Source organism: Algoriphagus sp. (assembly GCF_039969895.1).
Lineage (GTDB): Bacteria > Bacteroidota > Bacteroidia > Cytophagales > Cyclobacteriaceae > Algoriphagus.
The window spans coordinates 173,015-230,685 of record NZ_JBDVMZ010000008.1; the positions used below are offsets into that span (position 1 = coordinate 173,015).

At 41.5% G+C, this 57,671-nt stretch carries 58 protein-coding genes (2 of these 58 running past the window's edge); 39 read left to right on the plus strand and 19 right to left on the minus strand.

From position 1 onward, the window contains the following. From gldL to ABJH64_RS04905, 6 genes are all read right to left on the minus strand, one after another. Positions 1-461, minus strand: the 5' portion of a protein-coding gene (gene gldL / locus ABJH64_RS04880; protein ID WP_348334385.1) for a gliding motility protein GldL. The gene continues 298 nt to the left of window position 1, outside the view; the window shows 461 of its 759 coding nt (coding positions 1-461); its start codon is at positions 459-461; its stop codon lies off the left edge, out of view. A 101-nt stretch (positions 462-562) separates the two neighbouring features. After that, entirely contained in the window at positions 563-1,657 is a 1,095-nt protein-coding gene (gldK, locus tag ABJH64_RS04885; RefSeq protein ID WP_348277209.1) for a gliding motility lipoprotein GldK, read from the minus strand. Between the two features lie 167 nt (positions 1,658-1,824). After that, positions 1,825-2,805 (minus strand): type IX secretion system membrane protein PorP/SprF, encoded by a 981-nt coding sequence (locus ABJH64_RS04890; protein ID WP_348277208.1) that lies wholly within the window; start codon positions 2,803-2,805, stop codon positions 1,825-1,827. A 76-nt stretch (positions 2,806-2,881) separates the two neighbouring features. Beyond that, the gene (locus ABJH64_RS04895) at positions 2,882-3,655 is read right to left on the minus strand and encodes a uroporphyrinogen-III synthase (RefSeq protein WP_348277207.1); all 774 of its coding nucleotides are present in this window, start codon (positions 3,653-3,655) and stop codon (positions 2,882-2,884) included. 32 nt (positions 3,656-3,687) lie between these two features. Then, the gene (locus tag ABJH64_RS04900) at positions 3,688-4,812 is read right to left on the minus strand and encodes a DUF4271 domain-containing protein (protein WP_348277206.1); all 1,125 of its coding nucleotides are present in this window, start codon (positions 4,810-4,812) and stop codon (positions 3,688-3,690) included. A gap of 2 nt (positions 4,813-4,814) precedes the next feature. Further along, positions 4,815-6,518, minus strand: a complete 1,704-nt coding sequence (locus ABJH64_RS04905; RefSeq protein ID WP_348277205.1) for a BamA/TamA family outer membrane protein — start codon at positions 6,516-6,518, stop codon at positions 4,815-4,817. Between the two features lie 46 nt (positions 6,519-6,564). On the opposite strand from ABJH64_RS04905, the gene hemW reads away from it, so the two are divergent. The 7 genes from hemW to ABJH64_RS04940 all read left to right on the plus strand — a co-directional run bounded on the left by hemW (position 6,565) and on the right by ABJH64_RS04940 (position 14,456). After that, complete coding sequence (gene hemW / locus ABJH64_RS04910) at positions 6,565-7,686, plus strand: radical SAM family heme chaperone HemW (protein WP_348277204.1); 1,122 nt, start codon at positions 6,565-6,567, stop codon at positions 7,684-7,686. Between the two features lie 13 nt (positions 7,687-7,699). Further along, positions 7,700-8,011 carry a DUF721 domain-containing protein gene (locus ABJH64_RS04915; RefSeq protein ID WP_348277203.1) on the plus strand — a complete coding sequence of 104 codons (312 nt, stop codon included), beginning with the start codon at positions 7,700-7,702 and terminating at the stop codon, positions 8,009-8,011. A gap of 111 nt (positions 8,012-8,122) precedes the next feature. After that, a complete protein-coding gene (locus ABJH64_RS04920; RefSeq protein WP_348277202.1) occupies positions 8,123-10,201 on the plus strand; it encodes a SpoIIE family protein phosphatase in 2,079 nt (692 codons plus the stop codon). 3 nt (positions 10,202-10,204) lie between these two features. Continuing rightward, positions 10,205-10,537 (plus strand): STAS domain-containing protein, encoded by a 333-nt coding sequence (locus ABJH64_RS04925; RefSeq protein ID WP_348277201.1) that lies wholly within the window; start codon positions 10,205-10,207, stop codon positions 10,535-10,537. Position 10,538: 1 nt separating this feature from the next. Continuing rightward, positions 10,539-10,952 (plus strand): ATP-binding protein, encoded by a 414-nt coding sequence (locus ABJH64_RS04930; protein WP_348277200.1) that lies wholly within the window; start codon positions 10,539-10,541, stop codon positions 10,950-10,952. Between the two features lie 87 nt (positions 10,953-11,039). Beyond that, positions 11,040-13,040 (plus strand): peptidylprolyl isomerase, encoded by a 2,001-nt coding sequence (locus tag ABJH64_RS04935; protein ID WP_348277199.1) that lies wholly within the window; start codon positions 11,040-11,042, stop codon positions 13,038-13,040. Positions 13,041-13,091: 51 nt separating this feature from the next. After that, a complete protein-coding gene (locus ABJH64_RS04940) occupies positions 13,092-14,456 on the plus strand; it encodes a peptidylprolyl isomerase (protein ID WP_348277198.1) in 1,365 nt (454 codons plus the stop codon). Between the two features lie 89 nt (positions 14,457-14,545). Here the strand turns inward: ABJH64_RS04940 and ABJH64_RS04945 are convergent, their stop codons facing one another. Together ABJH64_RS04945 and ABJH64_RS04950 are read right to left on the minus strand one after the other, a co-directional pair. After that, positions 14,546-14,863, minus strand: coding sequence for a hypothetical protein (locus ABJH64_RS04945; RefSeq protein ID WP_348277197.1), 318 nt, complete (start codon positions 14,861-14,863; stop codon positions 14,546-14,548). A 245-nt stretch (positions 14,864-15,108) separates the two neighbouring features. Continuing rightward, positions 15,109-16,899 carry an ABC transporter ATP-binding protein gene (locus ABJH64_RS04950; RefSeq protein WP_348277196.1) on the minus strand — a complete coding sequence of 597 codons (1,791 nt, stop codon included), beginning with the start codon at positions 16,897-16,899 and terminating at the stop codon, positions 15,109-15,111. Between the two features lie 146 nt (positions 16,900-17,045). On the opposite strand from ABJH64_RS04950, the gene ABJH64_RS04955 reads away from it, so the two are divergent. From ABJH64_RS04955 to ABJH64_RS05000, 10 genes are all read left to right on the plus strand, one after another. Next, complete coding sequence (locus tag ABJH64_RS04955) at positions 17,046-18,146, plus strand: Glu/Leu/Phe/Val dehydrogenase dimerization domain-containing protein (RefSeq protein WP_348277195.1); 1,101 nt, start codon at positions 17,046-17,048, stop codon at positions 18,144-18,146. 115 nt (positions 18,147-18,261) lie between these two features. After that, the gene (nusB, locus tag ABJH64_RS04960; protein ID WP_348277194.1) at positions 18,262-19,446 is read left to right on the plus strand and encodes a transcription antitermination factor NusB; all 1,185 of its coding nucleotides are present in this window, start codon (positions 18,262-18,264) and stop codon (positions 19,444-19,446) included. Between the two features lie 7 nt (positions 19,447-19,453). Next, a complete protein-coding gene (locus ABJH64_RS04965) occupies positions 19,454-19,756 on the plus strand; it encodes a YtxH domain-containing protein (protein WP_348277193.1) in 303 nt (100 codons plus the stop codon). Positions 19,757-19,854: 98 nt separating this feature from the next. Continuing rightward, on the plus strand, positions 19,855-20,397 hold the full coding sequence (locus ABJH64_RS04970; RefSeq protein ID WP_348277192.1) for a DUF1573 domain-containing protein: 543 nt from the start codon (positions 19,855-19,857) through the stop codon (positions 20,395-20,397). Positions 20,398-20,399: 2 nt separating this feature from the next. Next, entirely contained in the window at positions 20,400-20,717 is a 318-nt protein-coding gene (gene yajC, locus ABJH64_RS04975) for a preprotein translocase subunit YajC (RefSeq protein ID WP_348277191.1), read from the plus strand. 8 nt (positions 20,718-20,725) lie between these two features. Then, positions 20,726-21,691, plus strand: coding sequence for a YbbR-like domain-containing protein (locus tag ABJH64_RS04980; protein WP_348277190.1), 966 nt, complete (start codon positions 20,726-20,728; stop codon positions 21,689-21,691). Further along, entirely contained in the window at positions 21,684-22,289 is a 606-nt protein-coding gene (gene coaE / locus ABJH64_RS04985) for a dephospho-CoA kinase (RefSeq protein ID WP_348277189.1), read from the plus strand. Before ABJH64_RS04980 ends, coaE begins: the two co-directional genes overlap by 8 nt. 159 nt (positions 22,290-22,448) lie before the next feature. Beyond that, positions 22,449-22,652: a bestrophin family ion channel gene (locus ABJH64_RS04990; protein ID WP_348277188.1), complete on the plus strand. Its 204-nt coding sequence runs from the start codon at positions 22,449-22,451 to the stop codon at positions 22,650-22,652. 69 nt (positions 22,653-22,721) lie between these two features. After that, positions 22,722-23,516, plus strand: a complete 795-nt coding sequence (locus ABJH64_RS04995; protein WP_348277187.1) for a HipA family kinase — start codon at positions 22,722-22,724, stop codon at positions 23,514-23,516. After that, positions 23,494-23,877, plus strand: coding sequence for a DUF3037 domain-containing protein (locus ABJH64_RS05000; protein ID WP_348277186.1), 384 nt, complete (start codon positions 23,494-23,496; stop codon positions 23,875-23,877). The genes ABJH64_RS04995 and ABJH64_RS05000 overlap by 23 nt, the downstream gene beginning before the upstream one ends. A gap of 161 nt (positions 23,878-24,038) precedes the next feature. Here the strand turns inward: ABJH64_RS05000 and serS are convergent, their stop codons facing one another. Both serS and ABJH64_RS05010 read right to left on the minus strand, forming a co-directional pair. Beyond that, positions 24,039-25,313 (minus strand): serine--tRNA ligase, encoded by a 1,275-nt coding sequence (serS, locus tag ABJH64_RS05005; RefSeq protein ID WP_348277185.1) that lies wholly within the window; start codon positions 25,311-25,313, stop codon positions 24,039-24,041. A gap of 39 nt (positions 25,314-25,352) precedes the next feature. Continuing rightward, on the minus strand, positions 25,353-26,120 hold the full coding sequence (locus tag ABJH64_RS05010; RefSeq protein ID WP_348277184.1) for a hypothetical protein: 768 nt from the start codon (positions 26,118-26,120) through the stop codon (positions 25,353-25,355). Positions 26,121-26,194: 74 nt separating this feature from the next. Between ABJH64_RS05010 and ABJH64_RS05015 the strand changes: the two genes are divergently transcribed. From ABJH64_RS05015 to ABJH64_RS05080, 14 genes are all read left to right on the plus strand, one after another. Next, positions 26,195-27,172, plus strand: coding sequence for a 2-oxoglutarate and iron-dependent oxygenase domain-containing protein (locus tag ABJH64_RS05015; protein ID WP_348299007.1), 978 nt, complete (start codon positions 26,195-26,197; stop codon positions 27,170-27,172). A 2-nt stretch (positions 27,173-27,174) separates the two neighbouring features. Next, positions 27,175-28,374: a chromate efflux transporter gene (chrA, locus tag ABJH64_RS05020; protein WP_348274636.1), complete on the plus strand. Its 1,200-nt coding sequence runs from the start codon at positions 27,175-27,177 to the stop codon at positions 28,372-28,374. Positions 28,375-28,466: 92 nt separating this feature from the next. Beyond that, positions 28,467-29,132 (plus strand): cbs domain containing protein, encoded by a 666-nt coding sequence (locus ABJH64_RS05025; protein WP_348274635.1) that lies wholly within the window; start codon positions 28,467-28,469, stop codon positions 29,130-29,132. A gap of 3 nt (positions 29,133-29,135) precedes the next feature. Then, a complete protein-coding gene (locus ABJH64_RS05030; protein WP_348274634.1) occupies positions 29,136-30,011 on the plus strand; it encodes an NAD kinase in 876 nt (291 codons plus the stop codon). Between the two features lie 104 nt (positions 30,012-30,115). Then, positions 30,116-30,865 carry a DUF6089 family protein gene (locus ABJH64_RS05035; RefSeq protein WP_348274633.1) on the plus strand — a complete coding sequence of 250 codons (750 nt, stop codon included), beginning with the start codon at positions 30,116-30,118 and terminating at the stop codon, positions 30,863-30,865. Between the two features lie 35 nt (positions 30,866-30,900). After that, positions 30,901-31,686, plus strand: a complete 786-nt coding sequence (locus tag ABJH64_RS05040) for an isoprenyl transferase (protein ID WP_348274638.1) — start codon at positions 30,901-30,903, stop codon at positions 31,684-31,686. 7 nt (positions 31,687-31,693) lie between these two features. Further along, a complete protein-coding gene (locus ABJH64_RS05045; RefSeq protein WP_348334583.1) occupies positions 31,694-34,390 on the plus strand; it encodes a POTRA domain-containing protein in 2,697 nt (898 codons plus the stop codon). Positions 34,391-34,481: 91 nt separating this feature from the next. Further along, positions 34,482-35,012, plus strand: a complete 531-nt coding sequence (locus ABJH64_RS05050) for an OmpH family outer membrane protein (protein ID WP_348334581.1) — start codon at positions 34,482-34,484, stop codon at positions 35,010-35,012. 103 nt (positions 35,013-35,115) lie between these two features. Further along, positions 35,116-35,658: an OmpH family outer membrane protein gene (locus ABJH64_RS05055; protein WP_348334578.1), complete on the plus strand. Its 543-nt coding sequence runs from the start codon at positions 35,116-35,118 to the stop codon at positions 35,656-35,658. Positions 35,659-35,847: 189 nt separating this feature from the next. Next, entirely contained in the window at positions 35,848-36,153 is a 306-nt protein-coding gene (gene trxA, locus ABJH64_RS05060) for a thioredoxin (RefSeq protein ID WP_348275774.1), read from the plus strand. A gap of 90 nt (positions 36,154-36,243) precedes the next feature. Further along, entirely contained in the window at positions 36,244-36,918 is a 675-nt protein-coding gene (locus tag ABJH64_RS05065; RefSeq protein ID WP_348275773.1) for a porin family protein, read from the plus strand. 90 nt (positions 36,919-37,008) lie between these two features. Next, on the plus strand, positions 37,009-37,503 hold the full coding sequence (locus ABJH64_RS05070; protein WP_348275772.1) for an RNA polymerase sigma factor: 495 nt from the start codon (positions 37,009-37,011) through the stop codon (positions 37,501-37,503). Further along, on the plus strand, positions 37,493-37,804 hold the full coding sequence (locus ABJH64_RS05075; protein WP_348275771.1) for a hypothetical protein: 312 nt from the start codon (positions 37,493-37,495) through the stop codon (positions 37,802-37,804). The genes ABJH64_RS05070 and ABJH64_RS05075 overlap by 11 nt, the downstream gene beginning before the upstream one ends. An 11-nt stretch (positions 37,805-37,815) precedes the next feature. After that, the gene (locus tag ABJH64_RS05080) at positions 37,816-38,610 is read left to right on the plus strand and encodes a periplasmic heavy metal sensor (RefSeq protein WP_348275770.1); all 795 of its coding nucleotides are present in this window, start codon (positions 37,816-37,818) and stop codon (positions 38,608-38,610) included. 91 nt (positions 38,611-38,701) lie between these two features. Here ABJH64_RS05080 and ABJH64_RS05085 read toward each other — a convergent pair whose 3' ends face one another. The 4 genes from ABJH64_RS05085 to ABJH64_RS05100 form a co-directional block, all read right to left on the minus strand. Further along, entirely contained in the window at positions 38,702-40,384 is a 1,683-nt protein-coding gene (locus tag ABJH64_RS05085) for a DUF885 family protein (RefSeq protein WP_348298992.1), read from the minus strand. Between the two features lie 161 nt (positions 40,385-40,545). Continuing rightward, positions 40,546-40,755, minus strand: coding sequence for a hypothetical protein (locus ABJH64_RS05090; RefSeq protein ID WP_348274149.1), 210 nt, complete (start codon positions 40,753-40,755; stop codon positions 40,546-40,548). A gap of 12 nt (positions 40,756-40,767) precedes the next feature. Then, the gene (locus ABJH64_RS05095; protein ID WP_348274148.1) at positions 40,768-41,301 is read right to left on the minus strand and encodes a hypothetical protein; all 534 of its coding nucleotides are present in this window, start codon (positions 41,299-41,301) and stop codon (positions 40,768-40,770) included. 208 nt (positions 41,302-41,509) lie between these two features. Next, complete coding sequence (locus ABJH64_RS05100) at positions 41,510-42,376, minus strand: helix-turn-helix domain-containing protein (RefSeq protein WP_348274147.1); 867 nt, start codon at positions 42,374-42,376, stop codon at positions 41,510-41,512. A 129-nt stretch (positions 42,377-42,505) separates the two neighbouring features. Here ABJH64_RS05100 and ABJH64_RS05105 point away from each other — a divergent pair, with 129 nt between their 5' ends. The 5 genes from ABJH64_RS05105 to ABJH64_RS05125 all read left to right on the plus strand — a co-directional run bounded on the left by ABJH64_RS05105 (position 42,506) and on the right by ABJH64_RS05125 (position 48,133). Beyond that, complete coding sequence (locus ABJH64_RS05105) at positions 42,506-43,396, plus strand: dihydrodipicolinate synthase family protein (RefSeq protein WP_348274146.1); 891 nt, start codon at positions 42,506-42,508, stop codon at positions 43,394-43,396. A gap of 83 nt (positions 43,397-43,479) precedes the next feature. Then, on the plus strand, positions 43,480-44,937 hold the full coding sequence (locus ABJH64_RS05110) for an aldehyde dehydrogenase (NADP(+)) (RefSeq protein ID WP_348274145.1): 1,458 nt from the start codon (positions 43,480-43,482) through the stop codon (positions 44,935-44,937). Between the two features lie 137 nt (positions 44,938-45,074). Then, a complete protein-coding gene (locus ABJH64_RS05115; RefSeq protein WP_348274144.1) occupies positions 45,075-46,079 on the plus strand; it encodes a 4-hydroxyproline epimerase in 1,005 nt (334 codons plus the stop codon). Between the two features lie 121 nt (positions 46,080-46,200). Then, positions 46,201-47,448 (plus strand): FAD-dependent oxidoreductase, encoded by a 1,248-nt coding sequence (locus ABJH64_RS05120; RefSeq protein WP_348274143.1) that lies wholly within the window; start codon positions 46,201-46,203, stop codon positions 47,446-47,448. A gap of 76 nt (positions 47,449-47,524) precedes the next feature. Beyond that, the gene (locus ABJH64_RS05125; RefSeq protein WP_348274142.1) at positions 47,525-48,133 is read left to right on the plus strand and encodes a Uma2 family endonuclease; all 609 of its coding nucleotides are present in this window, start codon (positions 47,525-47,527) and stop codon (positions 48,131-48,133) included. 65 nt (positions 48,134-48,198) lie between these two features. On the opposite strand, the gene argJ is transcribed toward ABJH64_RS05125, so the two are convergent. The 5 genes from argJ to ABJH64_RS05150 all read right to left on the minus strand — a co-directional run bounded on the left by argJ (position 48,199) and on the right by ABJH64_RS05150 (position 54,148). After that, on the minus strand, positions 48,199-49,410 hold the full coding sequence (gene argJ, locus ABJH64_RS05130; RefSeq protein WP_348274141.1) for a bifunctional glutamate N-acetyltransferase/amino-acid acetyltransferase ArgJ: 1,212 nt from the start codon (positions 49,408-49,410) through the stop codon (positions 48,199-48,201). A 79-nt stretch (positions 49,411-49,489) separates the two neighbouring features. Next, a complete protein-coding gene (gene argC / locus ABJH64_RS05135; RefSeq protein ID WP_348274140.1) occupies positions 49,490-50,533 on the minus strand; it encodes an N-acetyl-gamma-glutamyl-phosphate reductase in 1,044 nt (347 codons plus the stop codon). 1 nt (position 50,534) lies between these two features. Beyond that, positions 50,535-51,728, minus strand: coding sequence for an aspartate aminotransferase family protein (locus ABJH64_RS05140; protein WP_348274139.1), 1,194 nt, complete (start codon positions 51,726-51,728; stop codon positions 50,535-50,537). Positions 51,729-51,731: 3 nt separating this feature from the next. Then, complete coding sequence (argB, locus tag ABJH64_RS05145) at positions 51,732-52,547, minus strand: acetylglutamate kinase (protein WP_348274138.1); 816 nt, start codon at positions 52,545-52,547, stop codon at positions 51,732-51,734. A 407-nt stretch (positions 52,548-52,954) separates the two neighbouring features. Then, positions 52,955-54,148, minus strand: coding sequence for a polysaccharide pyruvyl transferase family protein (locus tag ABJH64_RS05150; RefSeq protein WP_348274137.1), 1,194 nt, complete (start codon positions 54,146-54,148; stop codon positions 52,955-52,957). A gap of 227 nt (positions 54,149-54,375) precedes the next feature. Here ABJH64_RS05150 and ABJH64_RS05155 point away from each other — a divergent pair, with 227 nt between their 5' ends. The 3 genes in view from ABJH64_RS05155 to ABJH64_RS05165 are tightly spaced (at most 5 nt apart) and all read left to right on the plus strand, a layout consistent with a single transcriptional unit that may run on beyond the window. After that, positions 54,376-55,917 carry a hypothetical protein gene (locus ABJH64_RS05155; RefSeq protein ID WP_348274136.1) on the plus strand — a complete coding sequence of 514 codons (1,542 nt, stop codon included), beginning with the start codon at positions 54,376-54,378 and terminating at the stop codon, positions 55,915-55,917. Then, the gene (locus ABJH64_RS05160; protein WP_348274135.1) at positions 55,910-56,854 is read left to right on the plus strand and encodes a glycosyltransferase family 2 protein; all 945 of its coding nucleotides are present in this window, start codon (positions 55,910-55,912) and stop codon (positions 56,852-56,854) included. The genes ABJH64_RS05155 and ABJH64_RS05160 overlap by 8 nt, the downstream gene beginning before the upstream one ends. Positions 56,855-56,859: 5 nt before the next feature. Next, positions 56,860-57,671, plus strand: the 5' portion of a protein-coding gene (locus tag ABJH64_RS05165; RefSeq protein WP_348274134.1) for a glycosyltransferase family 4 protein. The gene runs 259 nt beyond the window's last position; 812 of the gene's 1,071 nt are visible here — the first part of the coding sequence; the start codon lies at positions 56,860-56,862; the stop codon falls past the right edge of the window.

The window sequence follows — 57,671 nt, forward strand, 5'->3', positions numbered from 1 at the left end:
GCTGCTGTTTTGCTGTAGGAAGCATTCATGTCCACCAAAGTCTTAGCTGCTGACTTTACATTAGTTGCATATTCATTAGTAGCTACTGCAGCATCAGATAGGTTGCCCATTTTCTGAGCAGAGGTAGCAAGATTTTGCATTCCTTTACCCAGGCTCTCTATCAATTCAGGACCTACTTTGGCGTTAGCTAGCATTTCATCAAGTTTCTGAGAAATTTGGTCACCACCAGCAGCTACTACTCTTTGTGTTCTTGGAGCAGCAGGAGCATCACCTGCAAGCTCAGGGTAAACTTTGGACCAATCAACTTCCTTATGTTGAGGCTCAAAAGCAGAAAGAAAAAATATAAATGCCTCAGTACTCAATCCTACTCCAATCATAAGATTCGCAAAAGGCAAATCCAAGATCTTGAACATTGCGCCGAGAATAACTACAGCAGCACCAATACCATAGATTTTTGGCATTATGCTGGAATAAAATTTTGCTGAGAATGAGTTGCTGTTACTAGCCATGTGAAATGATGTAATTTAGATGTTAGGTAGTTTTGATTGTTTTTTGAAATAAATTATCGTCTTCTCCTTGTTGAACTTTTGACGTCCATAGAACCTGAACGACCAATAAATGTCATTTTAGTTCTAAAGCCTATGTGAGCTTGAGCGACGTCTTCGTATTCGTAAGTTCTTGTACTAGTCTCCAAGAAATGGGCTATATCCTTCCAGCTTCCTCCTCTGACTACCTTTCTTGGTTCATTTGGATCCTCATAGACTGGATTCAAATCCCAAGTAATAGAGCTAGAAGTAGTAGCATAAGCATCTAACACCCACTCAGCGACGTTACCCGACATGTTATATAGACCATAACCATTAGGAGCAAATACATCAACTGGAGCAGTATAGGCAAAACCGTCATCGATATAGTTACCTCTTCCCGGTTTGAAGTTTGCCATCAAACAGCCTCTCTTATTTTTCAAATATGGACCACCCCATGGATACTTGGCAACTTCCTTACCTCCTTTGGCAGCATATTCCCATTCTGCTTCTGATGGAAGTTCAAAAGCCGGACCATCGAAATCACTCTCGTCATTGGCCCTCATGTGATAAGTTCTCCATTCGCCGTATTTTCTCGCTTGATCCCAGGTCACTCCGACCACTGGATAATTGTCAAACGCAGGATGGTCAAAATAGAACTCCATTAAAGGATCTCCATAGTGATATGCAAAACTTGTTGACCAAACGGTGGTGTCAGGTCTAAGCTCATCGTAATTTAATTGAGGGGGATCCTTCAAAGTAGTTGGTGTACCGGTTTCAAGTGTTCCGCTTTTTACAGATTCTAAAAATTGGCGGTATTTGTTATTGGACACTTCATATTTGTCCATGAAAAACTCAGAGATAGTAATCTGCTTGTTCAAAGCAGACTGAGTAAACGCGATATCTTCATCCGCTTGTCCCATCCAAAAAGTACCGGCTTTCACTGGAACCATGTCATAAGGAAGGTTTTGTTGCCAGCTTTCCCGTTTGGGAACACCCGTCACCTCTCCTCTTCTGTTCATCTTTTCGCTAGCTGAACCCTTCTTGCTAAAAAGACCGCAACTCGGCAAAAGTATCACTAATGCCAAACCAAGGGTTGTGGACAGTAAGCGAACATTAATTTTTCTATACATAAATGACGTTTTTTCGTGCATCAAATTTTTACGTAGTGTAAAGTATTTTCAAGATTCGAAATTTAGCTGAATTTGGCACAATAATGCAAATAACCTGCCAAAATATGGGGTATAGTTAACCGCAACATCTCAAACTAACACTACACATATTTACTCTTTTATAACTATTAAAATCTAAATCTAGGTGTTCTTTGAATTACACGCTGTACTTCTCTACTCACATCTGATAAGGTATAACGCAGCATAAGTTCGTGACTTGTAGGAGATTTAGACTCTTGACCGCTGATCACTAAATCAAAAGCATAACCCAAATTGAGAGAATTATCCTTTAACAGACTATAGCCTACTATGAAAGACATTGACTCATCCCCTCTAAATCCAATTCCTCCACTTATCTTATTCTGTAGCGTAGCCATAACGCTCACTTCATAGGAAAAATTATTGAAGGACACTGTTTTTAACAAGAGACTAGGCTCAATGGCCAATTGTCCTACTGGTCTAATTCTATATCCTAGTAATAAATAGGAGTGGTTTTTCAATTGATTTTCAAACGATCCATCTCCAAAATCAAAATTTGGCTCATTTATATGACGACTACTCAATCCTATATAGTAATTCCTGCTGTCATATAACAAACCCGCTCCTACGTTAAAGTTGAGCTGACTCTCTTTCCCTGAATTTGGCAAATTTGGCTCCGGGTTTACCACAATGAGCTCTCCATAATCTATTGAACTAGAGTACATACCCACATAAGCACCAAGACTCAAAGTAGCCCGATTCAAGGTTTTGTGATATGCCCCCTGAAGATTGATCTCCAAATTACCAGTCGCTCCAATTTGATCATTGACAAGCGTAAGACCATAACCTATATTCTTACCATTAAGACGACCCTGTGCGGTTAATAGTTGTGTGACTGGTGCACCTCCTTGACCGGAGTTGGTCGTATAATTCAACCATTGCGAACGATGCAAGGCAGAAAATCTAAACCCACCATCTTTACCAGCGAACGCTGGATTATAATACATGCCATTATACATGTATTGGGTAAATTGAGGATCCTGCTGGGCCATCAGCGAAGAAATCTCAAAAAAGAACAGTAAGAGAATCGAATATCTCAAAAAGCTTTTAGAATGGCCTTTTTGAATCATTTTATAGTGGTTTCGTCCAAAGTGATAACTATTGTAAGAATTTAAACTGAAAAACCACAGATTTTGATTCTATGTTTTACAAATTATTCGCCTTTTTAATATAAAGCTCCAATGCACCTGTCATACTTGGAGCATTTGGCATAGGTGCTTCAATATCCAAAATCAAATCTAAATCTCGTACCGCCTGCGCAGTAGTTGGTCCAAAGGCAGCAATTCTAGTATTACCTTGTTCAAAATCCGGGAAATTCGTTTTCAATGACTTGATTCCTGATGGACTGAAAAAGGCAAGAATATCATATTTCACGTCAGCTAAATCTGATAAATCTGCCTCCAAGGTATGGTAAATAATTGCCTCTGTAAAGGCGATCCCATTCTTTTCCATATACTCGGGTATATCATCCTTGCGGATGTCAGAACATGGGAATAGATATTTCTCTGATTTGTGCTTCTTGAAATAATCAAATAAATCCTGTGCTGTCTTCTGACCTACGAATAATTTTCGCTTACGGATTACTATGTATTTCTGAAGGTAATGAGCAGTCTGATCAGAAATACAGAAATACTTCATGTCAGCTGGCATTTCGATTTTGAAATCCTTACAAATAGCAAAGAAATGATCTATGGCATTCCGACTGGTGAATATCACTGCCGTATGCTTCAAAATATCAATCTTTTGCTTACGGAATTCTTTTGGCACTACTGGCTCAACCTTGATAAACTGTCTGAAATCTATCTTCAAATTATACTTCTCCGCCAACTGTACGTAGGGAGAATTTGCACCCGCAGGGGCTGGTTGAGATACTAGAATACTTTTTACTGGTCTAAACCTGTCTTTGGTAACTACGCTCATGCTTCTATTATTCCTTTTGGTGTTTATTGGAATTAATGCCCTAAATCAAGCACCAATTTGGCCAAGATTAAAAAGGGCACTAATTCTGCGATGCAAAGGTAAGTAAATAAATGATATTTCTTAAAGCCTAGTTTATTCACCATAATCAAGAACAATCCGAGAATCCCTAACACATACAACCAGAAAAAACCTGTAAATGACAGCTCCAAAGCCATTTCAATCCTTGAAAAATCATTAAGCAAAAAGAATGTACATACCAATACCAATCCTATCGTGACAATTACCACCAGCCGAAGCAAATAAAAGAAATGAGCAAACTCCAATTTTCCCAAATCAAATAAATGTGCTAAGATTTTAATCGATGTGAACTTAAAAATGGTGAGCAACAATAAAATCAACGTACCTCCACTCCACAGGAATATTAATGTAGAAAAACTCAAATTCAGCCTTGCTTCTAACCACTCCTGACGAAATACGGCTAGGCTTGTCACCATAATTAGTGACAAAAGCATATTCACTATAAACACATAAAACAGAATATCTAAAGAGAAAAACTTCTGCAAACTCCCACTTTCAGAAAAATCTTCTGCGTTCAGTAAGGACACAGGTTTGATCATCATCGCAAAAATAAATGGATAGGCAAGTTTGTACAAAGCAATCATCAAAAAAGAAGCAAGCAGTCCGATCACAAAAAAATCACGGATACTCTGCCTATCCCAGTTCCTTGTTACTGCAAGTAATCCATCCTCTACCGTAGCAGTATCAATAAATGATTCATCCTTTACCAGTTTTTTGACGCTCGCTTTATCTGAAGATATGCCATTCTTAAATACGGTAAGCTTAACCTGATTTCCCAAAAACTCTTGCTGTAGTGCCCCCACTTGAGTGGTAAATGCCGTGTCCTGTTCGGTGAAAAACCAGAGCTTTTCCCCCATAAAAACTACCGAATGATCAGGAAACTCAAAGGAAAAATACGCTAATGGAAACGCATTCAGATCCAAGTCAAGGATTAATCGATCATTTGAGCTAAACCAAGTCTCCCGCTCACCTTCTTGCCAGTTTGAGTGATAATCTTCCAATACTTGCCCAAAGACCTGATTTCCCACTGCAAAAATCAGTGAGAAGATAACTATTGACTTGAAGATCAATTTTTTCATACTCAAAATCTGGCTAAGTAGCCAAAATGTATCCTGGAATAGGAGAATTGTAAAGGTTGTAAATTAGACTTCCCGACTCCGTATATAAATTGAAATACTCCTGAGCCTGTATCTAGATTGATTCCTGAGCCAAATGAGACCGGGTGATCGATTGAAGCTGCAAGGTATGGGTTTTCCAGAATCCCTACGTCTGCAAAAACCATGAGAAAAGAATTATCTCCAAAAAAAAGACGCTGCTCCATGTTTAGGTAGCCAAATGACTTTGCATAAAAGTAATTTTCATTAAAGCCTCTGATGCTCTTCAATCCACCCAATCTGAATAAATCGTTGACCAACAAGTTTTCATTTTGAGCGAAACCCCCAGTTGCCCTGAGCCACATTCCCCAGCTAGGTTTGATGAAAATATGCTTTTCTACCTGTGCCTTTCCAAGGTATTGTGGTGTATTCAAATCTACTCCTAAATAAACCTCTGGCGGAAAGCCTGTGTTTTCAATAATCTTTTTGTTGCCGACCGCAAATTCACCTATGGCGAGAAATCCTCGCCTCGGAAAATAGGGCGAATCTAGCTTGTTCCAATTCCACCCTATCCCATATTGATTCCAGCGATAGTCGGCTACATCAGGCAGTTCAATCGCTTCTATATAGTCCTCTGTGTTTAATACATCACTAGCTTGTCTTCTGGTGAAAAAACTTAAGGCGGTATTTCTATTAATATGATACCCAAATTCCAGACTAAAAAAGCGATTTAAAAAAGTGGAATCTTGTTTATACAGATTAAAACCCACACTGACGTCCAAGGGGGAATTAAATAGAAAAGCTTCCTTTGCAGAAATTTCCAACTCCTGAGTAGCTACATTCAAACGCTGCCAATGCACTGCAACATCTCTTCCTTTTCCCCCAAGGTGATATAACTGCAGATCCAGCTGTCCCGTGATCAGCATCTTACCAGGTTCATTTGCATTGGGTAGCAAACCTATAATCCCGTCAAGCACATTCGTGTTTCTATCGCGCAGCGAAAAGTTAGGCTGTGCTTTCTTCAGTTGAAAATCAACTTGCGGTGACTGAATCTGTGTAAAATAAGGAGACCTCCTGAGGGTTTGGTTTGCTTCATCTAGTTGCTTTTGAGAAAATGGCGTGCCAGGCCGAATCCCCGTCAAGTTTTGAAGGTAACGCTCTTGAGTTTTGGTATCACCGGCTACTTTCACAGAATCCCACAAAATCAACGGCCCAGCGTCATAGTTAAAAACCGCGGATAAGGCAGTTCCATCTCGCTGCAAACTATCTAGTTTTATTTGGGCAAAAGGAAATCCATTATTTTCTGCCCCTTGGATCACTTGATCCATCCACTGGTAAGCCACGCGATATTCCTGTGAGAATGTAGGTAGGGATTTGGCTAATTCAACGGGTACGTTCCCCAATGAGATTTTTTCCCAGAAATATTTTTCTCCAAGTTCAAAATCTACTTTAAGGGAATCGCTTCCTACTTCTTCTGCATGAAATATTACGCCGAGGTATCCTTCATACTGAAAAGTGTTTTGAATGGAATCCAGAAACTGATCTCCCGCAGTTTTGGAATCAAAAGCCTGCCAATCCACTTTCGATGGCGGATCATCACTTGACCATTTGACCCAATAGCCACTTTGAGCTTGGCAAACCACTCCTCCTATAAGGAAAAAAAGGATAGAGGCCAATAAGGAGCTTTTCAATGGGCTGGCGGGGATTGATTATATTTGCAAAATAATAGAATTCATATTGGCTGGCATATACATACACATTCCTTTTTGCAGGCAAGCTTGCCATTATTGCGATTTTCACTTCAGTACCACGTTAGACAGAATGGATCAAATGGCTGACATGATCTGTAGGGAATTACTAATGCGAGCGGATTATTTGTCAAGTCAGCCCATTGAAACGATTTATTTTGGGGGCGGTACTCCTTCTCTTTTTCCCCCAAGACTCCTTGAGAAAATCCTAGATCAGATAGCCAAGTCCTACCAGTCAGACTGGACAGAAGTGACCCTAGAGGCAAATCCTGATGATCTAAGTGTGGACTATCTCAACTCATGGAAATCGCTTGGTATTGATAGGCTCAGTCTCGGGATTCAGAGTTTCGATGAGCAAGTATTGAAATTCTACAATAGAGCACATACTGCAGCGGAATCGAAATCGGCGATTGATAAAGCAAGAAAGGTTGGGTTTGAAAAATTCAGCCTGGACTTGATCTATGGCTTTCCACAGGCAGATCATGGCCTTTGGAAGAGAGATCTTACTGAAGCTATCTATCAAAACCCAGGGCATATCTCTAGCTACGCACTTACTGTTGAACCCAAAACTGCCCTTGGAAACTGGACTCGAAAAGGTCAATTCCAGCCTGCTGAGGAGGATTTTGTGGCCGAGCAATTTGAAATTCTTCAAGAGCTCACTGCTAAAGCCGGATATATCCAATACGAAGTATCCAATTTTGGCTTGCCCGATCAGTTTGCCCTACACAACACCAACTATTGGAAAGGCGTGCCTTATTTGGGAGTTGGACCGAGTGCACATTCATTTGATGGGAAAAATAGAGGCGCAAATCCCTCCAATAATTCTCTATACCTCAAGACCTTGGAGAACTCCATCATTCCGTTCGCGGTGGATAACCTCACGGAAGATGAGCGGCTCAATGAATACCTACTCACAGGATTGAGGACGCTTTGGGGGATAGATTTTGAAGTAATTCACCGAGAGTTTAATCAGGATCTTTTGACCGACAAAAAATTAATTCTAGCCCAAATGGATGCGGAAGGCTGGTTAGTATGGGAGGATAAAAACCTATCTTTGAGCAAAAGCGGAAAACTACTTGCTGACAGTATCGCAGCGGCACTTTTCGTTTGAGAAGAATGACACTATGAGCAACGACGGATATTACAGTAGAAAAAAGGAGGTAGCGCCACTGGAGTCAGCATTTAACGACCTGCTCAGAGCCTACCGGCTAGAAGGCAAATTCAAAGAGAAGTCGTTGGTTCATGATTGGCCAGGTATCGTCGGAAAAACCATCGCAGATCGGACCACTTCTGTATTTATTAGAGACAAAAAGCTGTTTGTGAAGCTTAGCTCGGGTCCGATAAAGAAGGAATTGCTGATGAATAAAAGTAAGGTATTAACGCTGATCGACGAAAAATATGGTGTTGGAGTAATCCAGGATTTGGTCTGCACCTGATCAATAGCCAGGACTTACTATTTTAGACTTTTTTAACACACAGGCCATTCACTAACTTATACTCCAGCGTTTTTTTTCAATCCGAATGAGTATTATTGTGGCTAGACATTCATGATCAAACTACCACCAATCCATATCGGAAAGCTAAGCTTACTGCTCGCCATCCTGGTTTGGCTTGCCTTGTTATTTGTCAATTTGGTGAGACTGGTCGGCCTACTCAATCAGATGGACTCAGGCTTTGCCATTGAGTTCAGTTGGATACTTCAAATTTTATTTTTTATTACCGTCTATGGCTTTTACAACTATTCCATAACCAAAAACTCGCAAGGTGACTTTCTCAACCTGATCTGGCGCGGAGCTTCTACCGGATTATTTGCTGTGGCGACATTTCTTATCATGGATTTGTTTATCAGTTCGCTTGGAGAAAGCAAACTGGCGAGAGACCCATTTCTACATGTCTTTTTCTACCATATTCGTTTTGGGCTAATCACCATTTTTCTAATATCCACATCGTTGTTGTGGCAGCACCTTATACTTTATCAAAAGACTAAGCGGGTAGTAAAACAATGGCAAGCGTTCGAAATCGCCATGTTAGTCGGCATGTTTCTAGTGTTTTTTTCAGGCAATGATTCTGAATACCCCTTCTTTTTTGGGATGGCTTTGCTTGGCATTTTGGCAGTGATTCTATCTACAAATTTGAAGTGGATTCCTTACCTTACTTTCAAAGAAAAGTGGAAATCCTTGCTCTTTCTTGCCATCATTATTTCTACTGTGAGCTTCTTGCTTTGGTACACATTTTCAATTGAAAAAGACCAAAACTACCCAGTTAACCTTACTTGGAATCTCTTCCTCATTTCTCTGTTTTGGTTTGTATTAGTGTATGCAGTTCTCAGCTTTTTGGTGACGCTATTTAACCTACCCACCTCTTCTGTATTTGAGCAAAAACTTACGGAGGCCATTAATTTTCAGAGACTTAGCCAATCTATTCAGCCTGAGGAAAATGAGGAGCAGGTCTTGGACATCTTGATGGACTCCTGCATGAGTGCCTCCTATGCTGATGCCGCTTGGTTATCTATGAAAAGTAAGGACACGCCCGAAAGGACTATAAACGAACGATTCATTGACGCTACTACCAGGGAAGAAATTAATGACCTTATCCAACAAGACAAGGCATTGCAAGGATGGGACTCCGACAAATTAACGGACAACCTCAAGCCTATTTCTATCAGAATCCATCATCCTTCATTTGAATCGGTGCTTTTTGTCCCTCTCGTAATCAACAAGTCGGTCATCGGGAAAATTGTCCTTTGTAAGGAAGTTCGTGATGGATTCAATAAAGAGATGCTAAACATCATTAGCACTTTTGGAAGGCAAGCCTGCATCGCTGTAGAAAATCACCGCTTACTAAATCAAGCTATACTGAACGAGCGCTATCAGGAGGAATTGAAAATAGCGCAGCGTGTACAGAAATCCCTACTTCCTGCCAAACTGGATCATAATCAATTTTTCGACATAAGTGCTTACTCTAATGCAGCTGATGAGGTAGGTGGAGATTATTATGATACTTACAAACTGGACGAGGATCGCTATGTCCTTATCATAGGAGATGTATCAGGAAAGGGTACGTCTGCTGCATTTCACATGTCCCAAATGAAGGGGATTTTCCATAGTCTCATTCAGCTGAACCTTAGTCCTTCGGAGTTTATGATCAAAGCAAATGCGGCTCTGAGCAAATGCCTAGAAAGAAACCACTTTATCACTGCTTCCGTTTTCATTATCGACACTTCGCAACAAACCATCTGTCATTCACGTGCAGGTCATGTCCCTACGCTCTTTCATCAAGAAGCAGAAAATAAATCAGCCTATCTGGAGATTGATGGACTAGGATTGGGGATTTTAAGAAACAAGCAGTACGAAAACCACGTTGTGGAAAAAACATTCGCTTATCAGCCAGGAGATGTGTTGGTCATGTTCACCGATGGAATCGTAGAAGCCAAAAATGATAAGTCCATCCAGTTTGGCTATGAGAGAATCCGAAGCCTATTAGAAGTAAATCAAAAGCTCAGCCCTCAAGAAATCCAGACTAAAATCATTGATTCACTTCACAGCTTTGTGGGTGGTGACAGGGTAATAGATGATGATTACTCGCTGATGGTTGTGAAATTCACCCAGTCAATTAAAGAAAGCTAGACTATGCTAACAATAGATATTAAACAAGAAAATGGACATGACATATTGCTTCTCCAAGGCGAAGTGGATGCAAGTAACTCCGTCATCTTGGATGAAGCAATCACTCGAGCAGTGGACAATGGAAGTTCATCCATATTAATAGATGGGAGAGGTCTAGAATATATTTCTTCTGCTGGATTGGGTGTGTTCATGTCATATCTGGAAGATTTTCAGGAAAAAGAAATAGAGTTGAAAATTTATGCACTCTCCGAACGCGTATATGAAGTATTCAGGATTCTTGGATTGGATCAACTGATGAAAATATATCCAGACAAAAAAACTGCTTTGAATTCTTGAAATGAAACATCAGTTGAAATTATCCTGTCAAACCGCCGCCCTAGCCGAGCTTCGCGTCTTTTTGAAAAAGACCATGGAAGAGCTACGTCTGTCTGACATCGACCAACTGCAGATCACTCTGGCGGTAGAAGAGGTATGCGCCAATCTGATTATTCACTCCCATAATTGTAATGCGCAAGATTACATCCAGTTAAAAGTTAAAAACAACCCCGGCAAAATAATTTTTGAAATCTCCGACCAAGGCAAAGCCTTTAACATGCTGGATTACGAAGTACCTGACCTTGACCAGGTAAAAGGAGAAAAGCGAAAAGGTGGATTGGGCATAATTTTGGTAAAGAAGATAATGGATGAAATCGAGTTTGAATCTAGCGGAGGTACCAACACCTGTCGCCTGATCAAATGGTTCCAGTCCTAATTCTTGTTAAATGCTTAGTATTCGGGACATTTGACTTTAAATCCTAATAAATTTGTAAAATTGCATTCCAATTCTGCCATTTCATACATGACAAACCGAACCATTTCGGCACTTCTATTAACCTTCCTCCTATTATTTGAGTTTTCCATCACCACGATGGCTTTTGTTCAAACATCAGGACAGGATGAACCTCTATTAACTTTAGGAAATAAACCTGTGGATAAGGATGAGTTAATCTATCTACTTTCTAAAGGAAATAAATCTGAGCCTGGAACTCCGGGAATGTCCAGAGAAGAATTCAATGAAAACCTCAATCTTTTCATCAATTACAAATTAAAAGTTCGAGAAGCGGAAGAGCAAGGTCTTGCTCAATCCGAGGAATTCTTGAGAGAATTTGATTCCTTCCGAGAGAACATCAAAGCTCCATTTTTGATCCGAAATTCTTTGGAAGAAGGTGAATTGAGAAAAGCTTATGCTAGAATGCAGGAGATAATACGCGCCAGCCATATACTCCTCCAATTTCCTCCCAATTCCAGTACTGAGGATAGCTTGGCAGTATTGAGAATGGCGCTGAAGATTGAAGAAGAGATCAAAGCGGGAGGCAGTATCAATGAGTTAGCAGTCACCTATTCTGATGATCCTTCAGCAAAAATCAATCAAGGTGATCTAGGTTATTTCACTGCGCTTCAAATGGTTCAGCCCTTCGAAGATGCAGCCTTTTCATTACAGCCAGGACAAGTATCTGATCCTGTACTTACCAATTTCGGCTACCATATCATCAGTGTGAAAGACCGTCAACCCAATCCGGGACAGGTGAGAGTTTCGCATATTCTAGTACGAATAGATGAGAATGCTACAGGCAGCGAGGACCTTGCCAAGCGAAAAGTCGCCGACATCTACACCGAGATACAGAAGGAAAGCACCGTGTGGGAAGATATTGTTCGGAACTATTCTGAAGACCCTGCAAGCAGTCAAAAGGGAGGAATGTTGCCTTGGTTCTCTGTAGGTTCGATGATTCCTGAGTTTGAAATGGCCGCTTTCTCGTTGACGGAGATTGGTGAAGTATCACCTCCGATCCAAACTCGCTATGGATATCACATCTTGAGACTAGAAGATAAGCGACCTATAGAATCCTTTGAATCTATGGAAGAAAGCATCCGGTCTAGTATCTTGAGAGATTCTCGCTCCGGCATGATACAGTCTCAGGTGATGGCGATCCAGAAGTCCAGGTATGGATTCAAAGAAAACGAAGCTAACCTCGCCAAATTAAGAACTGAACTAAATACCACGACTGAAGCGGGCTTTGCACAAGTGATGGCTGAGAAAGATCTGGAAAATGACCAACTCTTTACGCTACAGGGCAAAAGCCACATAGCCAAAGATTTAGCTAGTTTCATGGAAGAAGAGGAGATTTCTCTACAAAGTAACTCTGGAACTTTCGACGCCTGGTACGAACGATTCACAGCTTCAGAGCTGAACAAAGCTGAAGAAGCTGATCTTGCAGCAAATAATAAAGATTACCAAATGCTACTCAAAGAATACCGTGATGGCATTTTGCTTTTTTCATTAATGAATGAAGAAGTTTGGCAAAAAGGACTTATGGATACGGTAGCTCAAAAGGCATTCTATGAGAAAAACATTCAGAACTACCAATGGAAAGGTAGAGTGGACACGTATATCGTGAAAGTCCTTGACCTGACTCAGCTAGATGCCGCTAGAATGCTCCTGAAAGGTAAGCCCCTTTCTGACGAACTTATAGCCTCATTTGAGACGAGCTATAAAAGCAGCAATACCTTGGCTTTCCAAACTGAATCAGGCGTCCTCGAATACAGCACTCATCCGGTGTTGTCCAATGCAGATATCAACACAAACTATCAAGAAATTGAAGCTAATGGACATCTGCATATCGTACTCATTCGAGATACAATACCAGCTGGCCCGAAAAAGTTTGAAGAATCTCGTGGCTTAGTCATACGAGATTACCAAGCGTATCTTGATGAAAATCTGATAGAATCCTTACGGAAAAAATATCCCGTAAAAGTAAATCCAAAAGCTAAAGAGGAGACGTTCGTAGCGCTGAATCAATAATAATTCACATAAAACCCATCTCCAAAGTAACTAGAGAAGGAAATAATACTCATGAAATTGCTAAACCGACTTACATTTACTCTTATCCTCACCATGCTGGCTACAGCCTCATTTGCTCAGGAAGCCCCGCCTACAGGCCAAGTTCTTGATAAAATAGTGGCTAAGGTGGACAATTATATTCTATTAGAATCCGACGTCCAGAGAGCATACATGGAAGCTCTGTCTCAAAATCAACAGGGACAGGTAGCTCCTACTCGCTGCGAAGTTTTCGAATCCTTGATGATTAACAAATTGATGGTGGCGAAAGCGGAGGTTGATTCGATAATGGTCACAGATGCGGAAGTAATGCTGCAAACAGATCAGCGATTCAGTATGGTCATGCAGCAATTCGGAGGTGATGAAGCTACGCTAGTAGAAGCCTATGGTAAAACTTCCGAGCAGTTGAAAGCAGAAATTGAGGACGTGATCCGTGAGCAGCTTATTGTGACGCGTATGAGAGGCCAGATCACCGAAGGATTGACTGTTTCTCCCAATGACGTGAGACAATTTTATAATAGCATCCCAAAGGATTCTCTTCCTTTGTTTACATCAGAGGCTACTGTAGGGCAAATCGTGATAAAGCCTGAAGTGAATCCTCAAACCAAACAAGCCCTTTATGATCAACTTCTACAGTTCAAAAAAGACATTGGAGAAGGCAAAGCTGATTTTGCAGATTTGGCTAGAAAATATTCAGAAGATCCAGGATCCGCTGCTATGGGAGGTGATTTGGGTTTTGCTTCCAAAGGGCAAATGGTACCGCAATATGAAAATGCTGCTTTGGCATTAAAGCAAGGAGAAATTTCAGACCCTGTGGAAAGTGATTATGGTTTCCACATGATTCAATTACTTGAAATCAAAGGAAACACCTACAACACCCGTCATATCCTGATGGCTCCTAGAGCCACTCAAGCTGATTTGAAAAAATCTGAGCGTTTGTTGGATAGTTTAAGAACAGAGATAAAAGCCGGTAGAATGGATTTTGCCAAAGCTGCCAAAGACTTTTCAGATGATAGAAGTACCTCTGATGCAGGAGGATTTTTTACTGACCCATCTACCAATTCCAATCGTCTCTCACTCCGCACATTAGAGGATCCGCTACTGTTCTTCATGATAGATACTATGCAGGTAGGAGATATCACCATGCCTATGGAATTTGACGATCCAAGAGATGGTAAAAAAGTACGAATCCTGTATTATAAGGCAAAATACCCTGCTCACCGAGCAAATATGGAGGATGACTACGAAAAGCTAAAAGCTGCAACGCTTCGCAAAAAAGAAGAAGAAATTCTAAGCAAGTGGTTTATAACTGCCAAAGAAGACATCTACATTGACCTTGATCCTGCCTATGATCGATGTAATGCCCTCTCAGAGAAATAATAGCTAATGCGTTTAAAAGTAAAATGCCTCCAAAAAGTAAGCTACTTTTTGGAGGCATTTTTATGTTGGAAAGATTTGTGGGGTTGATTTTACTTTTTTCCAAAAAGAGCTTTGATCGCAAGTCCTATCTGCTTAAAGCCTTCTTTGAATAAGCCTTTGGACTCTTGTAAGTTTGGTTTTATCTCTTCGCTTCGCTCCTTGAATTCCCGCTCTAAAATCTCTTTACCTTTCTTAAACTCAGCCTCTAGCGTAGTTTTATTTTCTTTAAGGTCCTTGATCTTTTTTTCGATTTCATCCTTTGCATCCAATCCCGCATCAGCACCTTTTTTTACCAGCTCCTCGATTTTTTCCCCTATTTCCTTGAGTACTTTCTCGATATCCTGAGTAGTAGATTTCTTTTCTTCCATGGCTACTTCGACATTTAGATGAACTGATATGCTTCAAGGTAATTACTTTTATGATTATCCGCAATAATGCCAGTCATCTTATATTCCTTGCTTATCTGGTTGGAAGACCGATGACCGAAGCGGCCTCAATTCTTAAGTTTACCATTTGCTACATGCTTATTCCTCCATACTGGTAGAAAAGCAGATAATCATATTACTTTTTCTAGAAAGCTTCTTTTCTTAGCTCAAAATGTAAGTCAAATCAGTTAATTATCAACAGATTCCCCTGCCTGCGTTTGTTTTTCAAACAACTCCGCATACACTCCATTTTGCTTCATGAGGGATTCATGATTGCCACGTTCTATGATTTTCCCATCATCCAACACAATAATTTGATCGGCTAGCTTGGCAGAGGATACACGGTGAGAGATAATGACAGAAGTGCGGTTTTGCATGATGTTTTTCAATGCTGTCAAAATCACATTCTCTGTCTTCGTATCTACTGCCGAAAGGCAATCATCTAGAATAAGAATTTTCGGCTCCTTAGCAATAGCACGTGCGATAGAAACACGCTGTTTTTGTCCGCCAGAAAGTGTAATCCCACGCTCACCCAGCATGGTTTCGAAGCCTTTGGGGAAGTCAACAATATTTTCATACACATCTGCATCTTTTGCCGCCTGCTCTATAATCTTTGGATCTGATTCCTCTATCCCAAAGGCAATGTTGTTTCCTATGCTATCTGAAAATAAAAACACATCCTGCGGTACATAGCCTAACTGCCTGCGAAGATCAGATATAGAGAAAGTATCAATTGGCTTCCCATCTAACTTGATCACTCCGCTAGTAGGGTCATACATACGCATCAAGAGATTGGCGATAGTAGATTTGCCAGAACCTGTAGTCCCAATTATCCCAAGTGTTTGCCCCTCTTGGATCTGGAAACTGACATTTTTCAACGCATGAATACCGGAATCTGGATAAACAAAGGACACATTTTCTACTTCTATAGTCCCTTGAATTTCTGCTTTGGTTTCTTGAGTGCTCAAAATGTCATTCTTTTCATCCAGAAACTCATTGATCCTAGTCTGAGATGCTGCCGCACGCTGCACGATGCTAGTCACCCAGCCCAGAGATGTGACTGGCCAAGTGAGAATGTTCACATAAAGTATAAACTCGGCGATCACTCCGTAGCCAATCTGACCACTCATCACCTGTAAGCCACCTACATAAACAGTGATGATCGTAGATATTCCAACTACTCCCATGATAATCGGAAAAAATAAGGCATTTACTTTAGTCAATCGAATGGATTTCAGCTTGTAATCCTCACTTGCTAGGGCAAAATCATTGACACTATCACTTTCTCTGACGAATGCCTTCAGCACACGAATTCCTGAAAAAGCCTCTTGTACAAAAGTGCTCAAACCACTCAAACTCCGCTGTATCTTTTCGGAGCGCTCATTGATCATATTATTTACATAGTAGATACTCAATGAAAGCACAGGAAGTGGCAAGAGCGAATAAAGTGTCAACAGGGGATTGACAGTGATCATGTATGAAATTACCATCGGAAATAGAATCAGGAGATTCAACCCATACATAATAGCTGGGCCGAGATACATCCGTACACGGCTCACGTCTTCAGTTATTCGAGCCATCAGATCACCTGTGCTATTTTTCCTATAGAAGCTGAGAGGAAGTTTTTGGTAGTGATCATAGATCTCATTCTTCATGTCATATTCTACTTTCCTAGACATGATGATGAGTGTCTGACGAATAAAAAATAGGAAAATGCCTCTCAACAAAGCCATTACCAAAATCAACACGCCAAAAACAACAACGAATTTTAAAAAAATATCCTGCGCCTCTTCCCCCATTCCTCCTAGCTCCAAAGGCCGATAAATCGACAAACTCTCGACCACATAATCTATCGCAAGTCGCACCAGTTGCGCCGGGATAATTACGAAAATATTAGAAATCACCGTAAAAACTATTCCCAAAAGGATCAAGCCCTTGTATTTGTACAAATACTTGTTGAGTCGCCAAAGTGGTTTCACCAAATAAAAATTTTAAAATGAAGAAATTAGATAAATAAATCTGGGTAAATTAAACCTTTGAACGCCAATAAAAGTATTTAATTTTGTATTGGCTAGAAGTACCAAGGAGTACCCAAATATAACACATTCTAAAAAGCTAAGTTCACATGTTAGAGATTAAAGCAACTGAATCAGTACGTGAAGGTTCAATCTTTGGCCAGATCACTACGATGGATCACGAGCAACTCGTGATTTGCCATGATGAAGCAACCGGCCTAAAGGCATTGATTGGTATTCACAACACCACCCTGGGTCCAGCACTGGGCGGAACCCGTATGTGGCCTTATGCTTCCGAAGAAGAAGCTATCACAGATGTCCTTCGTCTGTCCAGAGGAATGACCTTCAAAAACGCCCTGGCAGGCTTGAATCTCGGTGGAGGGAAAGCGGTTATTTTAGGCGATCCAAAATTAAAAAACGAAGCATTTCTAAGACGTTTCGGGAGATTTGTTCAGAGCCTGGGCGGTAGATATGTAACTGCCGAAGATGTCAATATGAATACCTCAGACATGGAATTCATAGGGCTAGAAACTCGCCATGTCACTGGCCTTCCTGAGATTAAGGGTGGCGGCGGAGACCCTTCGCCAGTCACTGCTTATGGTGTGTACATGGGTATGAAAGCTGCTGCTAAGAAAGCATTTGGCTTGGAATCCTTAGAGGGAAAAAGAATCGGAGTTCAAGGAGTAGGACAAGTAGGCAAATATCTGATCGAGCATCTGGTAAAAGAAGGAGCGATCGTGTTGGTTACGGATATTTTTGAGGACAAACTCAAGGCTGTGGCAAAAGCTACCGGTGCTCAGGTGGTTGATCCTAATGTGATCTATGATCTAGAGATGGATATTTATTCCCCTTGTGCACTAGGAGCTACGATCAATGATCAAACCATAGATCGTCTTAAATGTGCAGTCATCGCAGGTGGTGCAAATAATCAATTGAAAGACGAAGCAAAGCATGGACAAATCCTTGTTGAAAAAGGGATCGTTTATGCTCCTGATTTCTTGATCAATGCCGGTGGTGTAATCAACGTTGGCGCTGAGTATTTTGGCGGATACAACAGAGATACGGTCTATAAGCAAACTGAAAAAATCTACGATACCTGCTTGGGTATTTTGAATAAGTCAGAAGCTGAAAATATCCCAGCTCAGCAAGCTGCTATCGAGACAGCTAAAGCTAGAATTGAAGCTATTGGAAAAGTAAAGCTTTCTTTCTAATCCACCCATAAGCTATATCAAAACCACCGGGAATGCCTTTCGGTGGTTTTTTTGTCTAAACCAACTAGGTGATAGCCACCTCAAATTGCCTATATTTGCAACTCATTTCGAAGACATGCTGAACAGAAGAATACTTAGAGTAAAGGCTTTTCAAAACCTATATGCCTATGAGCAGTGCAAGGGTTCCAATCTTACTATTTCAAAAGATTTTATCAGAACGTCTTTTGCACCTGACTTGAATAGCATGGAAGTGCAGGATAAAACCGCCCTCAACAAAGAAGCTGAAGTTGCTATCCAACTGCTGGAACAAAACCTAGTCTCACGAGATATACTCAAGACCACCGATGCCAGTCCAAAAGTAAAACAAGTAGTATTGGAAGCGCTGAAGAAATTCCATGAAGCTAATGCCAAAGACCATGAATTCCTTTTGAAAAACATGGTAGTCTCTGCCGAGCGAATCCCTCAGTTGTACCTATTGGCTATAGAGCTACTACAAGCTTTTGCAAAACATGTAGAAAAAGAAGTAGAAAAGAAAAAGAAAATGGCAGGCAATACTCCTGTTGCCTTTGGCAATGAATTGAATCTGCCAAATAACCAGGTTCTAGCTACGCTTCGTGAGTCAGACTCCTACAGAGCAGGAATCGCTAGAAACAACGTGAATCTTCATGACGTGGAGCTAGAAATCAAAGAGTGGTTTAGAGATTACATCAAGCCTTCGGAGCAATACCAAGCTTATCTTCAGATAGAAAACCCTACCATGGAGCAGGATTTAGAACTAGTGGATGATTTGCTGAAAAAAGTCATTTTCAAAAATGAAGTTCTTTTAAATTTCTTCTCGGAAAGAGACCTTAATTGGACAGAAGATAAATCAGTGGTGAGAAGCTTGGCCTCCAAAGTGTTGAAAAACGCTGCCAATCTCAATGATGAAAATGAAAGCCAAATGCCTGAAATCGCAATGAACTGGGATGAGGACAAGGAGTTCTTTCAAAATATCTTTAACTTCACGATAGAGAACGATACAGAAAGCAAGGCACTTATCGCTCAAAAAACCAAAAATTGGGATATTGACAGACTCGCTTTCACAGATAAAGTGATCATATCGATGGCAATCGCCGAAATGAAGAACTTTCCAAGTATCCCTGTCAAAGTAAGTATAAACGAGTATATAGATATCTCCAAAACCTACAGCACACCTAAAAGCAAGCAATTTGTGAACGGATTGCTTGACGTGATGGCAAAGGAGTTAACCGAAAACGGAGAAATCCGTAAGAGCGGTAGAGGACTATTGGACAATAAATAAACAAACTATGAGCAAGAGCAGTAACACACTCATCGCATTCCTAATCGGTGCAGGCGCGGGCGCGGCACTTGGGGTACTTTTTGCACCAGACACCGGCACCAATACGCGAGATCGCCTTTCTTTCAAACTTTCTAAATACAAAAAGGAACTAGAAGAATTGATTGACGACCTAGTGGACGGTAAAGAGATTCATTTGAACGAAGCGAAAACAGAAGGCAAACGCGTCATCTCCGAAGCAAAAAACAAGGCTGAGAATCTTCTCAGCGATGTAAATAAATTGATCGACCAAATCAATCAAGGAAACAATTAACTAACACGGAATCTAGCCAAGACAATCATTCCAGTAGTAATGAATAGTCTCATGAGCCAGATTCTAAGTGATCCCTTTAAAACTATAAACAAGAACAGATGAAAACTAACTTAATGAATATGGCGGTAGTTGCCGTCTTACTAGCATTGGGAACTTCATGTGACCAGAAAAGCGATCAAGATGCAAAAATTCAGGCACTTGAAGATAAAATTGCACAGTTAGAGACCAACACGGCAGTGGCTACTCCCGTGAATGTACAAGCTGCACAAGTAGCTGATCCAAGTACTTTGGGTTCTTTTCAATTCCCCGCCACAGAATTTGACTTTGGTACCATCAAAGAAGGCGAAGTTATTGAGCACCTCTTCAAATTCACAAACAATGGTCAAGCACCATTAGTAATCTCCAACATCACCGCTTCTTGTGGATGTACCAGCCCTGACTGGACTAAAACTCCTGTGAAGCCAGGTGAAGAAGGTTTTGTGAAAGTAGTATTCAACTCAGCAGCAAAATCTGGCGCTCAAGCACCAACTGTAAGTATCCAAGCTAATACAAATCCAAACGTTACTAGACTTCAAATGAAGGGTACTGTAATTGGAAAAGCTGCAGGTGCTGCGGCTCCTGTAGGCCCTGTTAAACGATAATTATGATTTCTACAGTATTAGCACAAGCTGCCGCTGGAGGTAGCGGAATATTAGGACAAGTTTTCCTTTTTGGTTCCATCATATTGATCATGTATTTCTTTATGATCAGACCACAGCAGAAAAAACAAAAGGAAAGCAAAAAATTCATTGAAGAAATAAAAAAAGGAGACGAAGTAGTAACTATCGGCGGACTTCATGGAAGAGTAAGTTCAGTAGAAGGCGATACCGTTCTATTGGAACTTGACCGAGGCCTTAAGGTAAAAGTAGAAAAATCTGCTATCTCCTTAGACTTCTCTAGAAAACCTGAAACTAAAAAATAATCTGAATTTTGCCGGAAAATAAAAAATCCCCGAAAAGGATTTCTGCCAAAAAACTCTCTAATCTAAAAGTGGTAGTTCTCTGCATAGCAGCAGCTACCACTTTTTGGATTTTAAACGCCCTAAATAAGGACGACTATACTACTGTTGTCAATTTCCCAGTTGAAATTTCATACGATCAGTCCGAGTTCGTAGCAGTGACGAGCCTTCCAAAATCTCTAGAAGTGGAGATCTCAGGCAACGGTTGGGATTTGCTACGCAAGTATTTCAATTTCAACAATACCCCATATCCCATAGAACTCAGCAATCCCGCTAGAACCAATTACATACTCACCGCTGACTTGAAGAGGTCACTCGGAGAATTTCTTTCACCGACTCAGCTCGTATCAGTACTCCGAGACACACTGAAGTTTGACATCAATAAAATCAAAACTATCAAAGTAAAGCCAACACTCGATTCTACGAGTTATTCTATGGCTAAAAACTTCCGGATTATTGATCCGATCACTTTCACCCCAAGTTCAATCACCCTGAGCGGACCAAGCTCCCTTGTCGATAGTCTTGCTGGTAGTTTTCCAATCTCTCTGGACGAAAACCGCATAAATAAATCTGTAAACAAAGAAATAACGCTAAAGAACACGAAGAACCTGAGTGACTTAGTACAGATAGAACAAGAAAACGTCAGGGTGACATTTGATGTAGTTGAATTTCTTGAAGGAAACAAGCGACTGAAAATCAAGAAAATCAATTTCCCTAATTCTGTCTCTCTAGAAAATGAAGAGGTGGTAATCATGATCTCTTACCTTGTCGATGAACGGAGATCTCCAGAATTGAAAGACATGGAGTTTGAGGCGGTCCTGGATTACTATAAAAGAAATAAAGAAGATAGCACGATAACTGTTCAGGTAAAGCCTACACCAGCTTTCCTAGAGCAAATAATGCCACAACCAGCGATTCTAAAACTTAAATATGAGTAGGCAATCTCCTATTTTGGTGGGGATCACTGGCGGGATAGGTTCAGGAAAATCCACCGTTGCTAAGATTTTTTCCTTGCTTGGCATACCTATATATTATGCGGATGATAGGGCCAAATGGCTGATGTCAAATGACAAATTACTTAAGGATCAACTCATTCAAGCTTTTGGAAATGAATCCTATGATTCAGATGGCAAGTTGGATAGAAGTTTTCTTGCAAAGACCGTTTTCTCAGATGCAGAAAAAGTCAAAACAATAAATTCACTAGTACATCCGGCAGTAGGTAGAGACTTTTCAGTTTGGGCCTCCCAGCAAAATGCTCCTTATGTCCTGAAAGAGGCAGCTTTGATCTTCGAATCCGGAAATAGTAAAGCGCTTGATTTCGTCATCAATGTCAGTTCACCATTGAAAATCCGCATTGCCAGGACCTTGATGCGAGATTCATTTCGCTCGGAAGAACAAGTGAATCAAATCATAAATCAGCAACTTCCCGATGAGCAAAAAAATGAGCTTGCAGATTTTGTGATTAAAAACTCTGATAATAAGCTCCTAATTCCACAAGTTTTAAAAATTCACGAAAAACTGATTTCGGAGATTTAAGCGTTATTGATTCAAATTAGCCACGGCATACTCTTTATTTTTCCCGTCCAATCTTGCACCTTATTTTACTAATAAATCAAAGGTTATAACCCCAAAGAATGGCTTAAAGTAGTTTTTCTGATTCAAAAATCGGAGATACTAGTTTAGCTTGGACTATTTATGCTCCTGATATTTGGATACTCTTCAGCCATCGCTTGGCTGGAAATAGACTATCTGAAAATAGGCGCAAACAGTTGGGTGCAGAATATACCCATCATGCACAGTTTACTAAGTTTTGTGATATCACTTCTACTAGTTTTCCGCACCAATAGAGCTTATGATAGATGGTGGCAAGGAAGAAAACTCTGGGGCCGGCTAGTATAACAGCAGAATTGATCTAGGCAGATTTCTTACCTTTGAAATCAGGCCTCTCCAAACTGATAACTGATACTTATGAGCGAAAAAATCCAAATGCGTACGGTCAACGTGACTCGATACATCTTACCGCTGCGCGAAGGAGGCTCCTTACCTGCACTGGCTGATGCAGATGACGGCTTCAAATATGTTTTGAAATTCCGTGGTGCGGGACAGCGTGAAAAGGCACTCATCGCAGAATTGCTCGGAGGAGAGATAGCCAGAACACTGGGTTTAAAGGTCCCAGAACTTGTTTTTGCTCAGTTAGATCCAGCTTTTGGAAGATCTGAGGGAGATGAAGAAATCCAAGATCTCCTCAAAGGAAGCCAAGGATTGAACCTAGCCCTTCATTTTCTTTCTGGAGCGATAAACTATGACCCGGTAGCCATGAGCACGGATCCTCTCCTCGCCTCCAAAATAGTCTGGCTCGACCTATACATCACCAATGTGGATCGAACATTTAGAAATACAAATATGCTCATTTGGAATCGTGAACTTTGGCTGATTGACCACGGTGCTTCCTTCCTTTTTCAGCATGCTTGGGTCAACTGGAAGAAAAATGCAGAAGGACCATTTCCCATCATCAAGAATCATGTATTGCTTCTCGAAGCTTCAGAATTAGCTGTCGTCAATGAAGAATTCAAAGCAATTTTGACCCCAGAAATAATCAAAGCAATAGTAAACACTATCCCCGAAGAGTGGCTGCTGGCCAGCGGAGACTCCGAAGACACCAATGAAATAAGACAGGTTTACAATGACTTCCTTACTTCTCGCCTCTCCTATTCAGATCAGTTCATTAAAGAAGCTAACGATGCAAGAACAGCACTTATATGAATATGCGATCATTCGCGTAGTGCCGCGAGTGGAGCGAGAGGAATTCATCAATGTTGGTGTGGTGATATGCCATTGGAAGAGAGATTTTCTAGGCTGCAAAATAAATTTAGACACCGCCAAACTCCTTGCATTAGATCCAGCAGCTGATGTAGAAATGATTCAATTGAATCTAGCTTCTTTTGAAAAAATATGTGCTGGAGCAAGCAATGGAGGCAATATCGCCACGATGGATCTGGCCTCACGATTTCGATGGCTCACCGCGGTGAGAAGTTCTATCATCCAAACATCTAGGCCACATGCAGGCCATGCGGATGATTTGGAACAGACACTGGAAAGGCTTTTTGATGAGAATGTAGGATAGAAAAGACGATAGTGAGTCAGGATCTTTGGTAATCAGGAAAACAAGCTTGAGTTGAGACCAAAGAATCTGGACATGACACGAAAAAAGCGTGAAGAGATTAACCTCACGCTTTTCTAGTTACAGTAGTCCAGTTCTTAAAAATCGGACAACCCATTTATTGCTTACGAGATCCTGTCAAATCCCAAGTATGGATGAAGCACTTTAGGCATCAGAATTCCCTCTGGGGATTGGTTGTTTTCCAAAATGGAAGCAACAATTCTAGGCAAAGCCAAAGCAGAGCCATTTAAAGAGTGTGCCAAATGTGTTTTTTTATCTGCTCCTTTGAAACGAAGTTTCAGACGATTGGTCTGATACGTTTCGAAGTTGGATACGGAACTTACCTCCAGCCATCTTTCCTGCGCAGCAGAAAATACCTCCATATCGTACGTCAGGGAAGAAGTGAATCCCATATCTCCTCCACATAGTCTCAAGACGCGATAAGGAAGTTCCAGCTTTTGCAGAAGTCCCTGCACATAGCTACTCATGTTTTCCAACGTCTCATAGGATTTGTCTGGATGGGTGATCTGCACGATTTCCACTTTGTCAAACTGATGAAGTCTATTCAAACCTCTCACATGGGCGCCCCAGCTTCCGGCTTCTCTACGGAAACAAGGAGAATGGCCTACATTTTTAATCGGAAGATCACTCTCTGAAAGAATCACATCACGGTAAATATTCGTAATGGGAACCTCGCCAGTAGGAATCAAATATAAATTATCAGCTTCAGCAAAATACATCTGCCCTTCCTTATCTGGAAGTTGACCTGTGCCGTAGCCTGAGTCTTCATTCACCAATATAGGCGGCTGAATCTCGTAGTAACCTTGCTCTAAAGCCTCGTCCAAGAAGAAATTAATCAACGCACGCTGTAGTCTGGCACCTTTTCCTTTATAGACAGGAAAACCTGCCCCCGTGATTTTATTACCTAGCTCAAAATCTATAATGTCATATTTCTTGATCAGCTCCCAGTGTGGAAGTTTGTCGGCATGCAGAGTAGGAATCACACCATTTTCCAGCACCACTTCGTTGTCTTCAGCTGTTTTTCCGGCAGGAACGGAAGTGTGGGGAACATTAGGAATAGAATATAGCAAGGCAATCAAATCCGCCGCAGCTTTGGAATTTTGATCTTCCAGATCCTTAATCTGAATTTTAAGTTCGGCAGTTTTTTCTTTGATTTTGACTGCTTCTTCAGCTTTTCCCTCTCGCATGAGCAATCCAATCTCTTTCGATAGTGCATTCGACTCACTTTGAATCTGATCACGCTCCGACTGGGTTGACTTTCTCAACTCGTCCAGCTCAACTGCCTGATTCAGTACAGCTTCGGCGTTTGGGAAATTTCTTTTTTGAAGTCCGGCCAATACACCGGCATAGTTTTCTCGAATTTGATTAACTAAAAGCATCTTAAAATCTTTGAAATTGAAGCCTCAAAGATAAGCATGTTAGCGAACAATGATGTCTTTACTCACGCTTGAAAATGGTCCATCCAACTCTTTCCCATCCGAGCGAAGCAATTGTACCTTCACTTGATATGCACCGACAGGAAGATTCTCTATTCGAACTGGAGCCATGTGATCTATTTCATACCGTAGGTCATTTAGCGAGATGGAAACCTTCAATCCATCCAATTTCATATCGCCCCCAACTACCAAAAAATCAACAATCACTTCGCTACCTGCCTTATATTCTTGATCAGATCGGGGAAAATTCAATGCTAAATAAGGCTCTGCTGAGTAAGGAAAAGGTCTAGACTCACCTACTTGAAAATCCCTATCGACATAATTGCCGAAATTTTTCAACGCCAATCCTTCCTCATCGACCAAATAAGCAACCACTCTATAGCTTCCCTGTGCAAGGTCTCTTTGAAAAATCGGAGAATAAAAACCTACCGGATCATCCCCGTTCAAAATATTAAATAACTTGAACTCTTTACTTTCATTCAGGTCAAATGGAAAATTCTTCACATTGAACTCAAATGGCACTTTTCCTGGCTTGAATATCTGATTTCCCAGTGGCGTATATAGCTCCAAAATGGCATCAGGGTAAGATGCCTGCTCTTCATTTTGAAAAAATTTCACCTGAGGACCCTCGGGTTCTTGCGTAGTCAGACTTGGTGGGGTCACCATTGTTTCCTCATTCACGCGTTGTTTTTCGGTAGAGCAAGCCGAGAAAAGGCAAATCAAAGAGAGTAATGTCAGTATTTTATTCATGCAGCGTGTAAATTGAGATTAAAGATATTTAATTTTAAAGATAAATTAGACCTTGAACTATAATACATCCAGATATGGAAATTCTATTTGATGAGATCCCGAGTTTAGATTTAGCCGATTTTACGGCAGGAAATCCTACTCAAAAGGCAGCGTTTGTTCAGAAGCTAGGTGAAGCCTATCAAAACATCGGCTTCGTGGCTATTAAAAACCATGGGTTGTCCCAAAACCTTCAAGATAGACTTTACGGATCTATTAAAGACTTCTTCAACCTTCCTGATGCCGTCAAAGCAAACTATGAGAAACCAGAAATAGGGTTCCAGCGAGGCTATACGGGTAAGGGAAAAGAACATGCCAAAGGCAGAAATACTGGTGATTTAAAGGAGTTTTACCATGTTGGGCAAGAGCTCAGCCGAATTCCTGATACAGATCCGATTAAGTCAGAATACCCGCCTAACATCTGGCCATCAGAGCTTCCAGAATTCCAAAATGATGCTAATGAAGCGTTTAGAACCCTAGAAAGTGCTGGAAAATCCATGCTTCGAGCCATTGCGCTTTCTTTGGATTTGGAGGAAAATTTCTTCGAAGACAAGGTCGTTCATGGTAATTCCATCCTAAGACAAATCCATTATTTCCCTATTGAAAATCCAGATGAAGTGCCTGCTGATGCAGTCAGGGCGGCTGAACATGGAGACATTAACCTCATCACACTCCTCATGGGTGCGAGTGCAGATGGCCTTCAGGTGAAGAGAAAAGATGGGAAATGGATACCTATTACGGCCCTTCCAGATCAGCTCGTAGTCAACGTGGGAGATATGCTCGAGCGATTGACCAACAAAAAATTGAAATCCACTATACATCGTGTAGTCAATCCTCCCCGGGAAAATATGAATACAAGTCGCTATTCTATCCCTTTCTTTATGCATCCTCGTTCCGAGATGGATCTTACCTGTCTTGAAAGCTGCCTGGACGCCACCCATCCCAAGCAATTCGAAGATGCTACTGCAGGAGAATTCCTAGAAGAGCGACTACGTGAACTTGGTCTGAGAAAATAGTAATGTCGGTAAAGCAAGTCCGATACTACCTATTTTTGAAAGATACCATCACCCTTTCACTCACCGCTTTCGGTGGCCCGCAGGCATTTCTTGCGATGCTACTGGAGCGAATAGTGAAAAGAAGAGCCTATATACAAGAGGATGAGCTCTGGGAACTCAATGCACTTTGCAATATGCTGCCAGGCCCATCCTCTACTCAACTGATCTGTGCAATTGCCTTCAGAGTTGGCGGGCCAAACCTGGCTTACTTAGCACTACTTGTATGGATCTTGCCTGCCACGCTTCTGATGATTTTTGCAGCGATGCTCATCTATTTTCTTCAGGAAAATACTCCTGGAGCTCTGGATTTTGCTCGTTTTATCCAACCTATGGCGATTGGCTTTATCATTTTTGCCGCGCAGAAGATCATAGGCAAAACCATCAAAACTACCGAGGCGATGGTTCTGGTATTGATTTCAGCTTTTATATCATTTTTCTATAGCTCACCATATATCTTCCCTGTTCTCTTGATTATTGGAGGACTTAGCACCTCGATCAAATACAAGCAGCAACCTAAGCTGGAGAAAGATGCTCCCTTAAAAGTCGAATGGTCAAATTTCTACCTTTGGGCTGGAGTGTTGATAGGTGCAGCCGCGCTAGGAGCTATCACCAAGTACCAACCTATTATTCTATTTGAGAACTTCTACCGAAACGGAAGTTTGATTTTTGGGGGTGGGCAAGTGCTTGTTCCTTATTTATATACTGAGTTTGTGGATTTCAAGCATTTTCTAAGTTCGGAAGAGTTTCTCACAGGATATGCTATTTCGCAGGGAATCCCCGGACCCACCTTCAGTATTTCATCCTATGTGGGAGCACTTTCCATGAGAGAATTTGGGACCGCAGGTTTTTTCATGGGTGGCTTTATCGCTGCGGCAGGAATATTCTTGCCAGGTATATTTCTAATCTTCTTTGTGATCAGATTTTGGGATCAACTTAAGAAATACCGTCCTGTCCGAGCTGCGTTAGAAGGCATTAATGCGGTTTCCTGCGGGATGCTAATCGCTGCTGCCTACTTACTCTTTGAACCGATGGAAGCAAATGGCCTGAATATCGTGTTTATTCTGGCTACCTATATTCTACTTCAATTTACTAAAATATCGTCCCCATTAATCATAGCCGGGGGCGTCATTTTAGGGATACTTTACAACAATCTACTCTTGTAAAAAGGAAGAAAAGCCGTTTAATTTCGCTCGAAAGGAACAAGAACAGACTTAGTCACGTTTTAAAATCTAAATTCATTCCCTATCTTTCTTTTATGCACGCCTACGAATACATCAACAATCTGATCCCTCCTTTAAAACTTTCTGACAAAACAGGAAAGGCACTGGCATGGATGGAAGAAATCAGAACTGACGTACTTCCTTTGATTGATAAGGGTCATTTTTTAGGTTTGATTAAAGAGGAAAACATCTTTGAAATTAACAATCCTGATACACTTATAGCCGATATTGAACCTTCCAATCCGCATTGCTGGGTATTTTCAGACAAGCATATTTACGATGTGCTACGTGTAAGTTCAGAGCAAAATTCTAACATCGTAGCTGTCTTGGATCGAGACGCAAACTACCTTGGGATAGTTACAATGGAGGATTCCATAGCGGCATTTGCAGACAGCCTTTCGATCCAGTCTCAGGGAAGTGTGGTGATTTTGTCTATGAGCATGACTGATTATAGCCTTTCTGAGATTTCTCGAATTATCGAATCAGAAAACTCCAAGATCCTGAGTTCTTTTATCACCACTGATCCACTGGATGACAGCAAGATCAAACTTACCCTGAAGCTTGATCAAACCGAGTTGCGACATATCAAAGCAACGCTTGAACGGTTTGGCTATAAAATAATCGATCACTATCAGGAAGAATCGGGAGTAAGCGGCGAGGAAGACAGAATCGGTAACTTACTTAGATTTTTAGATATTTAGGACATGAAAGTCGCCCTTCATGGCTTAGCGCTGAAAGCAGAACTGTTTTCAGACGTAAAGTCACTTTTCACTGAACTCACCAAGCATCACTTCGAACTATTTGCTACAGAGCAATTTGATCGGCAATTGCGCATGCATGGAAATAAAGGCCTGAGTTATTGGGTACTGGAAAGCAGGGAGGACATGGCGGCAATGGATTTTGTGATTTCCATAGGAGGAGACGGTACTTTGCTGGATGCAGTTTGTCAAGTGGGTGACCTTGAGATTCCAATTTTGGGGCTTAATACAGGGCGGCTTGGCTTCTTGGCTACCGTAGCAACAGAAAAAATAGCTGATGCCATCACCGACTTAGCTAATTCAAACTTCCAGATTGAGTCTAGGTCGTTGATCTCACTGCAGAGTCATCGTAAGTTATTCAATGGGCTAAACTTCGGATTGAACGAATTCACGATCCACAAGCGTGACACTTCTTCCATGATCACGGTACATACTTATATAGATGGGAAATACCTGAATAGCTACTGGGCAGATGGACTTATTGTATCTACCCCCACAGGTTCCACGGGCTATTCGCTAAGTTGTGGTGGTCCTCTCATATCTCCCGAAGCCAAGAATCTGGTAATTACGCCAGTAAGCCCGCATAATTTGAACGTGAGGCCGATCATAGTTTCGGATGAAAGTGAGATCAGTTTTGAAATAGAGGGCAGGGCAGAGAAATTCTTAATATCTTTGGATTCACGATCTACGTCAATTTCCTCGGAAGTGAAGCTCAGTGTGAAGAAGGAGAACTTTTCAGCAAAATTGGTAAAGTTGCCACATTATCATTTCTTTGATACACTAAGGCAGAAGCTGAATTGGGGATTTGATATGAGAAACTGAATCAAAGTCTATTAGACTTCGCCAATTTGAGCTTAACAATTATTAACCCGCTAAATACTGAGATGCGTTTTTTAAACGTTAGGTACTTCATATCTTGCATCGTCTTGAAAAAGGTCAATTTTCAGATTTTCAATTACTTACTTGTATTCGCGCTGCTTTTTCCTGGAATTTCCTCCGAACTGAAAGCACAAAAATACGACATAGGTGGAGGCTTAGGCGTCGCTGCCTATTCAGGTGATATCATCCGAAAAATTGATCCGGGCCAGATTGGACCCCAAGTCACGTTATTTGGCAGGAGAAATTTTGATAATGTATGGGCACTACGTGTCGGCATTTCAGGTGGTGGGCTTAGTGGTACAGACAGCATCAAGCCTATTGACCAGCTAGCTAAAGTACGCGATGCTAGGTTCAGGGCTGGAATAGTAGAAGCTTCTGCTATCATGGAGTTTAACTTCTTAGATTACCTTACTACCAATTCTGAATTCCGATTTTCCCCATATGCTTTCTTTGGGATTGGCTATACGCTCGTTTTCGCTAAGGGAAATACTTTCGCTTATAATGTGTCCTCTAGATACGATTTAAGCACGTTGGTTATTCCATTTGGCGGAGGCATCAAGTATCAGTTAGATGATCGCTGGACGTTAGCTGCAGAATTAGGTTTTAGACCTACCTTCACTGACTATTTAGACAAAATAGATAGCACAGAACCTACAATACCTAGGTTTCAGGATCCTGCTAATCCCGATCAGCCTTATGGAATTAATTTCGGCAATGCCTATGATAAGGATTGGTACTATTTCCTTGGAGTTACGATCAGCTATACCATCATGACTACCAAATGCTACGCATATTAATTAATCAAGCCCTCGGGCGAATATTTGGAAAAGAAATGGCATTTTTGTACCTCCAAAAAAGTAAGGGCCAAGAAGTGGCTGAAATGAAGGAAGCATCAGATACTAGCAACAATCCCAAGCACATCGCAATAATCATGGACGGCAATGGTCGCTGGGCTACGAAAAAAGGCGCTATGCGCATATTTGGACACAAAAATGCCACTAAGGCAGTAAGAGAAGCCATAGAAGGCGCGGATAGTCTCGGTGTCAAATACTTGACTCTGTTCTCGTTTTCAACAGAAAATTGGTCAAGACCAAAAGCAGAGGTAGATGGTTTAATGGAGCTGCTCGTGAAGACCATGTCCGACGAGGTGCCAATGCTGATGAATGGTAATTTCAAATTGGAAAGTATTGGTGATGTAGAAAGTCTTCCTCCTTCAGCTTACAAAACGCTGAATCGAGTAAAAGAAATCACCTCAAAAAATACCGGACTCAAAGTGATCCTAGCACTAAGCTATAGCGGTCATTGGGAGCTCACTCATGCCACCAAAAACATTGCTCAAAAAGTCTCCGAAGGTAAATTAAAAGTGGAGGACATTACCGAAAAAGTAATGGCTGAACATCTGGAAACTGCCAGTTATCCTGATCCGGAATTAATGATCAGGACTAGTGGTGAATACCGGATTAGCAACTTTCTCCTTTGGCAATTGGCTTATACTGAGCTGTACTTCACTCCAGTATTGTGGCCAGATTTTAGAAGAGAACACCTCTTTGCTGCAGTCTCTGACTTCCAATCACGGGAGAGGAGATTTGGTAAAACAGGTGATCAAGTTAAATCTTAAGTAATTAATGAAAAGAACTTTACTGATTCTGTTTTGTCTAGTTTGGGCAAGTTCAGCAATGGCGCAAATACGTTTGGGCCAAAGTCGCTATGCCTCAAGCAAGCCAATCGATATTTTGGAGCTGAATTACGCGAAGCCCCAATCCTATAGAATCGCTGAAATAAAAGCCGTGGGCCTCACCACCCTAGACGAAGTCGCTATTCTTTCCTTATCTGGTTTGAAAGTAGATGACACCATCGAAGTACCTGGCGACGCCATCTCCAATGCACTTAAGAAACTGTGGGGACAGGGTATCATCGGAGATGTGAAGATATTGGTTACCAAAATAGAAGGGAATGATATCTCCTTACTATTGGACCTGACGGAGAGACCTAGATTCTCTCGAGTGGAGTTTACCGGAATGAACAAAACTCAGCAAACTGAACTCAAGGATAAAGTAAATATCAGAGGCAGGGTGGTCAGAGACGACGTTCTGAATAACGCCAAAAGGACAATTGAAAAATATTACCTAGACAAAGGATTCATGCACGCTGATGTCAAAATCAAACAAGAGCGTGACACCACCCTACCTAATTCAGTTAAATTGATTTTTGATGTACAGCAAAACTCCAAAGTCAGAATCAATGCGATAGAATTCTATGGAAACGAAGAAATAGATGACTCTAAGCTTAAGAAGAAATTAAAGAAGACCAAAGAGCATGCACGAGTTAGTGTCTTCAAAGATGGCTATTCCAGATTGACAGAAGCTTCAGCCGAAGATATTAAAAATACAATTCTCTACACTGACTCTGTTTCCAATCAAGACGTCAAAGATTACATCAATAAAAACTTCAAGCTCAATTTCTTCAGTGGCTCCAAGTACATCCCTAAAGAATACAGGAACGACAAAGACAATGTGATTAACTTCTACCAAAGTAAAGGCTATCGAGACGCGAAGATTGTAGCAGATTCTATCTATAATTTTGGTGAAGATGATATCAACATTGACATAGCACTAGAGGAAGGCCAGAAGTATTACTATAGGAATATCACGTTCAACGGCAACTTCATTCACCCTGACCAAATCCTATTATCAAAACTAGGCATTCAAAAAGGTGATGTTTACGATAAGGAAAAACTCGACAAGCGACTAAATTACGACCCTGCCAAAGGAGATGATGTAAGCTCTCTCTATCAAAACGATGGCTATCTTTTCTTCTCCATTGATCCAGTAGAAGTGAATGTAGCTGGAGATTCTATTGACTTAGAAATGAGAATCTTTGAAGGCCCGCAGGTAACAGTAAATTCTGTCAACATCAGTGGAAACGAAAGAACTTCCGACCACGTCGTGATGCGCGAAATCCGTATTCTCCCTGGTCAAAAGTTCAACAGAGAGCTTCTAGTTCGTACCATTCGAGAACTCTCAACACTAGGCTATTTTGACCCAGAGAAAATAGAGCCTGATTTGAGACCGAATTTTGAAGCTGCCACTGTAGATATCACTTTCAAACTGGAAGAAAGACCAAATGACCAAATCGAGTTATCCGGTGGCTGGGGTGGATTCTACGGCTTCGTCGGCACGGTAGGATTATCATTTAACAACTTCTCTATCAAGAATATTAAAGACTTCTCGAAGTGGGATCCTCTTCCAGTAGGAGATGGACAAAAGCTTTCTTTGAGAGTACAGGCTAATGGTCGTTCCTTCCAGAATTACTCAGTGTCATTAACTGAACCTTGGTTTGGTGGCAAAAAACCAAATGCCTTAAGCTTTTCATTCAATCATTCCGTACAGCGTCAGGTAGATTTCTTCAATCAAGCTAGCTTTGGAGATGAACTAGGCTTCTTCAAGATCACAGGGGTCACAATGGGATTGGCAAAGCGTGTAACATGGCCAGATGACAACTTTAGTATTAGTAATTCCTTACAATTTCAAATCTATGAGTTTGATCAGTTCGGTACTTCATTTGGCTTAAGCTACCCTACAGGAACATCCAACAGTTTGACTTGGAACACGACGATTGCTAGGTATAACCTTGACAATCCTACCTTCCCAAGATTTGGATCAAATATTATTTTATCTGCTGCATTCACTCCTCCTTATGCTTCTTTGAATAAAAATATCAACGAGGAGTCAAATGACCAGGAAAAATACAAATGGTTAGAGTATAATAAGTGGATGTTTGACGCATCTATATACACTCCTCTTTTTGGTTCGAACAAGTTAGTAGCTAGTGCAAGAGCGCACATGGGTTTCTTGGGTGGTTATAGCGATAAGATTGGAATTATTCCGCTAGAAAGATTCGTAATGGGTGGAGATGGTATGACAATGAACAACTTTGCATTAGGTCAAGAAATCATCGGTCTGCGTGGATACGAAAACCAATCCATCACGCCAGGTAAACTGACCAGAGGTACAGCCAATCCAGAACCCTATGGTGGTGTAGTCTATAATAAATATGTGATGGAAGTCAGATATCTAATCTCACCAAATCCATCAGCCACTATCTTCGTACTTGGCTTTGCAGAGGCAGGTAACAACTGGGGCTCCTACCAAGACTTCAATCCATATGATTTGAAAAAATCAGCGGGGATGGGCGCAAGAATCTTTATGCCAGCATTTGGACTGTTAGGTATTGATTGGGGATACGGGTTCGATCGAGTTCCAGGAGAAATTCAGCGCAGTGGTTCACAGTTCCATTTTACAATTGGACAGCAGATACGCTAAGAATGGATTTGTCGGAGGATTAGTTAATTTATGCAAAAATTGACTTTCTAAGAATATTGAAAATCCTAGTCGTTGTTAACATCCCAAAATCATGAATAAATCATCTAAAATTGTACTTTTGTTGCTCCTAATGCTGCATACGCTACCTTTGGCGGCACAAAAGATTGGATATATAGATTCGGAGTACATCCTTAATAAACATCCGGACTATAAAATAATCCAACAAGAGCTGGAAAACATCAGTAGCGAATGGAAGAAAGAGGCACAAAATTTGGATAAAGAGATCAAAGAACTCTCAGTTCAGCTGAAAGCAGAGGAAGTACTCTTAACTGAAGAAATGTACCAGCAACGGCTGGAACAAATAAATTTTAAAAAAAAAGAATCTCAGGAATTCAATAGCAGGATCTTTGGAATAGACGGGCAGTATTTCCAAAAACAAGCGGAACTCATGCAGCCTCTTCAGTCCAAAATCTACGATGCTATTGAGCGAATGACCAGAAGAAACAACCTAGGGATTTTGTTTGATAAGGCAGCCGAACCCTCAGCAATAATCTATACAGATCCTAGACATGATTATTCGGAATTCGTACTGGAAGAATTAGGAATAGAAGACAAAAAATAAATAGAATACAGAATTGATGAAATCGAATAAGCATTAGAATCCAAACCCAACAATTCTAATGAATACGAGATTCCATAGGACCTTTAAAACAAAATAAATACATATGAAAGTAAAAGTTATCCTTTCCGCAGTAGCCTTGCTTTGCGTAGGATTTGTAGCACAGGCTCAAGATGTGAAGATTGGTTATACCAATGTAGAATTTATCATGGATTTGATGCCAGAGATGGAGCAAATAGCCGCTGATGTTAAAGATTATGAAACTCAGCTTCAAACTACCATGCAATTGAAAGCTGAAGATTTTCAGCGTCAAGTACAGACCTATCAACAAGCTGCTCAGACTATGACTGAAGAAGCAAGAGCTGCGAAAGAAAAAGAACTGACAGACCTTCAAGGCACTTTGCAGAAGATGGAATCTGACTCACAGATCAGCTACCAGAGAAAATTAGGTGAACTTCTTTCTCCTGTGCAGACCAAAGTGATCAATGCAATCAATGCAGTTGCGGCTGAAAATAACTACACGCATATCTTTGCTGAGTCAGCAGGACAAGCTCCAATCCTCCTTTATACTAAAGAAGAAGATAAATTCACTGAACTAGTACTAGCAAAATTGGGCCTTCAAATGCCAGCAGCTCCAGCTGCGAACTAATTAACAACTACTATTCAAGAAGCCGCTATTTCGAGATCGATTTAGCGGCTTTTTTATGAAATATCAATACCGTACCAAAGAAAATAGCGTCCACCATACCTCATCTATTGGACGCAATATATGGTCATTGCTGAGCAACTTGTCCGTACTATTACTAGTTTGGCTGAGTTCTGATCACTAAATTATACCATGCCAAAACGTAACCCCAAAGACATAATTAGTAAAAGTCAGGATGCCGTATTGGTAGATTTCTATGCAGACTGGTGTGGCCCATGTCAGACAATGAATCCCATCATTGATGAAGTACTCGCTGACTTAGATGGTAAAATCAAACTTTTGAAAATCAACATTGACAAAAGCCCACAGCTGGCACAGCAATTTGCAGTACGCTCCATACCAAACTACATTCTTTTCAAAAAAGGCAAAATCCTGTGGAGAAAAGGAGGCTTAATGACCAAGCGTGACTTACACCATGCATTGAAAGGTTTTGTCTGATAACTTCAACCGCCTAAGCACGGCAATACTTCATCTGGTAGAAATCAACAAATAACGCCTGACAAAATCTATAAATAACTACTTTTGGACATGAACAAAGTTCTGCTCACCAGCATCCTTATATTAGTTTCATTCGCTGCTTTTTCTCAGACGAGCATCGGAATCCGGGGTGGCTATTCTACTTCCTCCTATACGTACCGCCCTGATCCCAGTAGCCGAGGAATATCTGTGGATGGCATAGGCGCTCCTACTTTTGCGCTAGTCTTTGAACATTTCAATTCTAAAAATGCCGGAATAGAAGTCAATTTACAATTTCTCCAGATTGGATTTGTACAAACTGAAGAGGAATCAGACCCAGTAAACACCAACGAAACTCAATTTGATTACTTAAAAATCCCAGTACTTTCCAGCTTTTACATCGGTAGATCTGGAAGATTTCAGATCAAATTGGGGCCACATGTAGGCTACATGCTGCAAGCAAAAGTCGTAATTAGAGAATATGCAAACGCTACTCCAGCAGAAATCCCTACCTATGGAGGTGCTGAGGACAAGCCTCGAAAAATCATGTATGGTCTGACAGGCGGGGCTGGAATTTCCAAACTATTTGGAAAAAGCACATTGGCGGGTGAAGTACGATTTGCCTATGATTTCACTAATCCAGAAGGTCAGGACAGAATTTTTGACATGAATTCCACCAACTTAGAGTTCACGTTGGCATATTTGTTTAGGATTAAAGATTCGAAAAATTCGAGTGTTATGAAATAGGGAGGTTATCGACTTCACAACCTTCCCACTAGATAACTTTTTCAACTCTCTTGTCATATATTGGACGCATACCCCGACTAACGTATGTAAATGAATCACACCCAGCTTGATCATATCTTGAAAGCCCATCACAGGGATGCATACCTTTGGGCAAGGCAATGTTGCTCGTTTCAGGATGAGATGGCGAAAGATGTGCTTCAGCAGGCATATTTGAAGATTTTGGAAGGACAGGCAAAGCTAAAGGATGCATCCAAGGCCAAAACTTGGCTTTTTTCTATCATCAGATATACGGCGATTGACGAGATACGGAAGGCTGGAAAAGTCGTTTCTCTTACTGACGCTTACGACCCAATGGACGTCATAGAGGAAATTGATGCGACTGATTATGAAGGAATAATCAAGCACTTGCCAGCCATGCAGCGCGAGGTGATTTTGATGGTATTTTATCATCAAATGACCATTGCGCAAAGTGCCGAAATCCTTCAAATCCGACTAGGAACTGCGAGAACGCATTACGATCGCGGAAAAAAGAAACTCAAGGAATTAATTATGAAAGTTCAAATCCAGGAAGAATATGGAAAATAACGAACAATTAGAACGGTTTTTTTCTCAGATGAAGAAGAAAGACGAGCAGCTGAAAATCCCGGATTTTCCTGAAGTTAAAGCGCAAAAATTCGGTCTTTGGATACCGACTGGAATAGCTGCCTCTATTGGCCTTGCTTTTCTAGTCTTCCAAGACCCTACACCTATTGAAAGTACCGCGCCTGAAGTCGTGATCATTACCCTTCAGGAGGATGAAAATCAAAATCAACATTTCACTATTGAAGAAACAACATTCCTAGACACCTGGGAATCGCCCACTGCTTCCTTATTGACTGACTATTAAAAAAAATCAACATGAAAAAAATACTAATCGTATATCTTATTTTCTTGTCTGGACTGGCTTTCGGGCAAAAATCCCAAGTATATGTGCAAAATCTGAAATCTTCCGATCAGGATTTATTTCAAAGACATCTCTACTCTGCTGACAGAGTGATGGAAATGCGAAAAGAACTCAATCTAACAGAGTCTCAAGCAGCACAAATCAAAAAAATCCACAGTGAAAATGCTGGGAAATTCAGCGCAATGAAATGGGATCTAGACGATGAAACCGCTAAACTTAAAGCTCTTCTGGATGCCTCTAAAATCGATGAAGTCGCAGTTCAAAAACAAATGGACAAGGTCTTAGCGTTGGAGAACTCGCTTAAGAAGCAGCAGCTCAGCACGATGGTCTCCATCAAAAATGAGCTAAGTCCAGAGCAGCAGGGAATCTTACAGTCACCGAGAGTACACACTCTCAATGGAGTGAGTGTGACAGGATACGGAACTAGCTCATTTAGTCCTGCGAGTGACTTAGGGCCTACTCAAACTTTCAAAATTGGCAAACCGCTTTACGGTGCTACAACTTCTAGCTCCTCCTCTAGCCCAAAGGTAGCCTTGAAAGTAGCTGGAACGAGCAGCAATTCAGCTCCTCCATTATATTACATCGACACAAAAGACGGGATGAAACAGCTAAAGGAAATTTCTACTATTAATCCTGACAACATCCAAAGTATTGAGGTCCTTAAAGACAAATCTGCTATAGACCTTTTTGGTGACAAAGGAAAAAATGGAGTAATCATTATCAAGCTTAAAGAAGACCCTACGAAGTAATTGAAATGGTTTCATAGTAGAAAAAAGGAGTCCGATTCGGACTCCTTTTTTTAGGATTACTGCTGATAATACGCTGAGTAATGAACTCCCTTTAATCCAAAAACTTCCAGCTCGCTCTATGATCTTTCTTCAGAGGATTTCCAGTGACTTTTGCTCTTAAGATTTCCACTGGCATGGCGTTTTGGCTCAGGATCAAATCGTGGAATTCCTTCTCTGTCATTTTACCTGAATCGACCACTTCTCCTCGCATGGCATAAAACTCCAACGCTCCAATCATGTAGGCTATTTGGTACAGGGGCCCATAGCTCCCCTCAAAAGATCTACGAACTTCGGCTTCAGCATTAGCACGCTCATGGCCTACCTTTTCTACCAGTAGATCGATACACTCTTGAGGAGTCATATTACCCAGATGATAATTCAGGGAAAAAATAATCCGAGCACTACGATGCATCCTCCAGAATAACATTCCGACTTTGTCTTTCGCATCCCGCGGAAATCCCTTATCCCACAGAATAAACTCCCAATACAACGCCCAACCCTCTGTCCAAAATGGAGTACCGAACATTCGTCGGTGTACCATATTTCGCTGATTCATAAACTGCTGCAAATGATGCCCAGGAATCAGCTCATGATGTACTACTGCTCTGGAAAAATGTGGGTTATTTCCGCGCAAACTCATCATTTTATCCTCATGACTCATCTCCGAGGTAGGATATGCTATCTGTATAGTCTCGCCACCCAGAAAAAACGGGCTGATGCGCTGACGCTGAGCAGAGAGCATCACGGTTCTCCAAGTTTCTTTGGCCAAAGGCGGAATGGTCACCAAATCATTAGATTCCACATATTCAGTAGCTTCCTCTGCTAGTCGAATAACCTCTGCAGGCCAGTCTCCCGCCGGTAAATATTCCTCTTTCACCAGTTCCAAAGCAGCCTTCCAATCGTCACCAAACCCCAATTCGTTAGAGGCTTTCAGCATCTCTTTTTCGCTCCAGGCAAATTGCTTCTCGGCCTCAGCTATCAATTCCTCCGGACTGTAAGCGATCATCTCAAAAGCCAACTGCTTTTCCAAAGCTTCCCTTCCGATTGGTCTGCCAATAATCCCACTTCCATCGTCTTTTACAGAATTGGTATAATGCTCTCGCAATGCTTTTGCATAGGCTTTCATACTTGCATCAAGCTTCTTCCAAGGCTCAGGCATCCACCAAGTGAACATCGGATCAAAGTCGAAATAATAGGAATAGGCTTCGCCCGTTGTTCTATTCATCGCTTCTACTGCGCTCGCAGCCAAATCAGCTTTCTGCCAACTGTTGTATTTCGGAGTGCTCGCCAACTCTTTCAGTTGATTATCTACCTGTCGGGAAACTTCGTCCCACTCTGCTGCCAAGAGCTGAGAATCAGGTTTCTTTGCTCTTCTCCGTCCTTGATAGAACACCTCCAGGGGCTTTAAAAAAGTCAAAACATTCGCTATCTCAGAAAAGTAAGCTTTATCAATTGCCAACTCGGCAAGCTCTTTATCCAAATAATTTCTAAAAAGCACATAATCAATCTTATCGTCTTCGTCGAGAGAATTATAATCCATCTTACCCAATTCCCTCAAATACTCTTGATTGAAGTGTTGGATTCTGGTGAAATATTCCATCGAAAGGGAATTGGTATAAAGCCTCCGAAGCGCCGAATAATCAGCCTGGTAGGTCTGGATGGTTTTTTCAATTTCTGTAGCCTGCAAAGCCTGCGAGCCTAGAAAAACAAGAAATAGGAGTAGGATTTTCTTCATATCAATTATTAAATCAATGAAATCAAAACGATAATAAGCATTCTAATTAGAATGGCAGTACAAAAATTGATCGATGATCGAAAAGCTTACTTTTAAGGTTAAAAACGCAAAAAGGCCATTCCAAATGAAATGACCTTTTATTCTTTAACCAGAGAAAGTTCCTATTTTTTCTTTCGCACTAGTGCTACCAGAATCAGGATAAACACTGCCCCGCCTACTACCCATACCCAAGGCTGCTGGTACCATTCTTCCTTACCGATGTTTACATCAATATCTAATCCACCATCCTGGGCGAAAGCCGCGACAGAAGTGAACATAGTCATTAGGAATAAAAATAGACTCTGCCTGTACTTTTTCAATTGATTTTTCATGGTTGTGAGTTTTTATTTGAATCTAATGTTGTAAGTCGCTGCCACGCCAATCGCCTGTACATCAGCCCATGGATCAGAAGTAAATACCTGATTGTAGAAAGCGAAAATATTCCAGTCGTAATTATGATACCCTACTTGAGGTCGAATATAAAATCCTCCATCACTAGCCGTATCACCCGTCAAAAAAGTATATCCCACGTCTGTCCCTACAAAGAACCCAGACGGCTCTGGATAATATCTCAGCATCAACCCTAGCGGAATAGCTCCAAAATCTTCGGCTCCTGCTACATCCGAATCTTTGAAATAATTAGTATAACCAGTTGCCACACCCAATCCAAAGTTATCCGTTCTCATAAATTGCCCTGCTACATCTAATCCAAAAGCAAAAGATGAGTAGTCACCAATATCCCCCACAGGGATCCCCATATTAAGACCAAGCTTGAGCCAGGAATTATCTTCATTAATGTCCTCAATTTCTCGAGTAGTCTGTGCATACGTGGCTAAAGCTGCCATCATAAGGGTAAGTGATAAAAGTAATTTTTTCATAGTTGGTTTGTTTTCTTGTGAGTATCCAATAGCCAAACCCAATGCCATCTAAGCAATAAAACTTCTAACCGGATGTATATCACAGCTGAATAGGCATTTAACAGCTTTTCACATTCAATGTAGTCTGTAATGAAAGAAAACTTTCTACTGGTTGACTCGCCCTATTCTGGGAAAAAAAATTCTCAACATAAGTTAACAATCCTTCATTTCACTCCAACTTCCGCCAATCTTTGGGGGTCATAGCAGTGAAGTTCTTGAACGTTTTGTTGAAATGCGAAAGCGTTTGGAAACCTACCTGGTAGGAAACTTGGGAAATACTCGCATCTGTTTCCAAAAGCAATTTCTTCGCTTCTGTGATTCTTAATTGTTGCACATACTGTGTGAATGTTCTTCTTGTCCTTAGTTTAAAGAACCGGCAAAATGCCTCTTTACTCATATAAGCCTGCTCCGCTACTTCTTCCAAACTGATTTGGCGAGTGATATTATCTAAGATAAATCGCATCACTTGATCCATTCGTTTTCCGTCTTTCTCATTCATCCTGTGCTGCATAGGCACTTGATTCAAAGACAAAAAATCACTGGAATTGAAATCAAAAAGAGAAATAACATGAATGCACTCTTGTAGTCTGCGCAATCCCATAAGCTCTCCAAATCGCATAAGGATTTGGGTTAGTTTTCGGTTCGTCTCTCCTACTACCTTATAACTTATTTTCAGTTTTTGACTCATTTGAGCTAATTCAGAAAAATCATCTACTTCTAGAAATGCTTTATGAAGCGCTTGGAAATCAAAAAAAATCGTTTTTCCTGTGATGCTCAGGTTATTTTCCTCCAAAAAATAATCTGAATCGCTTCGAAAAACATGCGGAATGCTCTCAGGAAGCAAATACACATCTCCCGGCTCAAATCTCCCCACATAGTCTCCGACCAAAAGCTGACCCCTGCCCTCTACTACCAACGTAAGTTGAGCTTGGGGATGCTGGTGAAGGTTGTCATAAAAATACTTCCCTCGATCTTCCTGATACTTTATAAAGGTATTTTCAGACTTAGGAATCTGAAAGGAGATAACTTTATTCATAAGTTAAAATAGGCTTATATTATAATTTTAATATACCAATATCCATTATTTGATCAAAATAGAGTCATTATTTACTAAAAATATACTTTCCTCCCGCTGATTCAGCTTCTACCTTTGAAGAAAAAAACTATGAATTGGAAAGGTGTATTTCCCGCTGTGACGACGAAATTCCATGCAGACGGAAGTTTGGATATGGAGCTATTTTTCAAAAACATTGATTTCCAGCTAGCGTCTGGAGTCCATGGAATCATTCTAGGCGGTACTCTTGGCGAGAGTTCGGTACTTTCTCAGGAAGAAAAAATCACCCTGACCCGAGAAACTGTCAACTACCTGAAGGGTAAGGTCCCTGTAATCTTGAATATTGCAGAAGGAGCTACGCAAGACGCCCTTTTCTGGGCAGCCAAAGCCAAAGAACTGGGAGCATCAGGTTTGATGATTTTGCCTCCTATGCGCTATGCTGCGGATGCCAGAGAAGTGGTAACCTATTTCAAAACAATAGCAGGCAGCACTGATCTGCCCATCATGATCTATAACAATCCGGTGGATTATAAGACTTTGGTGACGATCGACATGTTCGCTGAATTAGTAGTCTGTGAAAATATACAGGCAATCAAAGAATCTACTCGAGACATTTCTAATGTTACTCGGATGAGAAATAGATTTGGCGATCGTTTCAAATTACTTTGTGGAGTGGACACGCTTGCCATGGAGGAATTAGTCATGGGAGCTGATGGATGGGTGGCCGGTCTAGTTTGCGCTTTTCCGAAGGAAACTGTGAAAATCTTCGACCTGATCAACGAAGGCAAAAGCGAAGAAGCCAGAGAAATCTACCGCTGGTTCTTGCCCCTTTTGGAATTGGACATTCATCCCAAGTTAGTTCAATACATCAAGCTTGCTGAGCAGCATTGCGGGATTGGTAGCGAATATGTGAGAGCTCCTAGGTTAACCTTGATAGGTGAAGAAAGAGAAAGAGTGGAAAAAATCATTTCGGAAGGCTTAGCTAAAAGGCCTAAATTGTAAAAAGATGGGAAACCGATATACCTCTGTGACTCGTCATCAACAATTTTCCAATCGTTAATTTTCCACTATTTCAATCGCAACCTATGAACCTAGATCAAATTTTCACCTCAGCACAAGAAGCTTTTTTAAGCTATAAAAACCTCTCAGGAACCAAAAAAGCGGATTTTCTGGAAAAAATCGCAGAAATACTCGAAGAGAATAGAAGTGCAATTGTCCTGATGGCAGTTCGAGAATCAAACCTTCCAGAGGGTAGAATAAATGGCGAATTAGGAAGAACTACTGGTCAAATCAAACTTTTTGCAAACCTTCTCCGAGAAGGGAGTTGGGTAGAAGCCACCATAGACCCGGCAGATCCAAAACGATCCCCACTTCCAAAAGCTGACATTCGCCGAATGCTCATCCCGGTGGGCCCAGTGGTTGTTTTTGGCGCGAGCAATTTCCCTCTAGCCTTTTCCACAGCAGGAGGTGATACGATTTCTGCACTGGCAGCAGGCTGTCCAGTGATTTACAAAGGACATCCTGCTCACCCTGATACGTCAAAGTTTGTAGGCTCTTGTATCTCTCAAGCACTTGAAAAGTCAGGATTGCCAGCAGGTATTTTTACCCATGTAGAAGGCGGTGTGAAAATGGGTCAGGACCTGGTGAAGCATCCTTTGGCAAAAGCAGTTGGATTCACTGGATCCTACGGCGCTGGAAAATCACTATTCAATATTGCCAGCAATCGCGATGAACCTATTCCGGTATATGCCGAAATGGGTTCGGTCAATCCGATTTTCACCTTCCCTCAGCGCTTAGGGAATGAATTAGTCCCATTAGCACAGAATTACATAAGTTCCCTCACGTTGGGAGCAGGCCAGTTCTGCACCAACCCGGGACTGATTTTCGTACCAAAGGACTTGGCAGGACAATTTGCTAACGCCGTTTCTGATGAACTGAGAGAGATCGCCACTTCACCTATGCTCCACGAAGGAATAGCAGAGTCTTATTATAAAACGATCAAAGAACTCACACTTAGGTCAGAGTTGACATGGGTAAAAGTGCCTGATGCAGCTCATTTGATCAACGTAAGTCCAGCAATGGCACAGATCAGCGCGGCAGATTGGATGGCGGATGATGTTTTTCAGCAGGAAGTTTTTGGTTCATTTGCGTTGATGGTGATTTATGAAAATGAAGCCGAACTGATAGACGTTGCCGAAAAACTTCACGGGCAATTGACCATCACGCTTTGGGCAGATAACTCCGAGCTGAAAGCCAACTCACAACTACTGAATCTTTTGGAGGAAAAATGTGGGAGGTTACTTTTCGCTGGAGTTCCTACAGGTGTTGAAGTAGGCTATGCGATGCAGCACGGAGGACCTTTCCCTTCCACTACAAATGCCAACAGCACTTCAGTAGGAGCTCATGCCATCAAGCGATTTGCCAGACCTATTGCTTTTCAAGATATGCCAGACGAATTGTTGCCTGAGGCATTGAGAGATGAAAACCCCCTTAAAATCACCAGGCAAGTGAACGGGAAGTTTACGGTTGAGAAAATTAAATAAGTTGAGATTTGAGATTTACGGAATTTTGCTGAACCCCATAATTCATTGAAAAAATGTATGTCTCAATCCACTTTCCAATCTAAACTTTCCAAAGCCTTATTTTCCAATAGTCCAATTTTCCAATCTTGAATTAGTTCATGTCAACACGACACACGTTCTCCTGCATCGATGCCCATACTTGTGGTAATCCGGTGCGGGTAGTTTCTGGGGGCGTTCCCTTTCTTAAAGGAGAAAATATGCTACAAAAACGGCAGTATTTTCTTGAAAATTACGATTGGATCAGAACGGGATTGATGTTCGAGCCGAGAGGTCATGATATGATGTCCGGTTCTATGCTTTTCCCTCCACACAATCCTGAAAATGACGTAGCAGTTCTTTTCATAGAAACCAGCGGTTGCTTAGCGATGTGTGGACATGGTACGATTGGGACGGTGACAGTTGCGCTAGAGGAAGGCTTGATCTATCCAAAAACTCCCGGAAAACTTAGGCTGGAAACTCCGGCTGGCTTAGTACTGGTCGAATACATGCAGGAAGGGCGAAAGGTCAAATCGGTCAAACTAACCAATGTGAAAAGCTTTCTGGCTGCTGAGAACTTAGAAATTGAATCTGATGATCTTGGAAAACTAACGGTGGATGTTTCCTATGGAGGCAATTTCTATTGCATCGTGGATCCTCAGGAAAATTTCCCAGGATTGGAGCATTTCAAAGCAGAGCAACTCATCTCTATGGCTCGTTCGCTTCGCAAAAAGATGAATGAAAAATACGAGTTTGTCCATCCGGAACACCCAGAGATTAAAGGCCTGTCTCACGTACTTTGGACAGGAAAAACCATCAATCCAACGAGTACTGCTCGCAACGCCGTTTTCTACGGGGTTAAAGCGATAGACCGTTCACCTTGTGGCACTGGAACTTCAGCAAGATTAGCCCAATGGCATGCAAAAGGCCTTTTGAAACGAGGAGAAGATTTCATCCATGAGAGTTTCATCGGCTCAAAATTCATCGGGAGAATCGAAGAAGAAACCGAAATAGCAGGCAAACCTGCCATCATACCAAGCATAGAAGGCTGGGCAAAAGTGTACGGATATAATACCATCCTACTGGACGACGACGACCCGTATGTGCATGGATTCCAAGTCATTTAGTCCTTTGAGGTGTCATTAGGAGCGACAAAGAAGCGCATAATCTCCTCGAAGGTCTTTTCTGAAAAGTACTTATTAACTAAACCTTTGAGGTTTTACAAACCTCAAGGTTGTGCTATAAAAAATGAAACCAACCATCATCATCGGCGGCGGAATAATCGGCCTGTTCACCGCATATTTTCTTCAGAAAGAAGGAGTAGAAGTTCAGGTAATCGATCAGAGCGATATGAATGTCAATTGCTCCACAGGCAATGCCGGCATGATCGTACCCAGCCACATCATTCCTCTAGCAGCTCCGGGCATGATCAGTAAAGGCATTTCTTGGATGTTTTCTTCCAAAAGCCCTTTCTACATTCATCCACGTCTGGATGCCAAACTGCTTCGATGGTGTTATCAATTCTATAGAGCTTCCAGTCCTGCGCATGTGGAGCGGAGCGTACCTATTTTGAAAAACCTGAGTTTACTTAGTAAAGTCCTATATCAGGAGTTCAGAGACGAGCATCCAGAATCTCATATTGCTTTGCAGGAAAAGGGTTTGATGATGATTTATCAAACTGAAGCCGTAGAAAAAGAAGAAATCGAATTCGCTCATCTCGCCAATGCAAACGGTTTACAAGCAGATATTCTGACACCTGAAGACATCAGAACCATCGAGCCAAACCTGGAAGTAAAAGCTCGCGGTGCGGTAAGATTCCCAGGGGATGCACACTTAGATCCAGGCAAATTATATGGATTTATGAAAAGCTATTTGCAAGAAAAAGGTGTGAAATTCCTTCCAAATACTACCATTACTGATTTCGAAAAAAATGGCACTACTGTCAAAGCCGTAATCACCGACAAAGCAAAAATCGAAGTAGAAAAAGTGATTATTGCTGGAGGGTCATGGTCTGGAGAATTGGCAGGCAAGCTAGGTTTCAGCCTTCCTATGATGGGTGGAAAAGGCTATTCTTTTCTACAGGAAAACAAGCCTGAGATCATGCAAGCTTCCATTTTGACAGAAATGAAAGTGGCTGTGAGCCCTTACGGAGATCAAATTCGATTTGGCGGCACGATGGAAATCGCCGGTGTCAATCAAAAGGTTAATATGAACCGCGTGAAAGGAATCTTCGAATCCATCAATCGATTTTATCCAGCATTTGAAGCAAAATTTCCCGAGGAGAACAAAATCTGGAAAGGCCTAAGACCATGTTCCCCAGATGGACTTCCGTACATAGGATTTGCTCCCGGCTATACTAACGTCATGGTAAACTCAGGGCACTCGATGATGGGAATCAGCCTGGCACCAGCTTCCGGCAAAATCATCAGTGAACTGCACCAGCAAAAAGACACCACTTTGGAATTGAAAGGGTTTGAAGTGGGGAGGTACATGTGAGCCCTTTGAGTTTTAAGAATCTCGATGGACTTTTATAGTTACTGTTTTTTTCAAGCCATTTCATTAAATTGCTCCTATGGAATCTGAGGAAAAAGATCTTGTAAAAGAGCCGTTTACAGAATACGGCGTATATTCCTATGCAGACTACCTGACTTGGGAAATTGATGAAATGGTCGAACTCATCAAGGGTAAAGTGTTTCGTTCTGCTGCAGCTTCGCCAAGAATGAAGCATCAGAAAATTGTGCTTCGATTAGGCTCAGAGCTTTTAAACTTCCTGGAGAAGAAATCATGCGAAGTATTTATCGCTCCTTTTGATGTGCGCCTACCCGTTAAGTCCAGAAAGAATGAAGAAATATTCACAGTAGTCCAGCCAGATGTCTGTGTGGTTTGTGACCGTTCCAAATTGGATGAAGCAGGATGTGTCGGGGCGCCGGATCTGATAGTAGAAGTGCTTTCCCCAGGAAATAATAAGAAGGAGTTAAGAAACAAATATGAAGTGTATGAAGAGTCCGGTGTCAAGGAATACTGGATTATTCATCCATCTGAAGAGACCATGATAATTTATAGTTTAATAAATGGAAAATATCAGCCTTCGCGACTCTTTTCTCATGGTGATATAATAAGCTCAGCCTGTATCCCCGGTTTTGAGCTAGACCTAGAAGCGTTTTTCGAAAAAATTGATTAGAAGCACATAAAAAATCCTGCTTCTGGTGAAGCAGGATAACTTTTAACCCGGAGGAAAAATACTTATCACGTAGTATAAACCGAGTTGAACATCACATAGTCGGTTGTCAGATCCGATCCCCAGCCTATCCCCTCTTCCTCTCCAGTGTTGAGTTCCATATGTACTCTCACGTGAGATTCTCTCAATAGCTTTTTCATATAGGATTTCTCAAATTCCACCGGGTTACCCTTGTCCAGCACCTGCACCAGATGGTTTTGATCGCCAATGAAAAGATTCACCTTTTTGTAATTAAAAGCAACGCCAGCATTCCCTGCAGCCGCAACGATTCTTCCCCAATTAGGATCTCGACCGAACATGGCTGTTTTCACCAAAGTAGAATCCGATATCGCCCGAACCAAAGTCCTGGCAATAGCTTCTGTTCTGGCTTTGCTCACTCTGTACTCGATAAATTTAGATGCGCCTTCACCATCTGACACGATCAGTTTGGACAAGTGAGTTAAAAGCTCCAATAACTTTTCCAGAAAAATAGCATAGCCTGGATCCTCTTCAGAAGTCACCTTCCTATTTCCAGCTAAGCCATTAGCCATCACAGCGACCATGTCATTCGTAGAAGTGTCGCCATCTACTGTGATCATATTGAAGGAACGATCCACACAGTAAGAAACAGCTTCCTGAAGTAATTTCTCATCAATGTGAAAATCAGTCACCACAAAAGCTAGCATAGTTGCCATATTCGGGTGAATCATGCCAGAGCCTTTGGCTACACCGCCCATATTGATCCTTACTCCATCGTACTCAAAATCAATAAAGCCTTCTTTGGCAAAAGTATCCGTAGTCAAAATAGCATTCGCCACAAATGACCCGGCTCGTAGCTCTCCGCTAAGTTTTGGGATGTTTACCTTCAGTCCTTCCACTACATCCTCGGTGGGAAACTCCACCCCAATAATACCTGTGGAAGCTACGATCACATCCTCTTCCGAAATCCCTAAAGTCTCCGCCGCAGCTTTTACCATTGCCTCAGCTCCTTCTCGTCCCTGGTCTCCGGTACAGGCGTTGGCATTTCCTGCATTGCAAATAATCACTTGTGCCTTGTTATTAGCCAGATTCTTCTCAGTAATCTTGATAGGCTCAGCACGAACTTTATTTTGTGTCAGCGTCCCAGCCGCTGCGGCAGGAACTTCGGAGTAAATAATCGCCAAATCCCGCTTCATTGACTTCACTCCTGTATGTGCACCCCAGCATTTGATGCCGCGTACGTTTGTTATATTTTTAATCATCTTTTTCTTATTAAGATTTTAATTATCCTGAATTTTCCCCAAAAACTAACTAATGATTGAATCAGCTTAACTAAATCACTTAGGGCTTCAATGGCACCTGGTTCAATCCTTCAGACTCCGTCAATCCAAACATCAAATTCATATTGTGAACCGCCTGACTAGCTGCGCCTTTTAGCAAGTTATCAATTACCGAGATCACAATCACACGCTCAGTCCTTGCATCCCAAACTGGAAATACATCGCAAAAATGACTTCCGCGCACATCTTTGATCCCTGGAGCTTGATTCCTCAATCTTACAAATGGCTTGTCTTGGTAAAAATCCCGATAGATCTCAGTCAATTTTGCCTGATTCATTTCGCCTTTGATTTTGGCATAAGCTGTCACCAAAATACCTCTATCCACAGGTAATAAATGCGGAGTAAACTGAACCGCAGTTTGGCTACCTGCCAATCCACCCAATTGCTCTTCAATCTCTATTGTATGCCTGTGACCAGCGATGCCGTAAGCCTTGAAATTCTCATTGACATTAGAAAAATGTGTCGTAGCACTCGCCTTAATCCCGGCTCCCGTTAGACCCGACTTTGCATCGAGGATCAGAGATTTTTCTTCGACCAGCTGCTTCGCAAAAAGCGGAGCCATGCTTAAAATAGATGCTGTTGGATAGCAACCTGGGTTAGCAACGAGATTTGCAGACTTGATTTTATCAGCAAAAAGCTCTGGCAAACCATATACTGCTGTTGCAAATCCTTCCGGGTAGCTATGCTTTTTGTTATACCATTCTTCGTAAACTTCCTTGTTAGAAAGTCTAAAATCACCCGAAAGGTCAATAATCTTCGCTCCTGAATCCTTCCATTTTGCCACAAAATCCATGGAAACCCCGTGCGGCAAGGCCAAGAAAATCACATCAAGCTTTTGCTTGCTCACTTCCTCAGCACTGACTAAAGGAATAGCTAACCTATCCACAAACTGCGGGTGCAAATCAGAAAATGGCTTGCCAATATGTGACTCCGAAGTGATCATTTCTATAGAAACTCCTTCATGATTGAGGAGTAACCTCGCCAACTCAGAACCCGTGAATCCAGATGCTCCGACTATGGCTACTTTTAATTTTTGCGTGCTCATATTAGGCGGATACGGTGGTTTCAGATAGGGTTTTGTCTAGTTTTTCCAAGAAAATATTCAGATCATCTCTGCTGATATTCAATGCAGGAACTAGTCTCAGAATATTTCCAGCCGTGGCATTGGTCACAATTCCCTCTTCAAGTAATCGCAGGACATAGGGTTTGGCTTCCGATTTCATTTTCACCCCTAGCATCAACCCTAATCCTCTGACGGACTCAAGCTCCTCATGCTTTTCGATCAGAACAGCTAATTTTCCTCTCAGCCATTCGCTGGTTTCAGTTGCTCTTTTGCAAAGCTGCTCCTCATTGATCACTTCTATCGTAGCTATTGCCGAAGCTGATACCAGAGGATTTCCCCCGAAGGTTGTTCCATGATCCCCAAACTCAATGGCGCTCGCAACTTTTTCGTTACACAGCAAAGCACCAATCGGCACACCTCCACCTAGGCCTTTAGCCAAAGTCATGATATCCGGCTGCACTCCAAAATGATCCTTCGCAAACCATTTTCCTGTTCTACCGATTCCACATTGGATTTCATCAAAAATCAGCAAAATGCCCTTTTCATCACACACCTTTCGCAGTCCTTCCAAATAGGCTTTTTCCGCAGGAACAACACCGCCCTCACCTTGTATCGGCTCAACTATCACTGCCGCAGTTTCACCATCGATAGCTGCTTCTACAGCGGCAAGATCATTAAAAGGAACCTGGGTAAAACCGGCTGGGATAGGCCCAAAACCTTGTTGATACTTCTTCTGACCAGTTGCTATGGTCGCTAAAGTTCTACCGTGAAATGAATTTTGCATGGAAATCACTTTTCCGCCTTTACCCTGCTTATGCGCATATCTCCGGGCAATTTTAATAGCTCCCTCAACTGATTCTGCGCCACTGTTTGTAAGAAAGACCCGATCCAAACCTGACATTTTCACCAGCAATTCACTCAGCGCAACTTGCTGTGGACTCACGAAAAAATTGGAAATATGAATTAACTGAGCCGCTTGTTCCTGAATTGCTTTCACCACGTGCGGATGGCAATGGCCTACATTATTCACAGCTATTCCAGCCAATAAATCTATGTATTCCTTTCCATTTGCATCCCAGAGCCGGCTGCCCTTGCCTTTGATGAATGCCAGTGGCATGCGGTTGAATGTTGGAAGATAATTTTCCTTGTCTTTAGAATATAAATCTTGATTAGTCATAGTTCATTTGAGAGTAATAGTGGTTCCGATTTTCTGATTATCAATCACATAATCAGATAGTTGCTGAGGCTTAGTTCCATTCAGAATGATTGCTTTCTTCACTCCTTCATTCAATGCCAATAAACAAGATTGAATTTTTGGAATCATACCTCCTTGAATTACTGAGCCCATATGTGATCGGACCTCATCTTCATTGAGGGTTTTGATTATTGATTCAGGATCTGGATAGTTGAGAAAAAGTCCATCCACGTCAGTCAATACAATCAGCTGCTCTGCATGAACCGCAGCAGCGAGCTTTCCGGCAAAAGTATCGCCGTTAATATTATAAGAATGTCCATCTGCTCCGTCAGCGATACAAGCCACCACCGGTACACATCCGGCCTCGCAAAGTAAGTTGACCAAGAAATTGTCAATTCTTGTAATCTCGCCCACCAAACCAAAATCAACCTCTTGTCCATCGGAAGATTGGTGTTGGTACTTTTTTGCCTGAACCATCCCGGCATCTTTGCCGGAAAGACCAACAGCCTTTAATTTTTGTTGATTAAGCGTGGAGATCAGATTTGCATTCACCTCTCCGATCAGAGCTTTTTGGATTTCTGCGAAAGCAATTGCTTCCGTCACTCTGAGGCCATCCACAAACTGCGATTTGATGGCTGCTTTTTCTAATGCTTTATTGATAAATGGTCCACCTCCGTGAACTAGGATGACTTCAAATCCCGCTTTATGAAGTTTAAAAATCTGTGCTGCAATTTCCTGCTGCAACTGGGGATTGACCATCGCATTCCCACCATATTTGATGAGAATTCTTTGCTTAGACATTTTGCTTTTCTTTATATAAAATTGATTTTTCCCAAAACTGGCTCTCCCGTGTGGAGGGACTGAAGTGGAAACAAATCAGAATTGAATTACAGCTTTTAAATGTTGATAATTTGATAAATAAAGGTTTAACTTATTTAACCTGACAGGTTAAAAACAACCTTCGTACCGAAAGAGGATATTTCGCAGATTGGCGGAATGTTGTTAGAATAATGAAACTTAAAAGTCTTAAAAGTCAAATGACAAATAATTCTTTGGTATGAAAGGGTGACAAGCTGGCAGGTTGAATAAAAAAACGCGTTTGTGTACTGAAATCGTAAATCCCTTTTTATACCATTTTTGTGATTCAAATCACAAAAATCACGGATAATATTTAGTTTGAAATAATGTAAAATGAGTAAAAACTGCTCTTAATTTGACTCCAACACTTTCACCATCTTATCAAATCCCTTCTTGATCTCAGTGAATTGCCGATCTCTGGATGCTTCCAGCTCTTCCTTAGTGGCATTTGTCGCAACTTTGAATTGCTCATAGATTTCCGAGAATTCGATGGAGCGCTGATTGCCTTTCAACCCCCAAGTTGCTAAATAAGCACCGAGTTTCTCCACTTTCAGACCCACATGTGGCACAGCGAAACTCATAGCCGTAATCGCCCCGTGTAAACTCGTCCCCACGTAGCATTTTGCGTTCGCGATCAAATACATAATGTCCCAGATATTATCAGCATCGAAGTAGGTGTAAGGACTGTGCATTAGCGATCCTAGCTCCTGCAAGGCTTCGTGGTCATCATGATCCAGCGCTTTCCCAATTGGACAAAGGCAAATTTCCGTTTGGCCATTTTGGTAAATTTCGTCCAATCCACTTGCAATCGTCTGCTCGTGACCACGCGTTGTTTTCTTATTAATTTGTGCAAAAACATACGTTCCAGAGTGCTCAGCGACATATCCAGCTACCTCCTGAGTCACATTTTTGTGTAGGAAATTCAATGGATAAAACTCCGACATCAGGATGGCAGAATCTGGAAAAAGATCAGCCTTTAGGCCATTTTTAAATAAATTATCCACGGTCAGCTGATCTCTTACAGCGAAATAATCAGCATTCTGAAGCTTCTCTTTCAGGAAATCGTATTTCTCAAAAAGTGCTTTCCCAAGCCCTGAACCACCGAGGGAATTCAAAGTCACAGATTGGACGCCAGCGAAGTCAGATTTATCAAAAACGAAAGGAAGTGTGGTCTTCCCTTTTAAGATTTTCTTAGTCCAGGCATTCAGATCCAACACTTTATTGACTCGCACATGCCTCTTATTGATTCGCTGGAAAAGTGGATTCAGAGCCGCATACAATGAATTCCAAGTCACTCCAAGAGCTTCACCACCCGCGATAATCACGTGCACAGGATCATTTGGATCACTACAGGCTTTATAAAACTTCTGTAACCCCTTCGTCGGCAAGCCACCAACCCTGGAAAGATCACTCTCCACCAGACCGAAATATTCAAACTGAAAATCCTCTCCATAGGTACTGAGCTGTCTTTCTATCACCAATGGAAAAAGTAGATCGCCGTAATTGTATCGATCGAACGCTCCTATAATTAAGACTTTTGTCATGTGTACATTTTTAGTCAATAGTCCATAGATGTTAGTCCATGGCCCTTTATTCTGAACCTCAAGCCTCTTGGAATTAGCAATAAACCGTTTCTTAGAGGTTGAGTTTGTCTTTGTCTTTGCAATCTTTACAAAAAAGGTACTCGATTTTAAATCTGCATAAATTAACCTCAGGAACTATTTTTGGTAAGTAGGTTGTAAATTCAGCATAATATCATCCAAAGACTATTTTGAGTACAAAACCAGTTGCCGTTCATCGTATTTTTTCAGGTTCAGTCTGGGGGATTTTAGCAAAAATTCTGGATGCCGCCGCCAAGTTCGTAACCATACCGCTTTTGGTTGGCTACTATGGCAAAGCTGACTACGGATTGATCGCGTTGGCTTTTTCGCTCAACGCTTATTTGAGGCTGATGGATCTCGGCATGAACGTCGGATCTGTACGCTTTTTCTCCATGTGGGAAGCTAAAGCTGACTGGCAAAATATCGGAAAAGCTTCAAGATCCAGCATCATTTTCTACGGGACGATTGGCCTGGTCAACGCGCTGATTTTCATATTCATGGCCAACTATGGCCAGTTTTTCTTCAACCTGAATTCTGATCAAATTCCTACTTACAGGATCATGATGTACATTCTATCGGCAAGTACAGTTTTGAACTGGCTGTCGAATGTCATCATCCAACTGCTCAGCGCCAAAGATGAACTGGGCTACGTCAATCGCGTGACGGTGGTCAGCAGTGTATTGAATTTTGTAGTAGCTATTACCGCAATTCACTTCAAGTGGTCGCTGCCACTATACTTTCTTTTCTACACGATCTCCACGCTCGTCCCGATACCACTGAATATTCTAAAACTCCGAGTCTTCCCTATCCCCCTAGGCCAACTCATTAAACCACAATGGGATGGGAAAATATTCAGAGAGATCATCGGCTATAGTTCTGCAATCTTCCTGATGGGGCTTTTCCAGCTTACGGCCAATGAATTACGTCCAATTCTACTGGCTAAATACGCTTCCGGCATCGATGTATTGACGGATTATCGGGTGATACAGACGATAGCGATGCTGATTATTTCCTTCGGAACGATATTCCTTCAGGTGCTTTTGCCCTCAGCTTCCAAAGTATATCAGGAAGGAAATCAAACCAAAATGGAGAAGCTGGTTTTCACAGCCACCCGCTATATTTCAATTTTTTTAAGTTTCATCGTTTTTCTACTTGTGCTTAATTCTGAATCGATCCTACTCCTCTACATGGGGAAAGATTACCTCCATTTGTCGGTATGGCTGAACATTTGGTTGCTCACTGTATTGCTGAATATGCACAATACTCCGGTGGCTAGTTTGGTGCTTTCCTCAGGCAAAACCCGCTTCTTGATCTATTCTTCTGCGATGGCCTGTATTCTATCGCTTCCGATTACAATCATTCTTGCTCCCACCCTGAATGTAGGTGCGGCAGTATTAGGCTATCTGGCTTATATGCTGATTCAGATCGGTTTTTTCTATATTTATTACATCCCAAAAGTATTGAACCTCGATAGTCTGAAGATATTTTTTGGAGCTTTCACACCATCGGTCATAGCTTCTGTTTTTGCTTTTGCTCTGGCTTTTGGGGTGAAAAAATGGTTTGAATTCCCTTTAGGCTGGTGGTCAATGCTTATCTCCTCAGTGATTTTCACTACGGTTTTTGCCGCGCTACACGTTATGTTTATCATCAAATCGGAAGACATTGAGTTTCTCCGATTGAAAATTTTGAAACGAAAAACACCCAATGAGTAAGCATAAATTCTCGATTTGTATTCCTGCCTACAAGAGCAAATACCTGCAAGAATGCATTGATAGTATTTTGGCGCAGACTATTGAGGACTTTGAACTGATCATTCTGAATGACTTCTCTCCCGAGCCAATTGAGGAAATTGTAGAGAGAAACCAAGATCCTAGAATTAGGTATTTTAAGAACGAAAAAAATGTCGGCGCATACCATCTGGTGGACAATTGGAATAAATGCCTGGAACTCTCCACTGGGGAATACCTCGTCATAATGGGTGATGATGACCGGTTGGCTCCAGACTATCTGGAAGAATTTTCCCGTTTGATTGATAGTCACCCTACACTTCATGTCTATCATTGCCGCAGCAAAATCATCGATGATTATGGCAACGATGTCGTGCTGACTCCAGCGCTTCCTGCTTTTGAATACGTTTACGATTCCATTTGGCACCGCTTACGTCAGCTTCGCTCAAATTACATTTCAGATTATTTATATAACATTTCCGCGCTCAGATCTCAGGGTGGATTCTACAAACTGCCGCTGGCTTGGGGTTCCGATGACATCACGGCTTTTATCGCTTCAGCTGAGAAAGGAATTGCGCATACCAACAAACCTGTTTTTGAGTATCGCAGCAACCGTCTTTCGATCACCTCCACAGGAAATGATCTTCACAAAATGATGGCAGATTTGAGTTACTCAGATTGGCTTGAAGAATTCATGCGAATTCATCCTCCGCATCCTTCAGAAAAAGTGATTTATCAGCATTTGTTGAAGGAAAAAGACAGGTATATGCATGATAAGAAATTGTACACCATGATGCTTTCTATGCGAAGTAATCCTATGCAGAAAGCCAAAAATTGGATGAAAACGCTGGGTAAATTTGGTTTATCGATCAAAGACATCGGAGTCGCGTTGGCCAAAAGCATGAATTCAAAAACCACTTAACCACAATGGATTCACGCACCAAAATCATCTTCAATCCCTGCGAAAACAAGGAAAACAAATACATAGCTATTCTAATCAATGGATTGGAAAAGCATGGGTATGACGTGAACCCATTGGATGATTTTCTTTCGTCAAGCAAACATTATCAGTCCATCAAATTACTTCATTTGAATTGGTTTGAAAATCTGGACGACAGCAGTGCGAAACGTATGTGGACGAGCTACTTTCGAAAGCTTGTAGTTCTTGCCGCGATTCGATTTGGGAAAAAGAAACTCGTCTGGACGATGCACAATAGACTTTCCCACGAAAAAAAATCAGGGAAATTAAGCCGTACACTTACAAAAAAAATTGTTGCTCAAGCCGATGCGGTAGTGATTCACTCCAAAGTTTCTGAGGAGATTTTGCGTAGTCAATATCCGCATCTCAAAGCCAAGATTGTCCATATTCCGCATCCGGATTTTATTGAGGTGTATGGGCCGCTGATTCCAGAAAGCAAGGAGAGAAAAAAACCACGACTGCAACTTTTGTTCATCGGTGCGATCAAACCTTATAAAAACATCGAACTTCTCCTTCAAATGGCGAAAAGGTTTGAAAGTGAAACACACATAACAATCGCAGGAAACCCGAATTCTGACTCATACAAAGGTGAATTGGAAGAATTGGCAAAAGGAATAAGTAACCTCACTTTGGAGCTGAAATTTATTCCTGACACCGAACTACCTAGCTTAATTCATCAATCTGACCTTCTCATTCTGCCATATTCCCTGGAAAGCAGCTTAAATTCAGGAACTGTAGTTCTGGGATTTTCCTACGGGAG

Coding starts and splice junctions, on each gene's coding strand:
- gldK (WP_348277209.1), bottom strand. CDS start 1,657: ATGTATAGAAAAATTAATGTTCGCTTACTGTCCACAACCCTTGGTTTG.
- ABJH64_RS04890 (WP_348277208.1), bottom strand. CDS start 2,805: ATGATTCAAAAAGGCCATTCTAAAAGCTTTTTGAGATATTCGATTCTC.
- ABJH64_RS04895 (WP_348277207.1), bottom strand. CDS start 3,655: ATGAGCGTAGTTACCAAAGACAGGTTTAGACCAGTAAAAAGTATTCTA.
- ABJH64_RS04900 (WP_348277206.1), bottom strand. CDS start 4,812: ATGAAAAAATTGATCTTCAAGTCAATAGTTATCTTCTCACTGATTTTT.
- ABJH64_RS04915 (WP_348277203.1), top strand. CDS start 7,700: ATGAGCAACGACGGATATTACAGTAGAAAAAAGGAGGTAGCGCCACTG.
- ABJH64_RS04920 (WP_348277202.1), top strand. CDS start 8,123: ATGATCAAACTACCACCAATCCATATCGGAAAGCTAAGCTTACTGCTC.
- ABJH64_RS04925 (WP_348277201.1), top strand. CDS start 10,205: ATGCTAACAATAGATATTAAACAAGAAAATGGACATGACATATTGCTT.
- ABJH64_RS04930 (WP_348277200.1), top strand. CDS start 10,539: ATGAAACATCAGTTGAAATTATCCTGTCAAACCGCCGCCCTAGCCGAG.
- ABJH64_RS04935 (WP_348277199.1), top strand. CDS start 11,040: ATGACAAACCGAACCATTTCGGCACTTCTATTAACCTTCCTCCTATTA.
- ABJH64_RS04940 (WP_348277198.1), top strand. CDS start 13,092: ATGAAATTGCTAAACCGACTTACATTTACTCTTATCCTCACCATGCTG.
- ABJH64_RS04945 (WP_348277197.1), bottom strand. CDS start 14,863: ATGGAAGAAAAGAAATCTACTACTCAGGATATCGAGAAAGTACTCAAG.
- ABJH64_RS04955 (WP_348277195.1), top strand. CDS start 17,046: ATGTTAGAGATTAAAGCAACTGAATCAGTACGTGAAGGTTCAATCTTT.
- nusB (WP_348277194.1), top strand. CDS start 18,262: ATGCTGAACAGAAGAATACTTAGAGTAAAGGCTTTTCAAAACCTATAT.
- ABJH64_RS04965 (WP_348277193.1), top strand. CDS start 19,454: ATGAGCAAGAGCAGTAACACACTCATCGCATTCCTAATCGGTGCAGGC.
- ABJH64_RS04970 (WP_348277192.1), top strand. CDS start 19,855: ATGAAAACTAACTTAATGAATATGGCGGTAGTTGCCGTCTTACTAGCA.
- yajC (WP_348277191.1), top strand. CDS start 20,400: ATGATTTCTACAGTATTAGCACAAGCTGCCGCTGGAGGTAGCGGAATA.
- coaE (WP_348277189.1), top strand. CDS start 21,684: ATGAGTAGGCAATCTCCTATTTTGGTGGGGATCACTGGCGGGATAGGT.
- ABJH64_RS04990 (WP_348277188.1), top strand. CDS start 22,449: ATGCTCCTGATATTTGGATACTCTTCAGCCATCGCTTGGCTGGAAATA.
- ABJH64_RS04995 (WP_348277187.1), top strand. CDS start 22,722: ATGAGCGAAAAAATCCAAATGCGTACGGTCAACGTGACTCGATACATC.
- ABJH64_RS05000 (WP_348277186.1), top strand. CDS start 23,494: ATGCAAGAACAGCACTTATATGAATATGCGATCATTCGCGTAGTGCCG.
- serS (WP_348277185.1), bottom strand. CDS start 25,313: ATGCTTTTAGTTAATCAAATTCGAGAAAACTATGCCGGTGTATTGGCC.
- ABJH64_RS05010 (WP_348277184.1), bottom strand. CDS start 26,120: ATGAATAAAATACTGACATTACTCTCTTTGATTTGCCTTTTCTCGGCT.
- ABJH64_RS05015 (WP_348299007.1), top strand. CDS start 26,195: ATGGAAATTCTATTTGATGAGATCCCGAGTTTAGATTTAGCCGATTTT.
- chrA (WP_348274636.1), top strand. CDS start 27,175: ATGTCGGTAAAGCAAGTCCGATACTACCTATTTTTGAAAGATACCATC.
- ABJH64_RS05025 (WP_348274635.1), top strand. CDS start 28,467: ATGCACGCCTACGAATACATCAACAATCTGATCCCTCCTTTAAAACTT.
- ABJH64_RS05030 (WP_348274634.1), top strand. CDS start 29,136: ATGAAAGTCGCCCTTCATGGCTTAGCGCTGAAAGCAGAACTGTTTTCA.
- ABJH64_RS05040 (WP_348274638.1), top strand. CDS start 30,901: ATGGCATTTTTGTACCTCCAAAAAAGTAAGGGCCAAGAAGTGGCTGAA.
- ABJH64_RS05045 (WP_348334583.1), top strand. CDS start 31,694: ATGAAAAGAACTTTACTGATTCTGTTTTGTCTAGTTTGGGCAAGTTCA.
- ABJH64_RS05050 (WP_348334581.1), top strand. CDS start 34,482: ATGAATAAATCATCTAAAATTGTACTTTTGTTGCTCCTAATGCTGCAT.
- ABJH64_RS05055 (WP_348334578.1), top strand. CDS start 35,116: ATGAAAGTAAAAGTTATCCTTTCCGCAGTAGCCTTGCTTTGCGTAGGA.
- trxA (WP_348275774.1), top strand. CDS start 35,848: ATGCCAAAACGTAACCCCAAAGACATAATTAGTAAAAGTCAGGATGCC.
- ABJH64_RS05065 (WP_348275773.1), top strand. CDS start 36,244: ATGAACAAAGTTCTGCTCACCAGCATCCTTATATTAGTTTCATTCGCT.
- ABJH64_RS05070 (WP_348275772.1), top strand. CDS start 37,009: ATGAATCACACCCAGCTTGATCATATCTTGAAAGCCCATCACAGGGAT.
- ABJH64_RS05075 (WP_348275771.1), top strand. CDS start 37,493: ATGGAAAATAACGAACAATTAGAACGGTTTTTTTCTCAGATGAAGAAG.
- ABJH64_RS05080 (WP_348275770.1), top strand. CDS start 37,816: ATGAAAAAAATACTAATCGTATATCTTATTTTCTTGTCTGGACTGGCT.
- ABJH64_RS05085 (WP_348298992.1), bottom strand. CDS start 40,384: ATGAAGAAAATCCTACTCCTATTTCTTGTTTTTCTAGGCTCGCAGGCT.
- ABJH64_RS05090 (WP_348274149.1), bottom strand. CDS start 40,755: ATGAAAAATCAATTGAAAAAGTACAGGCAGAGTCTATTTTTATTCCTA.
- ABJH64_RS05095 (WP_348274148.1), bottom strand. CDS start 41,301: ATGAAAAAATTACTTTTATCACTTACCCTTATGATGGCAGCTTTAGCC.
- ABJH64_RS05100 (WP_348274147.1), bottom strand. CDS start 42,376: ATGAATAAAGTTATCTCCTTTCAGATTCCTAAGTCTGAAAATACCTTT.
- ABJH64_RS05105 (WP_348274146.1), top strand. CDS start 42,506: ATGAATTGGAAAGGTGTATTTCCCGCTGTGACGACGAAATTCCATGCA.
- ABJH64_RS05110 (WP_348274145.1), top strand. CDS start 43,480: ATGAACCTAGATCAAATTTTCACCTCAGCACAAGAAGCTTTTTTAAGC.
- ABJH64_RS05115 (WP_348274144.1), top strand. CDS start 45,075: ATGTCAACACGACACACGTTCTCCTGCATCGATGCCCATACTTGTGGT.
- ABJH64_RS05120 (WP_348274143.1), top strand. CDS start 46,201: ATGAAACCAACCATCATCATCGGCGGCGGAATAATCGGCCTGTTCACC.
- ABJH64_RS05125 (WP_348274142.1), top strand. CDS start 47,525: ATGGAATCTGAGGAAAAAGATCTTGTAAAAGAGCCGTTTACAGAATAC.
- argJ (WP_348274141.1), bottom strand. CDS start 49,410: ATGATTAAAAATATAACAAACGTACGCGGCATCAAATGCTGGGGTGCA.
- argC (WP_348274140.1), bottom strand. CDS start 50,533: ATGAGCACGCAAAAATTAAAAGTAGCCATAGTCGGAGCATCTGGATTC.
- ABJH64_RS05140 (WP_348274139.1), bottom strand. CDS start 51,728: ATGACTAATCAAGATTTATATTCTAAAGACAAGGAAAATTATCTTCCA.
- argB (WP_348274138.1), bottom strand. CDS start 52,547: ATGTCTAAGCAAAGAATTCTCATCAAATATGGTGGGAATGCGATGGTC.
- ABJH64_RS05150 (WP_348274137.1), bottom strand. CDS start 54,148: ATGACAAAAGTCTTAATTATAGGAGCGTTCGATCGATACAATTACGGC.
- ABJH64_RS05160 (WP_348274135.1), top strand. CDS start 55,910: ATGAGTAAGCATAAATTCTCGATTTGTATTCCTGCCTACAAGAGCAAA.